The organism is Streptomyces sp. 378 (assembly GCF_030124145.1).
Taxonomy (GTDB): domain Bacteria; phylum Actinomycetota; class Actinomycetes; order Streptomycetales; family Streptomycetaceae; genus Streptomyces.
On the sequence record NZ_JASKMS010000001.1, the window covers coordinates 1 to 56,190 of the forward strand.

Sequence of the window (56,190 nt, forward strand, 5' to 3'; positions counted from 1 at the left end):
TCAAGGAACGGTCGCTTCCTTTGTACTCACCCTCTCGGGCTTTCCTCCGGGCTTCCCTTCGGTCTTGCGTTTCCGACTCTATCAGATCTTTTCTCGACCCGATTTCCTCGGCGCTTTCCAGGTTTCCGCTTTCGCGTTTCCCTTTCCGGCGGCTCCGACTCTATCAGATCCTTTCGGGCCCGATCCCCGGTCGGCGGGGTTTGTCTTCGCGGCTGTTGGGCCGTTCCGACGAGTGAGACTTTAGCGGATTCCCCGGCTCCCGAGCCAATCGGGGGCCTCGTCCTTTCGAACGTGGATTCCTCATTCCGTAAATACACAAGCCAATGAAACGACGACAGACGTACTGCACGTCGAAGAGTGGTTGGTACCTGCGGATTGGCTGCCCGGGGACCGACCGGGGTCGGCGCTCACGTCGGACAACTCGGAGAACAGTACGGATGGGGTCTGGGCGTGTCAACTCAAGGGCGGACGGCACCCCCGGGGCGTACTGTGGGCCGCATGACGACGCGTACGTGCACCCAGCTGTGGTGGGCCGCCTGACGGCGGCCGTCCCCACGTATGCAACGCGACGGCCGCCGCTTCGGCGGCCGTTCTCGTTTCTCCCTCCGGCACCGCGGAGGGGCGGCCGCCCGGAGGCGGCGGTCCTGACCTAGGAGGAGGAACGATGACACGGGTCTTCAGCGGGGTCAAGCCCACGGGGCATCTGACGCTGGGGAACTACCTCGGGGCCATGCGGCGGTGGGCCGCGGTCGATCAGCACGAGGCCGACGCCTTGTTCTGCGTCGTCGATCTGCACGCCCTGACCGTGGACCACGATCCCGCGCGGGTGCGCAGGCTGAGTCGGCAGTCGGCGACGCTGCTGCTGGCGGCCGGGTTGGATCCGGAGCTCTGCACGGTGTTCGTGCAGAGCCATGTGGACGAGCACGCGCGGTTGTCGTACGTACTGGAGTGCGTGGCCACCGACGGTGAGATGCGGCGGATGATCCAGTACAAGGAGAAGGCGGCGCGGGAGCAGCGGCGGGGTGGGAGTGTGCGGCTGTCGCTGCTGACGTATCCCGTGCTGATGGCTGCGGACATCCTGGCGTACGGGGCCGACGAGGTGCCGGTGGGGGACGACCAGGTGCAGCACGTCGAGCTGACGCGGGATCTTGCAATGCGGTTCAACCAGCGGTACGGGCATACGTTCGTGATTCCGCGGGCGACGCGGCCGGGGGTGGCGGCGCGGGTGATGAATCTGCAGGATCCGGCGTCGAAGATGGGCAAGAGCGATGACGTCGGGCCCGGCATCGTCTACCTGCTGGACGAGCCGGACGTGGTGCGCAGGAAGGTGCTGCGGGCCGTGACCGACAGCGGGCGGGAGGTCGTCTACGACCGGCAGGCCCGGCCGGGGCTCGCCAACCTGCTGGAGATCCTCGCGGCCTGCACGGGCGGGGAGCCCGCATCGTTGAGTGGTGCGTACACGTCGTACGGGGCCCTGAAGAAGGACACTGCGGAGGCTGTGATCGAGGTGCTCAGGCCCTTGCAGGCCAGGCATCAGGAGTTGTGCGCCGACCCCGGTTACGTGGAGGGGGTGCTGCGGGACGGTGCGCAGCGGGCCCGGGGGATGGCCCGGCCGACGGTGGATGCCGCGTATCGCGCGATCGGGCTGCTGCCCGCCGTGCCGGAGGCGGCCGGGGCCGTGTCGGCGGTGTGAGGTGACGTCGCCGCGGGGGCGGGAGCGGGCCCGCCCCCCGGTGGTCAGCTGTTGTTTCCGGAGGCCAGGGCGCGGCTGCGGTCGCGGGCGGCTTCGAGTGCGGCGATGAGGGCGGCCCGGACGCCGTGGTTCTCGAGTTCGCGGATGGCGTTGATCGTCGTGCCGGCGGGGGACGTGACGTTCTCGCGGAGCCTGACCGGGTGTTCGCCGCTGTCGCGGAGCATCGTCGCGGCGCCGATGGCGGACTGGACGATGAGGTCGTGGGCCTTGTCGCGGGGCAGGCCGAGGAGGATGCCGGCGTCGGTCATGGCTTCGACCAGGTAGAAGAAGTAGGCCGGGCCGGAGCCGGAGAGGGCGGTGCAGGCGTCCTGCTGGGACTCGGGGACGCGGAGCGTCTTGCCGACGGCGCCGAAGATCTCCTCGGTGTGGGCGAGGTGGTCGGCGGTGGCGTGGGTGCCGGCGGAGATGACGGACATCGCCTCGTCGACGAGGGCGGGGGTGTTCGTCATGACGCGGACGACGGGGGTGTCGGGGGCGAGACGCTCCTCGAAGTAGGCCGTGGGGATGCCGGCGGCACCGCTGATGACCAGGCGGTCGGCGGGCACGTGGGGGGCGAGCTCGTCGAGCAGCGTGCCCATGTCCTGCGGTTTGACCGTGAGGATCAGGGTGTCGGCCGTCTTGGCGGCTTCGGGGTTGCTGACCGGGGTGACGCCGTAGCGGGTGCGGAGTTCCTCGGCTCGTTCCGGGCGGCGGGCTGTGACCAGGAGGTCGGCCGGGGTCCAGCCGGCCCGGATCATTCCGCTGAGCAGGGCTTCGCCGATCTTGCCGGTGCCGAGGACTGCGACTTTCTGGGTCATGGCTTTCGGTGCCCTCCGGGGGTTGCGTCGTCCGTTTCATCCTCGCACTCGGGGGTGCCGGGTGGGGGTCGTGTCCGGTGGGCGGGATGTGTGCGTCCTCGCCCGGCGATCTACGCCGTCCGGCGCCTGAGGGTCGCGGCGCCGAGAATCAGGACCAGGAGGGCGCAGCCCGCGACGATCAGGACGTCGCGGACGAACGCGGCGGTCATGTCCGTGTGGCGGAGGACCTCGTTCATGCCGTCGACGGCGTAGGACATGGGGAGGACGTCGGAGAGGGCCTCCAGGGCCGGGTGCATGGTGTCGCGCGGGGCGAACAGGCCGCACAGGAGGAGCTGGGGGAAGATCACCGCCGGCATGAACTGGACCGCCTGGAATTCCGAGGCCGCGAAAGCCGAGACGAAGAGGCCGAGGGCCGTGCCGAGGAGGGCGTCGAGGAGGGCCACCAGGAGGAGGAGCCAGGGGCTGCCGGTGACGTCGAGACCGAGGAACCAGACCGCGAGGCCCGTGGCCAGGGCGGACTGGATGATCGCCAGGGTGCCGAAGGCGAGGGCGTATCCGGCGATCAGGTCGCCCTTGCCGAGGGGCATGGCGAGGAGGCGTTCGAGGGTGCCCGAGGTGCGTTCGCGCAGGGTGGCGATGGACGTCACCAGGAACATCGTGATCAGCGGGAAGATCCCGAGGAGGGACGCGCCGATGCTGTCGAAGGTGCGGGGACTGCCGTCGAAGACGTAGCGCAGCAGGAACAGCATCACGCAGGGGATGAGGATCAGCAGCGCGATGGTGCGGGGGTCGTGGGTGAGCTGGCGCAGGACCCGGGCGGCGGTGGCGCCGGTGCGGGAGGCGCTCAGACTCTTCGGTGGGGTGGCCGGCCTGGTGGCGGTGGTGGTCATCGGGTCGTCTCCTTCGTGCGGTCCGCCGCTGCCGCCTCGTCGACCAGGTGGAGGAAGGCCTCCTCGACCGTGGCGGCGCCGGTGCGGGTCCGCAGGGCGTCGGGTGTGTCGTCGGCGAGGAGTTCGCCGTCGCGCATGAGGAGGAGGCGGTGGCAGCGTTCGGCCTCGTCCATGACGTGGGAGGAGACGAGGATCGTCGCGCCGCGGCCGGTCGCGATGTCGTGGAAGAGGTTCCACAGGTCGCGGCGCAGGACCGGGTCGAGTCCGACGGTCGGTTCGTCGAGGACCAGGAGTTCGGGGGTGCCGAGGAGGGCGACGGCCAGGGAGACGCGGCTGCGCTGGCCGCCGGAGAGGTTTCCGGCGAGGGCGTCGGCGTGAGTGGTGAGGTCGACGTCGGCGATCGCGCGGGTGACGTCGGCGTCGCGGCGGTCGGCGGCGGCGCGGCCGGGGTCGAGGATCGCGGCGAAGTAGTCGAGGTTCTGGCGGACGGTCAGGTCGTCGTAGACGGAGGGGGCCTGGGTGACGTAGCCGATGCGGGTGCGCAGGGCGGGGTGGCCTGCGGGATGGCCGAGGACGTCGAGGGTGCCGGTGACCTTGGCCTGGGTGCCGACCAGGGCACGCATCAGGGTCGACTTGCCGCATCCGGAGGGGCCGAGGAGGCCGGTGATCCGGCCCCGGGGGACGGTGAAGCCGAGGTCGCGCAGGACGGTGCGGGGGCCGCGGACGACGGTGAGGTTCTCGGCGTGGACGGCCGGCGGGTCCGGGTGCGGGCGGGTGTCGGGGCCCGGGCGTGGCGAGCCGGGAGGATTATTCATCATGTGATGAATAATCCTCCCGGTGGTCGGACGCGTCAAGCGGTCGCGGTGGTCGGGCGCGCGTCAGGCCGGGGTCTTCGCGTGGAGGAGGACAACCTCGTAGACCTCCTCCACGAAGCCGTCCGGGAAGGCCCGCAGAAGGAGCTCGCGCTCCGCGGCCAGGAACGCCGCGGTGTGTTCGGGGCCGTGCACCAGGAAGACCGAGTGGCTGCCGATGTTGGCGAGGTGAGTGTCGACCGGGACGTGGCGGCTCCAGCGGACCGTGCGGCGGGTGAAGTCGAGGCGGCCGGTGGGATCGGCGGCGCGGGCGTCGACGTTGCGCTTCTCGGCGGAGATGTCGATCCCGAAGTGGCGGGCGGTGCGGGCGGCGGCCTCGGCGATCCAGGGGACGTCGAGGGCCTCGGTGTTCCACCACAGGGCGAGGGCGCCGCCGGGGCGCAGGACGCGCAGGGCCTCCGGGACGGCGCGGGCGGGGTCGGTCCAGTGCCAGGCCTGGGCGTAGGTGACGAGGTCGACGGAGCCGTCGGCGAGGGGGAGGTCGTCACCCGTGCCGCGGATGATCGGGACGCCGGGAAGGACACGGCGGAACTGGGCCGCCATGCCGTCCCCGGGTTCCACGGCGACGACGTTCGCGCCCCTGCCGTGCAGGAGGGCGGTGGCGATGCCGGTACCGGCGCCGACGTCCGCGACGCGGGCGCCGGAGAGGGGGCGGCCCGTCAGGTCTTCCATCGCGTCGAAGAGGGCCGGGGGGTAGGAGGGGCGGTTGGCCGCGTACTGGGCAGCGACGGCGTTGAACGAGTGGGCCCGGGCGGTGCGGGGTGACTCGGGGGCGGGGTCCCCGGCGAGGGGTTCGGGGGTGGTGGCGTCGGCTCCGGCGGGGTGGTGGGCGGGGGGAGGTGTGGTCATACGGCCATGGTGGCCGGGGGCGGGGTGGGGGCGGTGAGATTTCGGTGAGACCGGTGGAGGGGGCCCGGGTGCGGGGGCGGTTCGTCAGGGGGCCGTGCCCGGGTGCACACCGCCCCGCTTCGGTGGCCTACGCCCGACCCCGGTTCGTGGTCCCACACCCGGCCCCCGTCCCGCGGCCCACACCCCACCCCGGCTCGGGATCCCACACACCGCCCCGTCCCGCGCCCTACGCCCGGCGTCGGTTCCTCGGGTTGCCCGAGCGGCGGGTCGTGCGCTTCTCGTACTGCTTGCGGGCCTCTTCGTACTCCTCGCGGTGGAGCTTCTCTCCGGGGGCCTCGGTGAGGGAGCGGAAGAAGTAGGCGAGGAGGGAGCCGACGAAACCGATGGTCAGAAGACCGCGGAGGGATGCATGGCGGTCGGGGTCGGGGCGGCGGGTGAAGCCGTCCCAGGTGTGGCGGAAGGCCATCGCGCTGCAGATCGCGAACATCACGACCATGAGGAGCGTGACGAAGCCACCGATCGCGGCGATCTGAAGGCCCTCGTAGGCGAGGCGGAGGACGAGGCAGGAGGCGACGGCGGTGGCCAGGGAGCCGACGGCGACCGCGATACGGCGGGCGGTGTAGCCGTGGTCGTGGTTCAGCCAGGTCGTGCCGAAGAAGCGCAAGGGCTCGGGGCGGGGGCCGAGGCCCTCGGCCGTGGAGCCCGCGGGGCCGGCGGGGGTGCTGTCATCTGCGCTCACGGGTCGATTATGACCGTTCCTGGTCGATGACCAGGAGGGGAGTCCTGGACCCGTACCCGGTCTCGGCGGACACCCCGAACGGTTGGGCTGGTCGTGCCGGACGCGGCGAGTGCGCCCCGGGGCACGCCGGTCGGCTTGGACGGTCCGGTGCCCGTGCACATCACCGCGGTGTGCACGGGCGGTGTCGTCCGCCGCCGGATCGGGTGCCCCTGGGCACGCCGCCCGGTCGCGATGCTCGCGGCATCGTGCCGGGTGGTCCTACGGGTGGGCCGTCGCCGCTGGTGGCGGCAGCCGGATCAGGAGCAGCGCGGGCGGACGTAACCGTCGCTGCCCGTCTGCACATAGGCGTCCGAGACGTACTCGCCGCCGTCGATGTTGTCCCAGATGTTCGACGTGCCGTACGGGCCCGCCACCGTCGTGCCGGGCCTCTGGCAGAAGATGGTGACCCTGGCTCCCTCGGGCAGCACGCGGACGACGGCGTAGCCGGTGCCGGGACCGCTGCGCACGTTCAGGCGGACGCCCGGGGCGACCGGGTACGAGCGCAGGGCCGACGCCGCCATGGTGACGGCCTCTTTCCCGCCTCTGTCTTCGAGTTCCCCGACATGGTCGACAGACATGACATTCCTCCCCCGTTGAGCCCCATGACTGCCATGGGGTCTCGTTGATTCCCTTGAGTCACACCATGAAACACATGTGCGCAACTCGTGCCCGGAGGCTAGCAAGCCGCCTCTGTGCCGAACGAGTCATCGACTAGGCTCCCTGCGTCGCGCGCGCGGACGAAGAGCACGGGGGTGTTTCCATGGCGCCACAGAGCAGCACCGGAGCGGGCGCGGAAGCGGAACTTCCCGAGTACGCCGGGCACTACCGGCTGGAGTCGACTCTGGGCTCCGGGGGCATGGGTGTGGTGCATCTCGCGCGCAGCACGTCCGGAATGAAGCTGGCGGTGAAGGTCGTCCATGCCGAGTTCGCCAGGGATCCCGAGTTCAGGGGGCGGTTCCGCCAGGAGGTGGCGGCCGCGCGACAGGTCAGCGGTGCCTTCACCGCGTCCGTCGTCGACGCCGACTCGGAGGCCGAACGGCCGTGGATGGCCACGCTGTTCATTCCCGGTCCCACCCTGTCCGAGCATGTGAAGCGGAACGGGGCCATGAGTCCGGCCGCGCTGCGTCGCCTGATGGCCGGACTGGCCGAGGCGCTGCGCGACATCCACCGGGTCGGCGTGGTGCACCGGGATCTCAAACCGAGCAACGTGCTCCTCGCCGAGGACGGGCCCAAGGTCATCGACTTCGGCATCTCCCGGCCGAAGAACAGCGAACTGCGCACCGAGACGGGGAAGTTGATCGGGACCCCGCCGTTCATGGCGCCGGAGCAGTTCCGGCGCCCTCGGGAGGTGGGGCCCGCCGCCGACGTGTTCGCGCTCGGGTCGGTGATGGTGCACGCGGCCACGGGCCGGGGGCCGTTCGACTCGGACAGCCCGTACGTCGTCGCCTACCAGGTCGTCCACGACGAGCCGGATATGACCGGCGTGCCGGAGAATCTCGCGCCGCTCGTGCTGCGGTGTCTCGCCAAAGAGCCCGAGGACCGGCCGACGCCGGACGAGTTGATGCGGGAACTGCGGTCCGTCGCGGCTTCGTACGACACACAGACGTTCATACCGGCTCAGCGGACCGGGGACACCGAACGTTCGTGGCCGCCCGCCGGGGATGCCGGTCGGGCGGCGGAAGCCGGTCATGCCGTGGAAGCCGGTCACGCGGCGGACGCCGGTCACGCGGCGGAGACCGGTCGTGTGGCGAAAGCCGGTCGTGGCAGGGGGCGGCGGCTCGGCAGGCGGGCGGTCCTGGGAGCCGGGGCGTTCGGTCTGGCCGTCGTCGGTGCTCTGGTCTCACTCCCGCTGCTCGACGCTGCCGGCGGCTCACCGCGTCCCGCCGCCCCGCGGACCACGTCCGCCGCGTTCAGCGGGTGGCAGACGACACCGGCGTCCGGAGACAGCGCACCCCTGTGCTCCCACGGCACCGGACGGCTGCTCTGCGCCACGTCCGGACTCGTCTTCGCCCTGGATCCGTCCGACGGGCACCTGTTGTGGCGGCACCCCGTCGGCAAGGGGCCCCGGAAGGGACCGCCGGTGCTGGTCGGTGGACTCGTCCAGCCCTCGACGGGCCGGGGGCATCGCCTGGAGGCACTCGATCCGGCCTCGGGCAAGGCGCGCTGGCAGCGGGACGTGCCCGAGGCCGGCAGTGCGGTGTACGCCGGCGGCATGCTCCTGGTCAGGGATGCCCAGGGGAAGGTCACCGGCGTGGACGGCGCCACCGGTGACCCGCGGTGGAGTCACCGGATCCCTGGCCATGAGGTGCCGTACTTCGCCACGTTCACCGGTGACCCGCTGGCGTACGCCACCAGCGCGTCGACGGACGGGGAGAGCACCCGGCTCAGCGTGGTGGATCCGCGGACGGGTGACGTGCGGTCGGACGCCCGGCTCGACGGGACGCTGGAGCCCTTCGGCGCGACGGACGGATCGGTGTTTCTCCTGTCGGTCGACGCGACGCACGGCGACGCCCGTGCCGTGGTCCGCTACACCCCGGCGACGGGTGAGACCCGACGGGTGCCCCTCGCCGTCCCCCTCCAGCAGGCCCATGGCGCCGTGCGCGGGAACCTCGCCTTTCTCATGGGGACCGGGGGATCGCTGGTGGCCGTCGATGTCGAGGCGCGCCGGCAGGTGTGGAGCCTGGAGACGGGAATCCTGCGGGGATCCACCCCGGTCGTCGGTGACGGGTATGTCTACGTCACGGCGCCGGACGGGCGGCTGCTCGCCGTCGACGCGCGGCGCGGGAAGCTCGCCGGGCAGACGCCTCCCCGGCTGGGTGACCGGTCGGACCGGGTCCCGGCCTCGCTCCCCGAGCCCGTGCTCGTGCGGGACCGGGTCTACGGCAGTGCGCCGGACGGGAGCGTCTTCGCCGTCAACGGGCGCGATCCGGCCGCCTGGTAGCCGGCGGGCATGCGCGAGGGCCGCCCCCGGCAATGGGAGGCGGCCCTCGGTGCGAGAAGGGGTCAGGCGAGCTTCGACACGTCCCGCACGGCGCCCTTGTCCGCGCTGGTCGCCATCGCCGCGTAGGCGCGCAGCGCCGCCGAGACCTTGCGCTCGCGGTTCTTCGGGGCGTACACGCCGTTCAGCGCCTGCTCGCGGCGGGCCAGCTCGGCGTCGTCCACCAGCAGCTCGATGGAACGGTTCGGGATGTCGATGCGGATGCGGTCGCCGTCCTCGACCAGGGCGATGGTGCCGCCCGCGGCCGCCTCGGGCGAGGCGTGGCCGATGGAGAGGCCGGAGGTGCCGCCGGAGAAGCGGCCGTCCGTGACCAGCGCGCAGGTCTTCCCCAGGCCGCGGCCCTTCAGGTACGAGGTCGGGTAGAGCATCTCCTGCATGCCGGGGCCGCCCTTGGGGCCCTCGTAGCGGATGACGACGACGTCGCCGTCCTTGACCTGCTGGGTGAGGATCTTCTGGACGGCCTCCTCCTGCGACTCGCAGACGACCGCCGGGCCCTCGAAGGTCCAGATGGACTCGTCGACGCCGGCCGTCTTCACGACGCAGCCGTCCACGGCCAGGTTGCCCTTGAGGACCGCGAGGCCGCCGTCCTTGGAGTAGGCGTGCTCGGCGGAGCGGATGCAACCGCCCTCGGCGTCCTCGTCCAGGGCCTCCCAGCGCTCGGACTGGGAGAAGGCCTCGGCGGAGCGGACGCAGCCTGGGGCCGCGTGCCACAGCTCGACGGCCTTCGCGGAGGGGGAGCCACCGCGCACGTCCCAGGTCTTGAGCCAGTCGGCGAGGGACGGGCTGTGCACGGAGTGGACGTCCTCGTTGAGCAGGCCGGCCCGGTGCAGCTCGCCGAGCAGGGCGGGGATGCCGCCGGCGCGGTGCACGTCCTCCATGTAGTACGTGCGGTCCTTGGCGACGTTCGGGGCGACCTTGGCCAGGCACGGCACGCGGCGCGAGACCGCGTTGATCTCGTCCAGGCCGAAGGGGACGCCCGCCTCCTGGGCGGCGGCCAGCAGGTGCAGGATCGTGTTGGTGGAGCCGCCCATGGCGATGTCGAGGGCCATGGCGTTCTCGAAGGCCGCGAAGGACGCCACGCTGCGGGGCAGGACCGTCTCGTCGTCCTGCTCGTAGTAGCGGCGGGTGATGTCCATGACCGTCTGCGCCGCGTCGACGTACAGCTGCTTGCGGGCGGTGTGGGTGGCGAGGACCGAGCCGTTGCCGGGGAGGGAGAGGCCGATGGCCTCGGTCAGGCAGTTCATCGAGTTGGCGGTGAACATACCCGAACAGGAGCCACAGGTCGGACAGGCGTTCTCCTCGATGCGGAGGATGTCCTCGTCCGAGATCTTGTCGTTCACGGCGTCGGAGATCGCGTCGACCAGGTCGAGCGTGCGGACCGTGCCGTCGACGAGGGTGGCGCGGCCGGACTCCATCGGGCCGCCGGAGACGAACACGGTGGGGATGTTCAGCCGCAGGGCCGCGTTCAGCATGCCCGGGGTGATCTTGTCGCAGTTGGAGATGCAGATCAGGGCGTCGGCGCAGTGCGCCTCGACCATGTACTCCACGCTGTCCGCGATCAGGTCGCGGGAGGGCAGGGAGTAGAGCATGCCGCCGTGGCCCATGGCGATGCCGTCGTCGACGGCGATCGTGTTGAACTCGCGCGGGATGCCGCCGGCCGCGACGACCGCCTCGCTGACGATCCGGCCGACCGGCGCCAGGTGCGTGTGCCCCGGCACGAACTCCGTGAAGCTGTTGGCGACCGCGATGATCGGCTTGCGGCCGATGTCCGCACCCGGTACACCGGAGGCGCGCATCAGGGCGCGGGCGCCCGCCATGTTGCGGCCGTGGGTGACTGTGCGGGACCTCAGCTCGGGCATCGTCGCTCGCTCCTTCGACAGACGGCGTCAGAGGATTCGGAGATTTCTGACTGCTACCGAGCGTACGCCCGTCTTCCAGTGGGCGGGACGGAGTGTCCGGAATGCGGGATGGCCGTCTCGGACGACGTCACCCGGCGGGCCTCACGGATCGGTCAGATGTCCCTGGACGACCGGGGCCAGCCGCGCGATGACCTCCTCCGGGTCCGCCGAGGCAAGCGGCTCGACCTTGATGACATACCGCAGGATGGCGGTTCCCACGAGCTGGGCGGCCGCCAGTTCGGCCCGCAGCTCGGCGTCCGGCAGCTCCAGCCGTACGGCGATGCGGCGCAGCACCTGCGTGGCGACGATCCGCCGGAAGACGGCCGCCGCCGTGTCGTTCGTGAGGGCGGAGCGGACGACTGCCAGCAGGGGCGCGCGGGTCGCCGGGTTCTCCCAGACGCCGAAGAAGAAGCGGGCCAGGCGCTCCCCCACCCCGTCGAGCGGGCCCTCCTCGATGGCCTGGGGGGCCTGCAGGACCGGCCCGAAGGACTGGGTGATCGCCGCCTCGAAGACCTGCTCCTTGGTGCCGAAGTAGTGGTGCACGAGGGCCGAGTCGACGCCGGCGGACTTGGCGATGCCGCGCACGGACGTCTTCTCGTAGCCGCGCTCGGAGAACTCGTCGCGGGCGGCGGTCAGGATGCGGTCGCGGGTGTCGGCCGCCGCGGTGCGCGGGGGGCGGCCGCGGCGGCGGGCGGCGGGGCCGGTGCCGGCCGGTGGCCGGTCGGTCATCGGCGCGGCACCCGCGCCGCCGAGGCCAGGTGCAGGCGGGTGAAGGCCAGGGCCTCCGCCAGGTCGGCCTCGCGCTCCGCGCTCGACATCGCGCGGCGGGTGTTGACCTCGATGACGACGTGCCCGTCGAAGCCGGTCCGGGCGAGCCGCTCCAGCAGCTCCGCGCAGGGCTGGGTGCCGCGGCCGGGCACCAGGTGCTCGTCCTTCGCGGAGCCCCGGCCGTCGGCGAGGTGGACGTGGCCGAGGCGGTCCCCCATGCGGTCGACCATGTCCAGCGCGTCGGAGCGGGCCGTCGCGGTGTGGCTGAGGTCGATCGTGAAGTGCCGGTAGTCGTCCTTCGTCACGTCCCAGTCGGGGGCGTACGCGAGCATCTCGCGGTCGCGGTAGCGCCAGGGGTACATGTTCTCGACGGCGAACCGTACGTCCGTCTCGTTCGCCATGCGCCAGATGCCGGAGACGAAGTCCCGGGCGTACTGGCGCTGCCAGCGGAAAGGGGGGTGGACGACGACCGTGCTCGCTTCGAGCTTCTCGGCGGCCGCGCGGGCCCGCTGGAGCTTGGTCCAGGGGTCGGTGGACCAGACGCGCTGCGTGATCAGCAGACAGGGGGCGTGCACGGCCAGGATCGGGATCCGGTGGTAGTCGCTGAGTCTGCGCAGGGCCTCGATGTCCTGGCTGACCGGGTCGGTCCAGACCATGACCTCGACTCCGTCGTAACCGAGGCGCGCGGCGATCTCGAAGGCCGTGGCCGTCGACTCCGGGTAGACCGAGGCCGTCGACAGGGCGACCTTCGCGTCCGGGATCTTCACGGCTGGCTCTGCCATGCAGGACAGATTACGGGGTGTGGTCGGGGTGAGGTGGGGGGCCTCTTCGCCGTTGTGGTGTTTGCCATAGCGGCCGGGTCTCCTACACGGACTCCATGTGATCCAGGCGACGCAGGATCACGCCCTCCCGCAGCGCCCAGGGGCATATGTCGACGCGCTCCACGCCGAAGAGGTCCATCGCGGCCTCGGCCACCAGGGCGCCCGCCAGGAGCTGGCCGGCCCTGCCCTCCGACACGCCGGGCAGCTCCGCGCGCTCCCGCTCCGTCATGGCGGCCAGGCGCGGGACCCAGCCCTCCAGGGACTCCCGCTTGAGCTCGCGCTGGACGTAGAGGCCTTCGGCGGAGCGGGCCGCGCCGGCGATGCGGGCCAGCTGCTTGAACGTCTTGGACGTGGCGACGACGTGGTCGGGGGCGCCGAAGCGGCTGAACTCGCCGACCGTGCGGGCGATCTCGGTGCGGACGTGGCGGCGCAGGGCCCGGACGTCGGCCGGGTCGGGCGGGTCACCGGGCAGCCAGCCTGCGGTGAGGCGGCCGGCGCCCAGCGGCAGCGAGGCGGCAGCGTCGGGCTCCTCGTCCATGCCGTAGGCGATCTCCAGGGAGCCGCCGCCGATGTCCAGGACCAGCAGCTTTCCGGCCGACCAGCCGAACCAGCGGCGGGCGGCGAGGAAGGTGAGGCGGGCCTCCTCCTCGCCGGTGAGGACCTGGAGCTCGACGCCGGTCTCGGTGCGTACCCGCGCGAGGACGTCGTCGGCGTTGCCGGCCTCGCGGACGGCGGAGGTGGCGAAGGGCAGCATCTCCTCGACGCCCTTGTCCTCGGCGGCCTGAAGCGCCTCGTGGATGACCGAGACCAGCCGGTCGACGCCGTGCGGGCCGATCGCGCCGTCCTCTTCGAGGAGCTGGGCGAGGCGCAGTTCCGCCTTGTGCGAGTGCGCGGGCAACGGGCACGCGCCGGGATGCGCGTCCACCACGAGCAGATGCACCGTGTTCGATCCCACGTCGAGGACACCGAGTCTCATGTACGGCACGCTACTGCCCACGGGGCCGTCCGCCGTCCTCGGCGGGGGTACAAGGCCCGTACCCTGGACTCGTGCCAAAGACGAAAAAGGCGAAGCGCGACAAATCACCGGGCCTCGTCCCCGACGAGAAGGGGCTCGACTTCGCTCGCGCGTGGGTGGAGTTTCCTGATCCGGCGGACGACGAGCAGGTCTTCCGCTGCGATCTGACATGGCTGACCTCTCGCTGGAACTGCATCTTCGGCAGCGGCTGCCAGGGCATCCAGGCGGGCCGCGCGGACGACGGGTGCTGCACCCTGGGTGCCCACTTCTCCGACGAGGACGACGAGAAGCGTGTCGCCGAGCACGTGGCCAGGCTCACGCCGGACATCTGGCAGCACCACGCCGAGGGCACGCGGGGCGGCTGGGTCTCCGAGGACGAGGACGGCGAACGGCAGACGCGGCCCTTCCAGGGCTCGTGCATCTTCCAGAACCGGCCCGGCTTCCCGGGCGGCATGGGCTGCTCGCTGCACATCCTCGCCCTGAAGGAGGGCCGCGAGCCGCTGGAGACCAAGCCGGACGTGTGCTGGCAACTGCCGGTGCGCCGGACGTACGAGTGGATCGACCGGCCCGACGACACCCGCGTCCTCCAGGTGTCGATCGGCGAGTACGACCGCCGGGGCTGGGGCCCGGGCGGCCACGACCTGCACTGGTGGTGCACGTCGGCGACCTCGGCGCACGGCGCGGGCGATCCCGTCTACGTCTCCTACCGCCCGGAGCTGATCGAGCTGATGGGCAAGGCCGGCTACGACCGGCTGGTCGAGCTGTGCGAGGAGCGGCTGGCCTCCCAGCTGCCGTTGCTGGCCCCCCACCCCGCGGATCCGGTCACCTGAGCGTCGGCTACGACGTGGCCGGGCTCGGGTCGCCGCTGTCCGAGGGCGGTGGCGTGGAGCCCGTCGGATCGGTCGGGCCCGCGTCCGTGGGCGTGGGCTCCGGGTCGGGCGACGGGGGCGGGGTGGTCGGCGTCGGGTCCGGGTCCGGGGCTGAGGTCGTGGGCGTCGGATCGGGCCGGGGCGGACCCGGGTCGCCCGGACCGCTGGGCCGGGGATCCGGACCGGGGCCGGAAGGGCTGGGCGCGGTGCCGTAGCCCTCGATGTGGACGACGACGCCCACCGGTGCGACCGCCACGCGCGCCTGCCAGGGGCCGGCGGGCTCCCGCAGAGGGTCGACGTACACCTTGATCGTCAACGACTCGCCCGGTCCGAGCGTTCCCGACGACTGGCTGAGGTAGAGCCACGGGGCTCCCGTGGACGCCGACCAGCGGACCGGGGCGGGGCCGGTGGCGGTCAGGGTGACGAGGGTGGTGTCGCCGCTGTTGTCCGCCGTGACCTCCAGGGCGGTCGTGCGGCCGGCTCCCGCGACGCCGATGACCTCCACGGAGACATCGGCCTTGCCGTCCTCGCCGAAGCGGGGACCGGGCCGGGTGCTCGCGTTGCCGGTGTTCTCGTAGCCGCCGCCCGCCATCTCACCGTCCAGGCCGAACGGGTCGTCCGCCTCACGCGCGGAGGACGAGCGGTCGTTGTGGCCCTCGCCGATCGGGGTGCCCCGGTAGGCCGCCCACAGGGCGAGCACGGGGGCGGCGACGACGGTGGCGACCACGGTCGTGGTGATGGCACGCGCGCGAAGGCGGTCCCTGCGGGCGGCGTGGTCCTTGGGGTCCATCGGGAACCCGCGCCGGTCGAAGCGGGGTGTGACACCGCGCGGATGGTGCGCCATGGCGATGTGCAGGGCCGCCCGGGGTGCCGGCAGGACGGGCAGTTCGGCGGGCGTGACGCTGGTGCCGGGCCAGCGGCCGGGGACGGCGCGCTCGGCGGTGCGGCGGCAGCGCGGGCAGTCGTCGACGTGCCGGACGAGTTCGCGGCGCAGGGCCGTGCCGAGCACGAGCCGGTCGTCGCCGGCGAAGTGCGCCACGCTCGGGCACGCCCCGGTCTCGACCACGGCGAGGGCCGCACGCGTGCGTTCCACCTCGCAGGCGGCGGAGGCCAGCAGATCACGGGCGGCGGCCGGGTCCATGCCGAGGACGGCGGCGACCTCGCGGGCGGCGAGGTGGTGGCGCACGGCCAGTTCGAGCGCCTCCCGCTGCTCCGGGGTGGTGCCGGCGGCCTCCGGCCAGGCGAGCAGGGCCAGTTCGCGACGGCGCCGCTCCTGGACCTCCTCGGAGGGGGCCGGGGCGGCCGAGCGGTCGGGGTGCTGTCGCCCGGTGCGGCCCGCGGCGTGGCCGCTCTGACGTTTCTGCTTGGCCTCGGCCAGCTTGCGCAGGCACGCCCAGCGGGCCATCGCGTACAGCCAGGCCCTGCGGTCCGCGGGTGCCTCCGGGACGTGCCGGCCGCGGCGCTCGGCGAGCGCGAGGACCTCGCCCAGGGCGGCGGTCGCGGCCTCGTGGTCGCACAGCACGGACAGGCAGTAGGTGAACAGGCCGTCCAGGTAGGGCTCGTAGCGTGCCGGCGGACGCTGCGCCAGTGTGCGCGCAGCCCCGCGGTCACGCGCTTCCCGGTGCGCCCGGTGCGCGCCGGCCGTGCGGGTCGAGATCTCCGGAGTACTGCTCGTCATTCGGCGACCGTAGGGGGCCGGGAGTGGCACCTTCCGTCGGCTTGAGCACATTTAACCCGTACGGGTGAAACGATCCCTCAAACGGGGACATGAACCGGTGGTTCCACGGCTGGCGCGGGGTGGCGGACCCCTGGCGCGCAGCCGGCCGCCGTCGGTCCGTCCCCGCGATGTCTCGGCCCGTCCCCGCGATGTCAGTGCCGGCGGCTACGGTTTCGTCCATGGCTGCCCGTACGAAGACCACCAAGGACCGACCGTCCTACCGCTGCACCGAATGCGGCTGGCAGACGGCGAAGTGGCTCGGCCGCTGCCCCGAGTGCCAGGCCTGGGGGACGGTCGAGGAGTACGGCGCGCCCGCGGTGCGTACGACGGCACCGGGCCGGGTCACCACCTCCGCCCTGCCCATCGGCCAGGTGGACGCCCGGCAGGCCACCGCCCGCCCCACCGGCGTGCCGGAGTTGGACCGCGTGCTCGGCGGCGGACTGGTGCCCGGCGCGGTGGTGCTGGTCGCGGGCGAACCGGGCGTCGGCAAGTCGACGCTCCTGCTCGACGTGGCGGCCAAGTCCGCGAGCGACGAGCACCGCACGCTGTACGTCACGGGTGAGGAGTCGGCGAGCCAGGTCCGGCTGCGCGCCGACCGCATCGGCGCCATCGACGATCACCTGTACCTGGCGGCCGAGACGGATCTGGCGGCCGTGCTGGGCCACTTGGACGCGGTGAAGCCGTCGCTGCTGATCATGGACTCGGTGCAGACGGTGGCCTCCCCCGAGATCGACGGCGCGCCCGGCGGCATGGCCCAGGTGCGGGAGGTCGCGGGCGCGCTCATCCGGGCCTCCAAGGAACGCGGCATGTCCACCCTGCTGGTGGGCCACGTCACCAAGGACGGCGCGATCGCGGGCCCGCGCCTGCTGGAGCACCTCGTGGACGTCGTGCTGTCCTTCGAGGGCGACCGGCACGCCCGCCTGCGTCTCGTGCGCGGCGTCAAGAACCGCTACGGCACCACCGACGAGGTCGGCTGCTTCGAGCTGCACGACGAGGGCATCACGGGCCTCGCCGACCCGAGCGGCCTCTTCCTGACCCGCCGGGCCGAACCCGTCCCGGGCACCTGCCTGACCGTCACCCTGGAGGGCCGCCGCCCCCTGGTCGCCGAGGTCCAGGCGCTCACGGTGGACTCGCAGATCCCCTCCCCGCGCCGCACGACCTCGGGCCTGGAGACCTCCCGCGTCTCGATGATGCTCGCGGTGCTGGAACAGCGCGGGCGGATCAGCGCCTTGGGCAAAAGGGACATCTACTCCGCGACAGTCGGCGGTGTGAAGCTCTCGGAGCCCGCCGCGGACCTGGCCGTCGCGCTCGCCCTGGCGAGCGCGGCGAGTGACACACCTCTCCCGAAGAATCTCGTCGCGATCGGCGAAGTGGGCCTCGCGGGCGAGGTGAGACGGGTCACCGGAGTGCAGCGCAGGCTGGCCGAAGCCCACCGTCTGGGGTTCACGCACGCGCTGGTCCCGGGCGACCCGGGCAAGGTCCCGGCGGGTATGAAGGTCCTGGAAGTCGCGGACATAGGGGACGCCCTGCGGGTCCTTCCCCGGTCCCGTCGCAGAGAGGCCCCACAGGACGAGGAGGGTCGCCGGTAGACTTTGCCCTGGTCTCGCCCGTCCGTGCGAACCGAGCGCGCGACACGGGGGCGCCCAGGACCAGCGACCGGAGGAGTGCAGTGGCAGCCAACGACCGGGCATCTGCTCCCGGAAAATCCGGCGGGAGCGCCGGTACCGATGGCCTGATGCGCGCCTCGCTGAGCGCCGTGGCACCCGGCACCGCCCTGCGTGACGGCCTGGAGCGCGTGCTCCGCGGCAACACCGGCGGGCTCATCGTGCTCGGCTCCGACAAGACGGTCGAGGCGCTGTGCAGCGGCGGTTTCGTGCTGGACGTCGAGTTCACCGCGACCCGTCTGCGCGAGCTGTGCAAGCTGGACGGCGGCATCGTGCTGTCCTCGGACCTGTCGAAGATCCTGCGCGCGGGTGTGCAGCTGGTCCCGGACCCGACGATCCCGACGGAGGAGACCGGCACCCGGCACCGCACCGCGGACCGCGTCAGCAAGCAGGTCGGCTTCCCGGTCGTCTCGGTCTCCCAGTCGATGCGGCTGATCGCCCTGTACGTCGACGGCCAGCGCCGCGTCCTGGAGGACTCTGCGGCGATCCTGTCCCGCGCCAACCAGGCGCTCGCCACCCTGGAGCGCTACAAGCTGCGCCTCGACGAGGTCGCGGGCACATTGTCGGCGCTGGAGATCGAGGACCTGGTGACCGTCCGGGACGTCTCGGCGGTCGCCCAGCGCCTGGAGATGGTGCGCCGCATCGCCACGGAGATCGCCGAGTACGTGGTGGAGCTGGGCACGGACGGCCGGCTGCTGGCGCTTCAGCTCGACGAGCTGATCGCGGGCGTGGAGCCCGAGCGCGAGCTGGTCGTGCGGGACTACGTCCCCGAACCCACGGCCAAGCGCTCCCGCACGGTCGACGAGGCCCTCGCCGAACTCGACGCCCTCACCCACGCCGAGCTGCTCGAAATGTCCACGGTGGCACGGGCGTTGGGCTACACCGGCGCGCCCGAGACGCTGGACTCGGCAGTGTCCCCGCGCGGCTTCCGCCTCCTCGCCAAGGTGCCCCGGCTCCCCGGCGCGATCATCGACCGCCTCGTCGAGCACTTCGGCGGGCTGCAGAAGCTGCTCGCCGCCAGCGTCGACGATCTGCAGACGGTGGACGGCGTGGGCGAGGCCCGGGCGCGCAGCGTCCGCGAGGGGCTGTCGCGGCTGGCGGAGTCGTCGATCCTGGAGCGGTACGTCTGACGCGGACGGCCGACCCGGCTGGAACGGCTGAGGGCGGTACCCGGCAAGGGGTACCGCCCTCGTACCGCCCTCCGGCCTTCTCCTAGTCGGCGGAGAGCACGAACGACGTCTGCACCTTCGCGAAGCCCGGGGCCTTGGCCTCCACCAGGTAGGTGCCCGCCTTGGCCGAACCCGCCGGAGGCGTCGCGCACTCGGGGACGCTCGGCTTGCGGTCCCACTTCACGGTGTAGGTGATGCCGCTGCCGGCGGCGACCCGGTACAGCTGGTGCGCGGCGGCCTTGGGGCAGTCCTCGGAGGACCAGTAGTCGTCGTCGCTGCTCGCCGGGGCGATGGTGAACACCGCGTTCTTCGGTCCGAGATCGATCTTGCAGTCGCTGCCGGAGATGTTCCGCGCGGTCAGCAGGAAGGTGGGCGTCTGCCCGGGGTCGTAGGTGTTGTGCCGGCTGCGCAGGCTGAACTTGACCGCACTCGCGGTGCAGTTGGGAAGGGTGGAACCGGCCGGCAGTGTGTCGCCCTCGGCGACGCCGCCCGCGGTGGTGCCGCTTCCCGAGCCGCCGGACCCCCCGGACCCGGCCGAGCCGGAACCGCCGCCGGAGCCGGAACCGTCTCCCGACCCGTTGCCCGAGCCGTCACCCGAACCGTCGCCGGACCCGGACGAGGAGCCGCCGGAACCGCCGCCGCCCGACTCCTCGCGTCCGCCGGGGGCTTGGCTGATGGCCGGTCCCGAACTCGACGGGCCGGGCGTGATGGAAGGCGCGGGATTCTTGCCGTTGGCGCCGTCGTCGCCGTCCTTGCCGCCCCCGCCGCCCATGGTCACGATCCAGGTGGTCAGCAACGCCAACAGGGCGACCACAGACACCAGTACGACCCTCCGACGCCAGTAGATGGAGGAGGGAAGCGGCCCGACCGGATTGCGCAGAGATCCCACGGCGCAAACCTTACGAGAGATCGGCGCGTTCACCCGTCCCACCCGCCGCTCGGGGCCACAACTTTTCCGGATCATCATTCCGGAAATCGCCTCCCCACCCCTGCCTTTCGTCGGGTGCGGGAGGAGATGATCACACAGGGCGACGATGTCGCCCTGTCGCCTACCGTCCGTGACGATGAGCTTGGAAGGCATCGCACGGGACATGGGCAGCGGTCGAACTGCTCTCCGGCGCTGATGCGGCGCCATTTCCTCCGCACGAGACGCCCGTGCGCCGACGAGCCGGGCCGCACGGCGCACCGCCGGCCCGAGACGCCCGCGCGCCCCCGGCCGGCACCTGGCCGGAACGCGCGCCCGGCATCGCAGCCGGCTGAAGCGGCCTGCCTCGCCGGGCAGTTCAGGATGGAGCCGGGTGAACGGCCGTCCGTGGGAGGGCCATTGGGGAGGACGAAGGAGGCCGAAGCGGCGCTCCTTCACGATCAACCGCTCGAACGGAGACCTCCCGATCGTCGGGGCACCGCCTCGGCGGGGTGGCGGAGTGCCCGATTCGGCACCTCTGCGTGGCACCATCGAAGGGCCATGACTGCTCCCACGAAGCCCCCGCACCCCGCCGTCCCCTCCGCCGCCGCGCCCTCCGGCCCGCCCCTCGGAGAGAACCTGCACTCCCCCGTCATCGACTGGTTCGGCGACCACGCCCGCGACCTGCCGTGGCGGCGCCCCGAAGCCGGGGCATGGGGGGTGATGGTCAGCGAGTTCATGCTGCAGCAGACGCCGGTGAGCCGCGTCCTGCCCGTCTACGAGCAGTGGCTGGCGCGCTGGCCGCGCCCCGCCGACCTGGCCAAGGAGGCGCCCGGCGAGGCCGTCCGCGCCTGGGGCCGGCTCGGCTACCCGCGCCGCGCGCTGCGGCTGCACGGCGCCGCCGTCGCCATAACGGAACGGCACGGCGGTGACGTACCGGCCGACCACGCGCAGCTGCTGGCGCTGCCCGGCATCGGCGAGTACACGGCCGCCGCCGTCGCCTCCTTCGCCTACGGGCAGCGGCACCCGGTGCTGGACACCAACGTGCGCCGGGTCTTCGCCCGCGCCGTCACCGGCGTGCAGTACCCGCCGAACGCGACCACCGCCGCCGAGCGCAAGCTGGCCCGCGCGCTGCTGCCCGAGGACGAGCCGACCGCCGCCCGCTGGGCCGCCGCCTCCATGGAGCTGGGCGCGCTGGTGTGCACGGCGAAGAGCGAGTCGTGCCACCGCTGCCCGATCGCCGCGCAGTGCGCGTGGCGGCTGGCGGGCAAGCCGGCGCACGACGGTCCGCCGCGCCGCGGGCAGACCTACGCGGGCACCGACCGGCAGGTGCGCGGGCGGCTGCTCGCCGTGCTGCGGGAGGCGCACGGGGCCGTTCCGCAGGCGGCCCTGGACCGGGTGTGGCACGAGCCGGTGCAGCGGGCCCGCGCGTTGGACGGCCTCGTCGCCGACGGTCTGGTGGAGCCGCTGGAGGACGGTTCGTACCGCCTGCCGCTGACCTGACGCACCTGAGGGTCACAGCGGCGGATCGCCGACCGTCACAGAACTCAGGGTGGACAAACCGCCCTGAATCAGACCCAAGACCCCCACCTCCTTATCCCGTTCCGACTTCCGTTACACAACCGACGGACAGCCGAGCGCTGGCCGCAGGCTGCTTCGGACAGCGCCGTGACAACGCCTCCGTACCTTCAATCGCGTTCCCGGAAGACACGGGACGACGGAAGACCACAGGCAGTGCACGGGCGGCGGGGAGCCGGCCCGAACGGGGAAACGGGAGGCGGTTCACCATGGCGCAGGGCGAGGTGCTCGAGTTCGAGGAGTACGTCCGCACCCGGCAGGACGCGCTGCTGCGCAGTGCCCGCCGCCTGGTCCCGGACCCGACCGATGCGCAGGACCTGCTCCAGACGGCGCTGGTACGGACGTACGGCCGCTGGGAGACCATCGAGGACAAGCGGCTGGCCGACGCCTACCTGCGCCGGGTGATGATCAACACCCGCACGGAGTGGTGGCGGGCGCGGAAGCTGGACGAGGTCCCGACCGAGCAGCTCCCGGACGCCTCGGTCGACGACGCCACCGAGCAGCACGCGGACCGCGCCCTGCTGATGGACATCCTGAAGGTGCTCGCCCCGAAGCAGCGCAGTGTCGTGGTGCTGCGACACTGGGAGCAGATGTCCACGGAGGAGACGGCCGCCGCCCTCGGCATGTCGGCCGGAACGGTCAAGAGCACGCTGCACCGGGCGCTCGCCCGGCTCCGCGAGGAGCTGGAGTCCCGCGATCTGGACGCACGCGCGCTGGAGCGTGAGGAGCGGGAGCGGTGCGCGGCCTGACCGGCGAGGGTTCTGCGCGAACCCGGGGCGGTATCCAGGCGGTGGGCGCGGCACTGGCCGTGCCCACCGCCCTCGCCCTTTTGGTGTCCGGGTGCGGTGCCGGCGGGACCGGTGCCCGAGACGAGGGCCCGGCGCACGCCGACTCGGTGGCGGGTGCCGCCACCGCTTCCGCGGCTCCGTCGAAGACGCCTGACACCGTGAACGCGGTCAAGCTCGTCAAGGACGACCCGAAGGTCGCGCCCGAGGTGAAGCGCGAGCTGAAGCCCTGCGTCGCCGACGAGTACCCGGTCGACGTCTCCTACGGCAACCTGACCGGCGGCTCCGCGGACGACGTCGTCGTCAATGTGCTGACCTGCGGTGACGCGGTGGGTGTGGGCAGTTACGTGTATCACGAGCAGGACGGCTCGTACGAGAATGTGTTCAAGGCCGAGGAGCCGCCCGTCTACGCGGAGATCGACCGCGGCGACCTGGTCGTGACCAAGCAGGTGTACGAGAAGGGCGACCCGGTGTCGAGCCCCTCCGGGGAGAACGTGATCACGTACAGATGGGCCGCCGGCCGCTTCGCGGAGAAGTACCGCACACACAACGACTACGGGAAGGTCGTCGGCGACAGCCCGACGCCGGCGCCCCCGAGCTGACGTGGGCGGAAGGCCGCGTGAACCGATCGGGCCGCTCGGACCGATCTCTCGGTGAACGCATCGTACGAACCGTGCGTCCCCACAGGGAGAACGCACTCCCCACGGACCACGAAGGACTGAGAGCACCGGGATGGCAGACCAGACCCACGTCCTGTTCGTCGAGGACGACGACGTCATCCGCGAGGCCACGCAGCTCGCCCTGGAACGGGACGGCTTCGTGGTCACCGCCATGCCCGACGGGCTGTCGGGCCTGGAGGCGTTCCGGGCGGACCGCCCCGACATCGCGCTGCTGGACGTCATGGTGCCCGGCCTCGACGGGGTCAGCCTGTGCCGCCGCATCCGGGACGAGTCGACCGTCCCGGTCATCATGCTGTCGGCGCGGGCCGACTCCATCGACGTCGTACTGGGCCTGGAGGCGGGCGCCGACGACTACGTGACCAAACCGTTCGACGGGGCGGTGCTGGTCGCCCGGATCCGTGCGGTGCTGCGTCGCTTCGGGCACGCGGGCGGCGGCCGGGGCGAGGAGCCGGACGCCCCGACGAGCGGCGGAACGCTGGCCTTCGGGGACCTGGAGGTCGACACCGAGGGCATGGAGGTGCGCCGCGCCGGTCAGCCGGTGGCGCTGACACCGACCGAGATGCGGCTGCTGCTGGAGTTCTCCTCCGCGCCGGGCACGGTGCTCTCCCGCGACAAGCTGCTGGAGCGGGTCTGGGACTACGGCTGGGGCGGGGACACCCGCGTGGTCGACGTGCACGTGCAGCGGCTGCGGCAGAAGATCGGCCAGGACCGGATCGAGACGGTCCGTGGCTTCGGCTACAAGTTGAAGGCCTAGGCAGGGGTATGAGGGGGCACTTCCGGCGCCTGGTCGCCGCGGGCTTGGAGCGGGCGGGCATCCGCACCGGCCTCAGATGGAAGCTGAGCGCGGCCATCGCTCTGGTCGGGGCGCTGGTGGCGATCGCACTGAGCCTGGTCGTGCACAACGCCGCCCGGGTCTCGATGCTGGACAACGCGCGGGACCTCGCCGACGAACGCATCATGATCGCCCAGCGCAACTTCGAGCTGTCGGGGCGGATGAACTTCCCCAACACCAAGATCAATGACCCGGACCTGCCGCAGGCGCTGCGGGACCGGGTCGAGGCGGGGCAGCGGGCGACCTACGTGGCCGACCGGCCGGGTGACGTGCCCGACATATGGGCCGCCGTGCCGCTGAAGAACGGCCAGGTGATGTCCCTGCACTCGGGCTTCACCGACCGCAGCTCGGACATCCTCCAGGACCTGGACCAGGCCCTGCTGATCGGGTCCATCGCCGTCGTCCTCGGCGGAAGCGCCCTCGGGGTGCTCATCGGCGGGCATCTCTCACGGCGGCTGCGCAAGGCGGCCGTCGCGGCCAACCAGCTGGCGGGCGGCGAGACGGACGTGCGCGTGCGGGACGCCATGGGCGGGGTCGTGCGGGACGAGACGGACGACCTGGCGAGCGCGGTGGACGCCATGGCGGACGCGCTGCGGCAGCGCATCGAGGCCGAGCGGCGGGTCACCGCCGACATCGCGCACGAGCTGCGCACCCCGGTGACCGGACTGCTGACCGCCGCCGAGCTGCTGCCGCCCGGACGCCCGACCGAGCTGGTGCTGGACCGGGCGAAGGCCATGCGCACACTGGTCGAGGACGTGCTGGAGGTGGCCCGCCTCGACGGGGCCTCCGAGCGGGCGGAGCTGCAGGACATCATGCTCGGGGAGTTCGTCGCCCGGCGGGTGGCGGCCAAGGATCCGGCCGTCAAGGTGCGGATCGTGCACGAGTCGGAAGTCACCACCGACCCGCGCCGCCTGGAGCGCGTGCTGTTCAACCTGCTGGCCAACGCGGCCCGGCACGGCAAGCCGCCCATCGAGGTCAGCGTCGAGGGCCGGGTCATCCGGGTGCGCGACCACGGCCCGGGCTTCCCCGAGGACCTGCTCGCCGACGGGCCGAGCCGCTTCCGCACCGGCAGCAAGGACCGCGCCGGACACGGCCACGGACTCGGCCTGACCATCGCGGCCGGGCAGGCCCGGGTGCTGGGCGCCCGGCTGACCTTCCGCAACGTCCGCACCCCGGGCACACCGGAACATCTGCCGGCCGAGGGGGCGGTCGCCGTGCTGTGGCTGCCGGAGCACGCGCCGACGAACACCGGGAGCTATCCGATGCTGCCGGGGTCCTAGGGCCGCGGCGGGCAGCGTTTGTCCACGGAGGAGCGGCGTCCGGTGCGTACGTGCCTGCCGCGGCACCAGGCCCCTTCTGATGGATCTCCGTGGGAGAAGGAGCGGCGTCCGGTGCGTGCTCTGGGGGTCCCCCTGCTCGAAGAGCTTGGGGGAGTGCCGGCCGGAAGTCCACGCACTGGACGTACTTGGGCCATCGGCTGGTGCGGCGAGAGGGCGTGCCGGGCGTCCGACGGGGCGAACGTTGCCTGCCGCGGCACTGGACCGCCGGTCGTTTCAGCAGGTCCAGTCCTGGTCCATGTCGAGGCCGCCCTCGCGGGGCTGGGTGAAGGAGAACCAGTTTCCGGAGTCGTCGCGGAACAGCGCCTCCGTGCCGTACGGGCGCTCCTGCGGCTCCTGGAGGAACTCCACGCCCCGGTCCTTGAGCTTCTGGTAGTCGCCGTGGATGTCGTCGGTGGTCAGCACGCCCGCGCCGAGCGCGCCCTTCGTCACCAGCTTGCGGAGCATCTCGGCGGACTCGGGGTCCATCGCGGGTCCGCCGGGCACCATCAGCGTCAGCTCGACCTCGGGCTGGTTCGGCGAGCCGACCGTGAGCCAGCGCATGCCGCCCTCGCCCATGGTCATGTCCGTACGGACCTCCAGGCCCAGTTTCTCCGTGTAGAACTCCTTGGCCCGGTCCTGGTCGAGGACCCAGACGGTCGAGATGGCGAGACCTTTGATCATGGCGTGCTCCTGCTCTGGCTTCGCGGCCGGTTGTGCCTGCCCTGCCACGGTAGGCAGCGGGGGTGTCAGCCCGCTTCTCCGGAATTGCGCTCCTTGCCGGCGCCGGGGGCGGGACGGAAGCCGCCGGCCCAGAGCATGGCGTAGCAGCCGGGTATGAGGGCGGCGCCCCGGCCCACGTGCTTGGTCCGGTACTCGCTGGGCGTCAGGCCCGTCCAGGCCTTGAAGCGGGCCGAGAACGTGCCGACGCTGCTGTAGCCGACCAGGTGGCAGATGTCCGTCACCGACAGGTTCGCCGTGCGCAGCAGGTCCTCGGCGCGTTCTATGCGGCGGTGCGTGAGGTACTGGCCGGGGGTCTCGCCGTACGCCTCCTTGAAGGCGCGGATGAAGTGGTAGCGCGAGTACCCGGCGTGCGCGGCCACGGTGTCCAGGTCGAGCCCGGGGTCGGCCCAGTCCCGGTCCATGGCGTCCTTGGCGAGCCGGACCTGGCGCGTCTTGTCCATACGACCGATGGTGGCACGGGGGTCTGACATCGATGCCGATACTCAGGTTCCGGTGGTCGTGGCCCGGGGTCCGACCGACGCCCTGCCGAGCTGCCTTCCGGTTGTTCTGTCCGGCCGCCGGGACCCGTTCTCATGGCTCCGGCCCCGGCTCACGGCCGGGCATGGCGCTGACCCCCGGGCGGACACTCCCGGGGGCCTCGTGCGGCGCGGTCGGAGGGCCTCGGCGGTCAGACGGCCTCGACCAGGGGCGGCTGCGCCGCCGGGGCGTCCGGCGCGCCGTCCTCCTTCGGTCCCGCTCCCTTGAGCGGCACCTCCTTGACGAACACGGCCGCCGCGAGTGCGACCACCGCCACCGCGGCCCCGAGCAGGAACGCCGAGTGCGTACCGGCGGACACCGCGTGCTGGTACGCCTCCCGGGCCAGTACCGGGAGCTTCTCCAGGCTCTTCGCGTCGAGCTGCGCCGACTGCTCGGTCACCGTGGACCCCAGCGCACCGGCCCGCTCGGTCATGACGTCCTGGACGCGGTGGTTGAACAGCGCGCCCATGATCGCGACGCCGAAGGAGGAGCCGAGCGTACGGAACAAGGTCGTCGACGAGGACGCCACGCCCATGTCCTTCATCTCCACGCTGTTCTGCGCGACCAGCATGGTGATCTGCATCAGGCAGCCCATGCCGAGCCCGACCACGGCCATGAAGACACCGGAGGTCAGCCGGGAGGTCCCGGTGTCCATGGTGGACAGCAGGTAGAGACCGACGATCATCAGCACGCTGCCGGCGATCGGGAAGACCTTGTACCTGCCGGTGTTCGTGGTCACCCGCCCGGCGACCATCGAGGTCACGAGCATCGCGCCGAGCATCGGCAGGAGCAGCAGTCCGGAGTTCGTCGCGGAGGCCCCCTGCACGGACTGCTGGTACAGCGGCAGGAAGAGTGTGGCGCCGAACATCACGAAGCCGGTGATGAAGCCGATGACCGACATCAGTGTGAAGTTCAGGCTGCGGAAGATGTGCAGCGGCAGCACCGGCTCGGCCGCCCTGGTCTGCCAGAACACGAACCCGACGAGCGCGGCTACCCCGATGCCGATCAGTTCCATGATCCGCGCGGAGCTCCAGGCGTACTCCGTCCCGCCCCACGTCGTGACGAGCACGATCGCGGTGATGCCGACGGTCAGCAGCCCGGCGCCCAGGTAGTCGATGCGCGCCTCGGAACGCTTCTTCGGCAGGTGCAGCACGGCACTGACGGCCACCAGCGCGACCGCGCCGAGGGGGAGGTTGATGTAGAAGGCCCAGCGCCAGCCCCAGTGGTCGGTGATGGTGCCGCCGACCAGCGGACCGCCGATCATCGCCAGCGCCATGACGCCGGCCATCATGCCCTGGTACTTGCCGCGCTCCCGGGGCGGGATCAGGTCACCGATGATCGCCATGACGCCGACCATCAGACCGCCGGCGCCCAGGCCCTGCACGGCGCGGAAGCCGATCAGCTGGCCCATGTCCTGGGCCATGCCGCTGAGCGCGGAGCCGACCAGGAACAGGACGATGGACGACAGGAACGTGCCCTTGCGGCCGTACATGTCGCCGAGCTTGCCCCACAGCGGGGTGGAGGCCGCGGTGGCGAGGGTGTAGGCGGTGACGACCCAGGAGAGGTGTTCGAGCCCGCCCAGCTCACCGACGATCGTCGGCATCGCCGTGCCGATGATCATGTTGTCGAGCATCGCGAGCATCATCGCGATCATCAGCGCGAGCAGGACGACCCGCACACTCTTCGGCTGTTTTCCCCCGGCGTCGGCCACCGGCGTGTCCGTCGTGTCCGTCATCGCTTCCCACTCCCCCAGTCACCGCTACTCACCACTGCTACTTACTTGCCGCCCGGCTAGTGAATACACTCGGAAGCTAGCCGCGGAACTAGCCGGGCGTCAAGTAAGTTTTATGGAAAGCGGGCGGCGTAGGAGGATGGGCGGCACCATGGACGGCACCAGGCAGCGGCGCCGCGGGGACACCCGTCGGCGCATCCAGGACGTAGCCCTCGAACTCTTCGCGCAGCAGGGCTACGAGAAGACGTCCCTGCGCGAGATCGCCGAGCAGCTGGACGTCACCAAGGCGGCGCTCTACTACCACTTCAAGACGAAGGAAGAGATCCTCGTCAGCATCTTCGAGGACCTCACGCAGCCGATCGAGGACCTGATCGAGTGGGGCCGGCGGCAGCCGCACACCCTCGCGACCAAGCAGGAGATCGTCCGCCGCTACGCCGACACGCTCGCTCAGGCGGCCCCGCTGTTCCGCTTCATGCACGAGAACCAGGCGACGGTACGGGAACTGCGTATCGGCGACTCCTTCAAGGAGCGCATCCGCAGCCTGCGCGACATCATCATCGACCCGGACGCGGACATGGCCGACCAGGTCCGCTGTGTGAGCGCGCTCTTCACCCTGCACGCAGGGATGTTCCTGATGCAGGACATGGAAGGCGACCCCGAGGAGAAGAACAAGGCCGTCCTCGAGGTCGCCACGGACCTGGTCACCCAGGCCCACCGGGGAGCCGGGGGCTCCTAGGGCCTGCCGTTCGGATCAGTCCGGCGTCGTGGGGCCTGGCACGCCCATCTGCGGCGTTGTCGTCGACTGACAGGGGCCGAGCCTCACAGCCGGCCCGATCCGAACAACAGGCCCGGGGCCTGAGCGGCCCGGGGTCGGTCAGACCTTCACGCCCTTGGCGCGCAGGAACTTCACCGGGTCGACCGCCGAGCCGTAGTTCGGGGTCGTACGGATCTCGAAGTGCAGGTGGGGACCGCTCGAGTTGCCGGTGTTGCCGGACTTGGCGATCTCCTGGCCGGTCTTGACGATCTGCCCGATCCGCACGGTGATCTTCGACAGGTGGGCGTACTGGGAGTACGTGCCGTTGCCGTGCTTGATCACGACGGCGTTGCCGTAGGCGGGGCCGTCACCGGCGCCGTTGCCACCGGCCTTGACCACGGTGCCGCCGTGGGCGGCGACGACCTGGGTGCCGCTCGGCACGGCGAAGTCCTGACCGCTGTGGGTGGACTGCCACATGCCGCCGTTCTGGGCGAAGCTCGCGGTCAGGGTGTACTTCTTCACCGGGTCGACCCAGGAGGGCTTGGCCTTCTTGGCAGCCGCCTTCTTCGCGACAGCGGCCTTGGCGGCCTTGGCCTGGACGGCGGTGGTTGCACCGGACGCGGCCGTGGTGTCGGCGGCGGACGCGACCCCGGCTCCCAGTGCGACCGAGACACCAAGGCCGGCGGCCAGCACGGTCGCACGGGTGCGGAGCTGGGACGTACGGGAAGAGCGGGACGTGACGCGCTGGGACATCGAAACCTCGTGTGGAAGGGGACGGAGAAAACCACCCGGCGCACTGACGCCCGCCGGATGGCCATCCCTTGGTAACCCGAAGTCCGACAAACACCCAAAAGCATGACCTACGACGCCAATTAGTAATCTGGTTCAGTGTTCTACGTCTCTTGACACAGCTGCCATTCGGTACAAATCAGGGCACCAGCCCGCATTCCCGCCCCCACTCTGGGGCGGGAATCCCTTTTGTCCGGGTCCCCTATCCACTATTCCGGCTAGTACCGGACATATCGCCTGTGCGGCATGTCACCGGGCACCTTCTCCGACCCGTACGGAAATGTGGCGCACGCCTCTAGGCACTTACCGTCCGGTAACCCTACGGTTCCCCTCGCGCCACCCTCGAGCACGAGCATGCACACGACATGTTGGCAGCGTCACGGACGTGAGAGGACCCCCACGACATGCAGATCCGACGCCCCTGGTTGCGCCGTGCATCAGTGACCGCCGCCTCGGCGGCAGCCCTGGTGGCGATGGCCGCACCGGCCGACGCCACGACCGCCACCCGCGCCGCCACGGCCGCGGCCGCCGACGTCGACTACGGCACCTGGCAGAAGGACTGCCAGGCCGTGATGGACCAGGCGCTGCCCTATCTGAAGCAGCGGATCGCGGCCACGAAGCCCGGCGAGAAGCAGGCGATCGTCCTCGACATCGACAACACGGCGCTGGAGACCGACTTCGGCTTCAGCTACCCACAGCCGGCCAACAAACCGGTTCTGGAGGCCGCCAGATACGCGCAGGAGCGCGGGGTCGCCCTGTTCTTCGTGACCGCCCGCCCGGACATCATCGCCTCGTTCACCCAGCACAACCTGAAGCAGACCGGCTACCAGGTCTCGGGGCTCTACGTCCGCAACTTCATCGACCTCTTCAAGAACGTCGCCGACTACAAGACGGCCCAGCGCGTCGACATCGAGCGCAAGGGCTACACGATCATCGCGAACATCGGCAACAGCGCCACCGACCTGTCCGGCGGCCACGCCGAGAAGACGTTCAAGCTGCCGGACTACGGCGGGCAGCTTTCCTGACCGGCCCGGGCAACCGCGGGTGGTCTCACCCCCGTTCGCGCGATCACGGGGGTGAGGCGGTTGGATCCGACGGTACTCGGCGGCAAGCCGGCGTCCTCACGGGTCGCCCCGCTGCTGAAGAAGCTCCGCCACCCGGACGGACCGGGAGCGGGCCGCCGCTCTTCCCGGACGCGGACCTCACCCTGGACCCGCGCTGAGGCAAGAGCCGGTGCACAGGGGCGGCCGACGGACGGGCCGGGCTGAGCACGACGTGGGGCCACCGCCCGAAGGCAGTGGCCCCACATTGGTGTCAGGAGCGTCCCCGCAGGGTCACGCGTCCTTGCTCAGGTTCGGACCCGAGCCACCCGCCGCCTGCTCGATCGGCGGGACGTCCGGGAGAGCAGCCTTCTCCTCGCCGCGGAAGGTGAAGGTCTTGGTCTCGCCCTCGCCCTCCGTGTCCACGACCACGATGTGACCGGGGCGCAGCTCGCCGAAGAGGATCTTCTCCGACAGCGAGTCCTCGATCTCGCGCTGGATGGTGCGACGCAGCGGACGCGCGCCCAGCACGGGGTCGTAACCCTTCTTGGACAGCAGCTCCTTGGCGGACTGGGAGAGCTCGATGCCCATGTCCCGGTCCTTGAGGCGCTCGTCGACCTTGTCGATCATCAGGTCGACGATCTTGAGGATGTCGTCCTGGCTGAGCTGCGGGAAGACGACCACGTCGTCGACGCGGTTGAGGAACTCGGGCCGGAAGTGCTGCTTGAGCTCGTCCGAGACCTTGTTCTTCATGCGCTCGTAGTTGGACTTGGTGTCGCCCTGGGCCGCGAAGCCCAGGTTGAAGCCCTTGGAGATGTCCCGGGTGCCGAGGTTGGTCGTCATGATGATGACCGTGTTCTTGAAGTCCACGACCCGGCCCTGGGAGTCGGTCAGGCGACCGTCCTCCAGGATCTGCAGCAGCGAGTTGAAGATGTCCGGGTGGGCCTTCTCGACCTCGTCGAACAGGACGACCGAGAACGGCTTGCGGCGGACCTTCTCGGTCAGCTGGCCGCCCTCCTCGTAGCCCACGTAGCCGGGGGGCGAACCGAAGAGACGCGAGACCGTGTGCTTCTCGCTGAACTCCGACATGTCGAGGGAGATCAGCGCGTCCTCGTCGCCGAAGAGGAACTCGGCGAGCGCCTTGGACAGCTCGGTCTTACCGACACCGGACGGGCCGGCGAAGATGAACGAGCCACCGGGGCGCTTCGGGTCCTTCAAACCGGCACGCGTACGGCGGATCGCCTTCGACAGCGCCTTGACGGCGTCGACCTGGCCGATGACCCGCTTGTGGAGCTCGTCCTCCATGCGGAGCAGACGCGAGGACTCCTCCTCGGTCAGCTTGAAGACCGGGATGCCCGTGGCCGTGGCGAGGACCTCGGCGATCAGCTCGCCGTCGACCTCGGCGACGACGTCCATGTCGCCGGCCTTCCACTCCTTCTCGCGCTTGGCCTTGGCGGCCAGGAGCTGCTTCTCCTTGTCGCGCAGGGAGGCGGCCTTCTCGAAGTCCTGCGAGTCGATCGCGGACTCCTTGTCGCGGCGGACGCCGGCGATCTTCTCGTCGAACTCGCGCAGGTCCGGCGGCGCGGTCATCCGGCGGATGCGCATCCGGGAACCGGCCTCGTCGATCAGGTCGATCGCCTTGTCCGGCAGGAAGCGGTCCGAGATGTACCGGTCGGCCAGGGTGGCGGCCTGGACCAGCGCCTCGTCGGTGATGGAGACGCGGTGGTGGGCCTCGTACCGGTCACGCAGACCCTTGAGGATCTCGATCGTGTGCGGCAGGGACGGCTCCGCGACCTGGATGGGCTGGAAGCGGCGCTCGAGGGCCGCGTCCTTCTCCAGGTGCTTGCGGTACTCGTCGAGCGTGGTCGCGCCGATGGTCTGGAGCTCACCGCGGGCCAGCATCGGCTTCAGGATGGAAGCCGCGTCGATGGCGCCCTCGGCGGCACCCGCACCGACCAGCGTGTGGAGCTCGTCGATGAACAGGATGATGTCGCCGCGGGTGCGGATCTCCTTGAGGACCTTCTTCAGGCGCTCCTCGAAGTCACCGCGGTAGCGGGAACCGGCGACCAGCGCACCGAGGTCCAGGGTGTAGAGGTGCTTGTCCTTGAGGGTCTCGGGCACCTCGCCCTTGACGATGGCCTGGGCGAGGCCCTCGACGACGGCGGTCTTGCCGACGCCGGGCTCACCGATCAGCACCGGGTTGTTCTTGGTGCGGCGGGACAGCACCTGCATGACCCGCTCGATCTCCTTCTCGCGCCCGATGACCGGGTCGAGCTTGGACTCACGAGCGGCCTGGGTGAGGTTCCGGCCGAACTGGTCGAGGACCAGGGACGTGGAGGGCGTGCCCTCGGCAGGACCGCCGGCGGCGGCGGTCTCCTTGCCCTGGTAACCGGAGAGCAGCTGGATGACCTGCTGCCGCACGCGGTTGAGATCTGCGCCCAGCTTGACGAGGACCTGGGCTGCGACGCCCTCGCCCTCGCGGATCAGGCCGAGCAGGATGTGCTCCGTGCCGATGTAGTTGTGGCCCAGCTGAAGGGCCTCGCGGAGCGACAGCTCCAGGACCTTCTTGGCACGGGGGGTGAAGGGGATGTGGCCGGACGGGGCCTGCTGGCCCTGGCCGATGATCTCCTCCACCTGCTGGCGGACCGCCTCGAGCGAAATCCCGAGGCTCTCAAGGGCCTTGGCGGCGACACCTTCACCCTCGTGGATCAGGCCCAGGAGGATGTGCTCAGTGCCGATGTAGTTGTGGTTGAGCATCCGGGCTTCTTCCTGAGCCAGGACGACAACCCGCCGCGCGCGGTCGGTGAACCTCTCGAACATCGTTAATCGCTCCTCAGAGCGGTCAGGCAGTGGGGGGAACTTCCCCTCCCTGTCCTTCCGCAGCTTAGTCCCGCAAGCGGGGACCGCTCATTCCAACTGCCGACACCGTCCTTGGCCTCCTGACCCCGAACGCCGACATCTGCTCCAACCCGATGGTGCGAGACGATGTTCCCGCAGGCCAGGCAGATACCCCACTCGCCAGTACGCCGATGGCGAACGTGAGACGTCCTTTCCTGCGTGTCGCCCCCTCCCACTAGGGATGTCTTACCCGTACGGACCGGAAGTCCATGCCGGGCACCCCCGTCCCCTCCGCTACGGGCGAACAACCTTGCGCCTCCCCGCACCCCCCGCACGCCCCTGTTTCGACACTCTGTGCGTGCGGGACGCCACCCAGCGTAACCCGCACGCCCTTCCGGCTGTTGCGCTTGGCATGTTCCAGACCTCTCCGCCCGTGATCGCGTCCGCGACCCCGCTCGTGCCGCTCCCCCGCCGGCCGCTCGACCCGGCCGGCTCGAGCGGTCAGGTCCGGCGGTGGTACGAGAACGAACTGGGGTGGCCGACGGTGCACGGCGAACCGCCGCGGCTGGTGGTGGGAGTGCGGTACGACGTCCTGGACGTGCCGGCGGAGGCGGGGCACGCGGCCCTGCGGCGCTCGGCGGCGGGCTCTCCCGTCGCCCTTCACGGCGACCGGATGCTGCTCCTGGTGGCCGCGGGCAGCGCGGAGGAGATTCCCGGGCTGCTGGAGTGGCTCGACTGGGGGTCCCTGCCGCTGGACCTGGTGCCGATCGGTGCGGACGGCCTCATCGAGGCGCCGTCGCCCCCGGTGCCCGACGAGCGGCGGGCGGTACCGGCGCCCTGCGGCCCGAACGCCGTGGTGCCCTGCAGGCCGCGGACCCCCTCGCCCCCCGGCGCGCACACGCCGCTCGGAGACGCGCTGCCGCCCGGTCCTCCGGGACGGGCCGGTTCCCAGGGGGCCGCCGTGTGGCTGCGGCCCCCCGAGCCGGGATGCGAGGTCGAGGCCTCGCTGCCGACGCTGTCGGCGCTGGGGGGCGCTGGGGACGCCCCCGATCTCGTGCGGCTGGTGAACACGGTGGCGACCCAGTGCCACCGGGTCCGGCTGCGGCGCGCGAGCGCCCAGCCGCCGGCCATGCGTGCGCAGGGTCGGTAGTGCCGCTGTTCAGCCGTTGGCCTTCTCGTAAGCCTCGCGGATGGTCGCGGGAACACGGCCGCGGTCGTTGACCTCGTAGCCGTTCTCCTTCGCCCAGGCGCGGATCGCCGCGGTGTCCTGGCTGCCGCTCGCAGCCGCGCGCGCCTTTCCACGCCCGCCCGAAGCACGGCCTCCGGTACGACGACCGCCCTTCACGTATGGCTCGAGAAGGCCACGGAGCTTGTCCGCATTGGCGGTGGTGAGATCGATCTCGTACGTCTTGCCGTCCAGCGCGAACGTCACGGTCTCGTCCGCCTCGCCACCGTCGAGGTCGTCGACAAGAAGGACCTGAACCTTCTGTGCCACCGGATTTCCTTTCATCGATATCTTCAGGGCCGGGGTGAGCCGGCGTCCGCCGTATCGCCGTCCCCTGTTATATGCAGTACTGCAGTACCTCGGAAAGCAAACCGCTTTTGCCGGAAAAACACAAACCCCCGGCAGAGACCGGCAGCCCTGGCTCCGTCCGGAAACGTGCGCGTTTCGGACATAGGGCACCTGGGCAGGGTCGGGCCCAGCGAATATGCCGAGACGAACCGAGCGGTCCTCTTGCGAGTGACTTGCGGCCGACGATCACAGATGCAGAAGCATCCGGCTGTTGCCCAAGGTGTTCGGTTTCACTCGTTCGAGTCCCAGGAACTCCGCGACGCCCTCGTCATAGGAACGCAGCAGCTCCGCGTAGACATCCGTGTCGACGGGCGTCTCACCGATCTCCACGAAGCCGTGCTTGCCGAAGAAGTCGACTTCGAAGGTCAGACAGAAAACGCGGCGAACACCGAGCCAGCGGGCGGTCTGCAGCAACTTCTCCAGCACCCGGTGTCCGACGCCCGCGCCCTTCAGGCCCGGCTTCACCGCGAGAGTGCGGACTTCCGCGAGGTCTTCCCACATCACGTGCAGCGCACCGCAGCCGACGACCTCGGCGTTGTCGTCCCGTTCCGCGACCCAGAACTCCTGGATGTCCTCGTAAAGCGTCACCGTTGCTTTGTCGAGCAGGATGCCGCCGCGGACGTAGGCGTCGAGGAGGCGGCGCACGGCCGGGACATCGCTGGTGCGGGCCCGTCGGACGGTGATGGCTTTTGCGGTGGCTTCGGGGCTCTTCGCGGACATGACGGGACGCTATCGCCCGCCGTGGTCCCGAGCGGAGGCGGGGTTCTCCGGGGGTCCTTCCCGGGGTTCCGCTCGTTCGGCCGGTTCTGCGGATTCCGACGGTTCGGTCGGTTCCCGGGTTTCCGGGCCCTGGACGATGCGTACGGCATCGCTGAGGTACCGCCGCTGTTCCTCGCTCATCATGCCGAAGAAGGCGACGAGAGCGGCGGCGGGGTTGTCGCTCTGGGACCAGGCGTCGTTCATCAGGGCGGCCGCGTAGGCGGCGCGGGTGGAGACCGCCTCATATCGATAGGCGCGGCCTTCCGCCTCGCGGCGCACCCAGCCCTTCTGATGGAGATTGTCCAAAACGGTCATCACGGTGGTGTACGCGATGGACCGCTCCTTCTGAAGATCTTCCAGGACTTCTCGAACGGTCACCGGGCGGTTCCACTTCCACACCCGCGACATGACCGCGTCTTCGAGTTCTCCCAATGGGCGAGGCACAGCTCAGAACAATAGTGGGAGATCCCGGTAATGGCGTGGCGGACGTGCGCTTCACCGGCGAACGGGAACAAAAAGGGCGTACGACCTGAAAGTGCGGGCGCCGCGAGGTGCGGGCTCGCCGAGTCGTACGCCCTCGGAGGATGAGGTCAGGCTTCGGCCTTCGGCGGCGTGGCGGCGGGCCGGCGGGCGCCCTCCACGCGTGCGAGGGCGGCGTCCACGGCCGCGTCCTCCTTGGCCTTGTTGGCGCCGCCCTGGGTCTTCACGATCACCCGGATCACGCCGACGAAGAAGACGGCCATGACGGCCGGGGGCAGGAGCGCGGAGACGTAGTCCATGGATCCAGGGTAGCCACGTCAGCCCGCGGCGAGCTGCTGGGGGTTCGCCGGGGGTGGCGGTGTCGGCTTGCGGCGCGGGAAGACCTCACCGGGGGTGGGGATCGGACGGGAGGGCTTCGGGGCGCCGGGGGCGGGCGCGGGGGACGGGGCCGGGGCGGGCTTGGGGGCGGCCGGTTTGCGAGCGGGCTTCTTCTCCGGCTGCTTGTCCGGGCCGTTCCCGGCGGCGCCGACGGGGGCGCGGCGGCCTCCCGGGAGGGCCAGGAGGCGGGTACGGGAGCCCGGAACGGCGGCCGTGGGGACGGCGGCGGCGGGGACGGGCGTGACCGCGCAGCGGTCCAGAAGGGCCGCCGCGGTGGGGTTGCCGCGCAGGGCACCCAGGGCGGCGAGGTCGTCGGGGAGGGGGCGGTAGCCGGCGCCCAGCGCCTCGTCCAGGAGTGCGAGGTAGCCGGCGGCGGTACCGGGGAGGGCGGCGCGGTAGCGGCCCAGGTCGGCCACGAGGAAGGCTCGCAGCCTCGCCCCCTCCCGCATCACCTCGTCGAGCGACTCTGCGAGGCGGAGGCAGTCCTGGACGTCGTCGGCCGAGGCGGGGGTGGGGTGGAGGGTGAGGGCGAGAGCGCGGCGGAGCACACGCAGCTCCTCCACGCCGAACGCCATGCCGCCGCGGGATCCGTATGGCGTGGGCATGTGGCGACGATACGCGCTAATCAGACAAATTCGACATAGGGGGCGGGTGTGGCGCGCAGGACCACCCGTCCCGCCCAGGGGACGGGACTTCGCCGTCCCGCCCGGAGCGCCCCGACACCGCGTCGCCCTCGGAGACCAGACCCTGCGGCATCCGGGCGCGGGGGACTCCGGGGCCGGATGTCACGGGGCGGACGGGACTTCGCGGGGACGGACGGGACTTCGCCGTCCCGCCCGGAGCGCCCCCGGCGCCGCCTCGCCCCCGGGAGAGCAGGCCCTGCGGCCCCCGCGACGCGGAGGGACTCCGGGGCCGGGTGACACGGGACGCTGCGGGGCTACACCATCCCTGCCCAGAGCGCCCTCGACACTGCGTCGCGCCGCCTCGCCCCGGAGGGCTGGCCCTGCGGCGCCAGGCGCGGAGGAAATCCGGGGCCGGATCGCACCGGAACGGACGGGGCTATGCCATCCCCGCCCAGGACGCCCCCGACACCGCCTCGCCCCGGGAGGGCAGGCCCTGCGGCGCCAGGCGCGGAGGAAACCGGGGCCGGATCACACGGAACGGACGGGACTACGCCGTCCCGCCGGCCCTGCCGCGGGCGTGGCGGCCCGCGGCGGGCGTCACGCCGCGACGGGGGCGGGCCGTCCCCGCCACGTCCGCGGCAGGGCCGGCGGGCCCCCCGGCCCCGTCGCGCGGCGACGCTGGCGGGGACGGGGCCCGCGGCGGCTCACATCCGGGAGACGTTCCGCTCGTACACCAGCCGCAGCCCGATCAGCGTCAGCCACGGCTCGTGCTCGTCGATCACCGACGACTCGCCCAAAACCAGCGGCGCGAGGCCGCCCGTCGCGATGACGGTGACGTCCTCGGGCTCCTCCGACAGCTCGCGGGCCATGCGGTTGACCACACCGTCGACCTGGCCGGCGAAGCCGTAGATGACGCCCGACTGCATCGCCTCGACCGTGTTCTTGCCGATGACGCTGCGGGGCCGGGCCACCTCGATCTTGCGGAGCTGGGCGCCGCGGACGCCCAGGGCCTCCACGGAGATCTCGATGCCGGGCGAGATGACCCCGCCGACGTACTCCCCCCGCGCGCTGACCGCGTCGAACGTCGTCGCCGTGCCGAAGTCGACGACGATGGCGGGGCCGCCGTAGAGCTCGACCGCCGCGACCGCGTTGATGATGCGGTCGGCGCCGACCTCCTTGGGGTTGTCCATGAGGATCGGGACGCCCGTCTTGACGCCCGGCTCGACGAGGATGGCGGGCACGTCGCCGTAGTAGCGCCGCGTCACCTCGCGGAGCTCGTGCAGGACCGAGGGGACGGTCGCGCAGATGGCGATGCCGTCGATGCCGTCGCCCAGCTCGTCGCCGAGGAGCGGGTGCATGCCCATCAAGCCCTGGAGGAGGACCGCCAGTTCGTCGGCGGTGCGGCGGGCGTCCGTGGAGATGCGCCAGTGTTCGACGATCTCGTCGCCGTCGAACAGGCCGAGGACGGTGTGGGTGTTTCCGACGTCGATCGTGAGCAGCATGACCCGTACCCCGCCTACTCCGCCGACCGAAGGTCCAGGCCGATGTCCAGGATCGGCGAGGAGTGGGTGAGGGCGCCGACGGCGAGATAGTCGACGCCGGTGTCCGCGTACGCCTTGGCGTTGGCGAGGGTCAGGCGGCCCGAGGCCTCCAGGACGGCGCGGCCCTGGACGATCTCGACGGCCTCCGCGCACTCGGCGGGCGTGAAGTTGTCCAGCAGGATCAGGTCTGCCCCGGCGTCCAGGACCTCGCGGAGCTGGTGCAGGGTGTCGACCTCGACCTCGATGGGGACGTCCGGGAAGCGGTCGCGGACCGCCTGGAACGCCTGGGCGACACCGCCCGCGGCGACCACGTGGTTGTCCTTGACCAGGGCCGCGTCCGAGAGGGACATGCGGTGGTTGACGCCGCCGCCGCAGCGGACCGCGTACTTCTCCAAAGAGCGCAGGCCCGGGGTGGTCTTGCGGGTGTCGCGGACCTCGGCCTTCGTGCCGTCCAGGACGTCCGCCCACGCGCGCGTGGCCGTCGCGATGCCCGACAGGCGGCACAGGATGTTCAGCGCGCTGCGCTCGGCCGTGAGGAGGTCGCGGGTGCGGGTGGTGACGGAGAGGAGCTTGCGGCCCGCTTCGACGCGGTCGCCGTCCTCGGCGTGGCGCTCGATCTCGAGCTCCTCCTCGCAGACCACCGAGATGACCGCCTCGGCGATGCGCAGGCCGGCCACCGTGCCCGCCTCGCGGGCGGTGAAGTCGGCGGTGGCCACCGCGTCCTCGGGGATGGTCGCGACCGTGGTCACGTCCACGCCATGGGCCAGGTCCTCCTGGAGGGCCACGTTGGCGATGTCCTCGACCTCGACGGGGTCGAGGCCGGCGTCGGCCAGGAGCCGGGCGAGTGCGGGGTCCAGGCCGCACTCCAGGTACGTCTCGTCGTCCGCGCCGCAGGCGCAGCCGTCTGAGCAGCCTCCGGAGGAGGCGAGGGGAAGGTCGGGGGTGCTCACGTCGGTCACTGCTCCTGGTGGGCGTGGGTGGCGAGGGTTGCGGGGAAGTGTGTGGTGTCCGTGGTGTGCACGGCCAGCGTGCGGTCCGGATTGAGGCGCACGACGATGTGGCGGCGCCAGGTGGTGTCGTCGCGCTCGGGGCGGTCCTCGCGCCAGTGGCAGCCCCGGGTCTCCTCCCGCAGCAGGGCGGCGGCGACCAGGACCCGGGCCACGCACAGGAGGTTGGTGGCCTCCCAGGTGTCGACGCCGGCCTCGGCCGTCTTGCCGTTCTCGGCGAGGGCTTCCCGGGCGTCGGTGTGCAGTCGCTGGAGCTGGTCGGCGGCCCTGCCGAGGGACCCGGCCGAGCGCAGGACGCCCGCCCCGCTCGTCATGATCCGCTGGATCGCGAAGCGTGCCTCGGGGGTCTGCAGGGGGTGCTCGGGGATCTCCGGGTGCGGGACCGGCTCGGGCACGCGCGCCTGGAGGCCGTTCGCCGCGATGTCGGCCGCGATGCGCTCGGCGTAGACGAGGCCTTCGAGCAGGGAGTTGGACGCCAGCCGGTTGGCGCCGTGCACACCGGTGCAGGCGACCTCGCCGCACGCGTACAGGCCGGGGACGGTGGTCCGGCCGTGGGAGTCGGTGCGTACGCCGCCGGAGGCGTAGTGAGCGGCCGGGGCGACCGGGACGGGGGTGGTGACCGGGTCGATGCCGTGGGCGCGGCAGGCGGCGAGGATCGTCGGGAAGCGGTGTTCCCACATCTCGGCGCCGAAGTGACGGGCGTCGAGGAACATGTGCTCGGCGTCCTGCTCCTGCATGCGGCGCATGATGCCCTTGGCGACGATGTCGCGGGGGGCGAGTTCGGCGAGTTCGTGCTGCCCGACCATGAAGCGCACGCCGTCGGCGTCGATCAGGTGGGCGCCCTCGCCGCGCACGGCCTCGGAGACCAGGGGCTGCTGGCCCTCCGCGTCCGGGCCGAGGAACAGCACGGTCGGGTGGAACTGGACGAACTCCAGGTCGCTGACCTCCGCGCCCGCCCGCAGCGCGAGCGCCACGCCGTCGCCCGTCGACACCGACGGGTTGGTGGTCGCCGAGAAGACCTGGCCCATGCCGCCGGTCGCGAGGACCACCGCGGGGGCGTGGACGGCCCCGACACCGTCGTGCTGGCCCTCTCCCATGACGTGCAGGCTCACGCCGGCGGTGCGGCCCTCGGCGTCCGTGAGGAGGTCCAGGACGAGCGCGTTCTCGACGGTGCGCATGCCCCGCGCGCGGACGGCCTCGACCAGGGCGCGGGAGATCTCGGCGCCGGTGGCGTCGCCGCCCGCGTGGGCGATGCGGCGGCGGTGGTGGCCGCCCTCGCGGGTCAGGGCCAGCTCGCCCTCGGACTCGTCGAACCGGGCGCCGGTCTCGATGAGGCGGCGCACGGCGTCGGGTCCCTCGGTGACCAGCAGGCGGACGGCGTCCTCGTCGCACAGGCCCGCACCCGCGACCAGGGTGTCGTCCAGGTGCTGCTCGGGGGTGTCGCCGTCGCCGAGGGCCGCGGCGATGCCGCCCTGGGCCCAGCGGGTGGAGCCGTCGTCGAGACGGGCCTTGGTGACGACGACCGTCCGCAGGCCCGCGGCCTCGCAGCGCAGGGCGGCGGTCAGGCCCGCGACGCCGGAGCCGACGACGACCACGTCCGCGGCGATGGACCACCCGGGGGCGGGCGCGTGCAGTCGTATGCCTGTGGTGGTCACGAGGCGGCTCCGAAGCTTCCGAAGGTGAGGGGGATGTTGTCGATCAGCCGGGTCGTGCCGACCCGGGCGGCGACGGCGAGGACGGCGTCGCCGGTGAAGTCGTCCCCGATCTCGGTGAAGTCCGAGGGGTCGACCAGGGCGAGGTAGTCCAGGGCGAGCGGCGGATCGAGGCGGGCGGCCTCGTCGAGGAGCTGGCGGGCGGCCGCGCGTACGGCCGCCGGGCCGCCCGGGACGGCCGTCGCCACGGCGTGCGCGTCGGCCGCCGCGCGGGACTCCCCTATGGCGCTGAGGGCCTCGGCACGCGCCTGTGTGGCGGGTACTTCGCGGGCCCGGGCGCGCAGCGCCTCCTGCGCGGCATGCCGGTCCCGGCCCGCGAACAGAGCACCGGACAGGGCGAGGGCGGTGCGCCGCTCGGCGGCCGAGAGGTAGCGGTTGCGGCTGGACAGGGCCAGGCCGTCCTCCTCGCGGACGGTGGGCACACCGACGATCTCCACGCCGAAGTTCAGGTCCCGCACCATGCGGCGGATCAGGGCGAGCTGCTGGGCGTCCTTCTGCCCGTACAGGGCGACGTCGGGGCGCGTGAGGTGCAGCAGCTTGGCGACGACGGTGAGCATGCCGTCGAAGTGGCCGGGACGGGAAGACCCCTCCAGGCGCTCGCCCATGGGGCCGGCGGTGATGCGGACCTGGGGCTCGCCGCCGGGGTACACCTCGTCCACGGCGGGGGCGAACACCACGTCGGCGCCCGACTGTTCGGCGAGCCTGATGTCGGCGTCCAGGGTGCGCGGGTAGCGGTCGAGGTCCTCCCCCTCGCCGAACTGCAGCGGGTTGACGAAGACGGTGACGACGACCTCTCCGTCCGGCCCGGCGATGCCGCGCGCGGTGCGGATCAGCGTGGCGTGGCCCTCGTGCAGGGCGCCCATGGTCATCACCACGGCGCGACGGCCCGCACGCGTGCGTGCCCGCAGTTCACCCGCGGTGCGCAGCAGGGTGGTGGTCATCGGGCGCCCCCTTCGGTGCCGTCGGTCCCGGTGGCGAGTACCCCGAGGAGGTCCTCGGCGAGTTCCGGCTTCAGCAGACCGTGGGCCAGGGCCCGGTCGGCGGTCGCGCGGGCCATCGCCAGATAACCGGCGACGGTCTGCGGGGCGTGCCGGCGCAGCTCGGTGACGTGCGCGGCGACCGTGCCCGCGTCCCCGCGCGCGACCGGGCCGGTCAGGGCCGCGTCGCCGGAGCGCAGGGCGTTGTCCAGGGCCGCGCCGAGCAGCGGACCGAGCATGCGGTCGGGGGCCGTCACCCCGGCCGCGCTCAGCAGCTCCATGGACTGGGCGACCAGCGTGACCAGGTGGTTCGCGCCCAGGGCGAGCGCCGCGTGGTAGAGCGGCCGGTTCTCCTCGGCGATCCACTCCGGTTCGCCGCCCATCTCGATGACCAGGGCCTCGGCGGCCAGGCGCAGCTCCTCGGGGGCGGTGACGCCGAAGGAGCAGCCGGCCAGCCGCTGGACGTCCACGGGGGTGCCGGTGAAGGTCATCGCGGGGTGCAGGGCCAGCGGCAGGGCGCCCGCGCGCAGGGCGGGGTCGAGCACCCGCGCGCCGTACCGGCCGGAGGTGTGGACGAGCAGCTGCCCGGGCCGCACGGACCCGGTGTCGGCGAGACCGGTGACCAGCTCGGGCAGGGCGTCGTCGGGAACGGTCAGCAGCACCAGGTCGGCCCGCTTCAGGACCTCGGCGGGCGGCATCACCGGCACGTCGGGCAGCAGCTGCGCGGCCCGGCGCCGGGAGGTCTCCGAGACCGCCGAGACGGCGACCGGGCGGTGTCCGGCGAGCTGCAGGGACGCCGCCAGGGCGGGGCCGACGCGGCCGGCGCCGACGACGCCGACGGTGAGCCGCGCGGGGCGGTCCTTGGGGTCTGGCTGTGGGGTTGTGTTCACTCGACGGCGGCCTTCCCGTTCCAGTCCGCTCCGGGTACCGGACGATTTCTCGTCATGTTAACGCGATCGGTTCGAGGGACGTTCGGTCGTCCACAGGCTGTGCACGCCCGTGCGGCATTCCCGGGAGGGCGTAGCGAAATGCGGATGCCCGGCGACGCGCGGGCGAGGGAGGATCCGGCCATGACCGATACAGCAGCGGAACAGGACGGGCGGCCGGACGGACGGCCGGCGGACGAGGACCGGGGGGCACGACTGCGGGAGCGGCGGCTGGCCGCCCACCGCGCGGCACGGCGCGTGTTCGCGCGCTTCGGCTTCCACCGCACCCTCCGGGAACGCCTGGCGGTGCTGGAGGAGGCGGCGGGCGTGCACGACCTGGACGAGCTGTCCGACCTGTACGGCGGCGGTGTCGTCGAGGCGCTGGAGACGAAGGTCGCCGGGCTGCTCGGCACCGAGGCCGCCGCGTTCTTCCCGACGGGCACGATGGCCCAGCAGGTGGCCCTGCGCTGCTGGGCCGGCCGCACCGGGAACCCGACGGTCGCCCTGCACGCGCTCAGCCATCCCGAGGTGCACGAGCGGAACGCGTTCAGCGAGGTCGGCGGTCTGCGCCCGGTACGGCTGACGAGCGAGCCGCGGCTGCCGACCGCCGCGGAGGTGCGCGACTTCGAGGAGCCCTTCGGGGCGCTGATGCTGGAACTGCCCCTCAGGGACGCCGGTTTCCTGCTGCCCACCTGGGAGGAGCTCACCGCGGTCGTGGAGGCCGCGCGGGAACGGGACGCGGTCGTGCACTTCGACGGGGCCCGCCTGTGGGAGTCCACCGTCCACTTCGGCCGGCCCCTGGAGGAGATCGCTGGCCTGGCCGACAGCGTCTACGTGTCGTTCTACAAGTCCCTGGAGGCGTTCGGGGGCGCGGCGCTCGCGGGTCCGAGGGAGCTCGTCGAGGAGGCGAAGACCTGGCGGCACCGGTACGGCGGGATGGTCTTCCAGCAGTTCCCCACGGTGCTGTCGGCGCTGGTCGGGCTGGAGCGGCAACTGCCCCGGCTGCCGGAGTACGTGGCCCACGCGCGCGTGGTGGCCGCCGCGATGCGCGAGGGGTTCGCGGCGGCCGGGGTGCCGTGGGCGCGCGTGCATCCGGAGGCGCCGCACACCCACGACTTCCAGGTGTGGCTGCCCTACGAGCCGGACGTCCTCGCGGAGGCGGCGGTCCGCGCGGCCGAGGAGACGGGGGTCGTCCTGTTCGGCAGCGGCTGGGAGCGGGGCGGTCCGGGGTTGGCGTTCACGGAGGTGCATGTGCGGGCCGAGGGGCTGGAGTGGACCGCCGAGGACGTGAAGGCGGCGGTGGCCGAGTTCGTGACCCGGCTGCCGGAGCGGGTCGGGTAGGGCGCCGCCGCCACCGCCACCGCCACCGCCACACGGTCTCCCGGAACCGCCGCCGCGGCCGCTACGTCCCGCACCAGCCGGACGGGACGGTGGTGGCCCGGCTCGGCAGCGAGTTCCTGGAGGGGACCCTCAGGTAGCGGGCCCGGGCGGGCGGGTCAGCCGTGGCCGCCGGCCCGCACCAGCCCCGTCTCGTAGGCCAGCACCACGACCTGCACCCGGTCCCTGAGGCCCAGCTTGGTCAGGATGCGGCCCACGTGCGTCTTCACGGTCGCCTCCGACAGCACCAGCCGCGCCGCGATCTCACCGTTGGACAGGCCCTGCGCGACCAGCACCATGACCTCGCGCTCGCGTTCGGTGAGCCGCTCCAGCTCCTTGTGCTGGGGCTGCTTGGTGCCCGGCAGCATGGGCGCGAAGCGGTCCAGGAGCCGCCGGGTGGTGGAGGGCGCGACGACGGCGTCACCGCTGTGCACGGCCCTGATCGCGGCCAGCAGCTCGGCCGGCGGCACGTCCTTGAGCATGAAGCCGGAGGCGCCCGCCTTCAGCCCGGAGAAGGCGTACTCGTCGAGGTCGAAGGTGGTCAGGATGAGCACCTTCGGCGGGTCGGTGTCCGCGCAGATCCGCCGGGTCGTCTCCACCCCGTCGAGCTTCGGCATGCGGACGTCCATCAGCACCACGTCGACCTCGGCCGTGCGCAGTTCCTGGAGGGCCTCGACACCGTCGCCCGCCTCCGCGACGACCTCCATGTCCGGTTGGGCGGCGAGCACCATCCGGAACCCGGTGCGCAGCAGCACCTGGTCGTCGACGAGCATCACGCGGATCGCCATCGGTCCTCTTCCCTAAGGGTCGTTACAGGTGTCAGCAAGGGGCGTGTGCCGGTGTCAGTGCGCGGGTTTGAGCGGCAGCAGGGCACTGATGCGGAATCCTCCGCCCGGGCGCGGGCCCGCGTCCAGGGTGCCGCCGACCATACCGACCCGCTCGCGCATGCCGATCAGGCCGTGGCCCTGGCCGTCGAACCCGCCCTCCTCGTACAGCTCGTGCGGGGCGCCCTTGCCGTCGTCCTCGACGAGCAGGCCGAGGCCGTCGTCGAAGTACACCAGGCGCACGCTCGCGCCCGCGTTGGCGCCACCGTGCTTGCGGGTGTTGGTGAGCGCCTCCTGCACGATGCGGTAGGCGGTGAGCTCGACGCCGCTGGGCAGCGGGCGGGGCGTGCCCTCGACCTTGAAGTCGACGGGCAGTCCGGAACCGCGGCACTGCTCGACGAGGTCCTCGATCTGCCGCACATCGGGCTGCGGCACGTACTCTCCGGCCTCCTGGTGCTCACCGGTGCGCAGTACCCCCAGCAGGCGGCGCATCTCGGCGAGGGCCTGGCGGCCGGTGGAGGAGATCGTCTCCAGGGCCTTCTTGGCCTGGTCGGGCGCGGCGTCGAGGACGTAGGCGGCACCGTCGGCCTGGACCACCATCACCGAGACGTTGTGCGCCACGACGTCGTGCAACTCGCGGGCGATGCGGGCGCGTTCGGCGGCGACGGCGACCTTGGACTGCGCCTCGCGCTCCTTCTCCAACCGGGCGGCCCGCTCCTCGAGCTGCGCGAAGTAGGCGCGGCGGGTACGGATGGAGTCGCCCAGCACCCAGGCGAGGGCGAAGGGCACGGTCATGAAGACGGTCAGGACGATGTTGCCGAAGACGGAGGTCTCGTCGCTCGGCCAGCGCGCCTGGGCCAGGGGGGCCGCGCACAGGCCGGCGCCCAGCGCGAAGCGGGAGGCCCAGCGCGCGCCCTCCGCGGCGACCGTGTAGACGATCACGAGCATGGCGAAGTCGGCGGGGCTGATCTCCACGTCGGTGATCAGCTGGGCCACCCCGGCCGCGGCCGCGAGCAGCAGCATCTTCTCCGGCATCCGCCGGCGCAGCGCGATCACCAGGCACAGCAGCAGGGCGAGCGGAATGGCGGCGGCCGTGGGTCCGTAACCGCCCCCCACACCGCCCACCAGCGACATCCCGAGGAGGACGACGGCCCAGGTGCCGTCGACCCACGTCGGGTGCCTGCGGAGGAAGTCATAGAGGCGCTGCACGTAACCCAGCGTAGGGAAGCGGGATAGGTGCAGGGGTCAACCGGAGGGCCGATCCGTACCCGTCGCGCATACTCCGCAAGGTGGAGTTGCGTACGTTGCGTGCGCTTAGCCTGGGCCGGTGACAGCGGGAACCGGAGACCAGTGGCGCGGGTGGCGTGCGGCGGCGCGGGACGCCCTGTACGCGCCGGGGGGCTTCTACCGGCGCGCGGAGGGGCCGGCCGGACATTTCCGGACGTCCGTGCACGCCTCGCCACTGTTCGCCGGGGCCGTGGCCCGGCTGCTGTGCCGGGTCGACGAGGCCCTGGGGCGGCCCGCGGTGCTGGATTTCGTCGACATGGCGGCCGGGCGGGGCGAGCTGGCCGGCGGGGTGCTCACCGCGCTCCCCGCCGATGTGGCGGCCCGCACGCGCGCGTACGCCGTCGAGATCGCCGAGCGGCCCGCGGGGCTCGATCACCGGATCGAGTGGCTGGCCGAGCCCCCGCGGGGGACGACCGGGCTGCTGTTCGCCAACGAGTGGCTGGACAACGTCCCCGTGGAGGTCGCCGAGGTGGACGCCGCGGGCGTCGCACGGCGGGTGCTGGTCCGGGAGGACGGCACCGAGCGGCTCGGCGAGCCGGTGGACGGGGCGGCGGCGCGGTGGCTGGAGCGGTGGTGGCCACTGCCCGGCGAGGAGGGGCTGCGGGCCGAGATCGGCCTGCCCCGCGACGAGGCCTGGGCCGCGACGGTCGCGACGGTCGGCCGGGGGCTCGCCGTCACCGTGGACTACGCGCACACGGCGGCCACCCGGCCGCCGTTCGGGACGCTCACCGGCTTCCGCGGGGGCCGCGAGACCACACCGGTGCCGGACGGCTCGTGCGACCTCACCGCCCATGTCGCCCTGGACGCGTGCGCGCTGCCCGGCGGGCGGGTGCTTCCGCAGCACGAGGCGCTGCGCGCCCTGGGCGTGACCGGCGCACGCCCCCCGCTCACGCTGGCCTCCACCGACCCCGCCGGGTACGTGCGCGCCCTCGCGCGTGCCGGAGAGGCCGCCGAGCTCACCGCCGTGGGCGGGCTGGGCGACTTCGGCTGGCTGGTACAGCCGGTGGCGATCCCGGACCCGTTCCGGGAATGAGCCCTACTTGTCGATGTCCCCGACCACGAAGAACATCGACCCCAGAATCGCCACCATGTCCGCCACCAGCGTCCCCGGCAGCAGCTCCGTCAGCGCCTGGATGTTGTTGTACGACGCCGAGCGCAGCTTCAGCCGGTACGGGGTCTTCTCGCCCTTGCTGACGAGGTAGTAGCCGTTGATGCCGAGGGGGTTCTCGGTCCAGGCGTACGTGTGGCCCTCGGGCGCCTTCAGGACCTTCGGCAGGCGCTGGTTGACCGGCCCGGGCGGCAGCTCGGCGAGCCGGTCCAGACAGGCGTCGGCCAGGTCCAGCGCGTTGTGCGTCTGCTCCAGGAGGCACTCGAAGCGGGCCAGGCAGTCGCCCTCCTGCCGGGTGACCACCTTCAGGGTGTCCTGGAGCTCGCCGTAGGCGAGGTACGGCTCGTCCCGGCGCAGGTCGAAGTCGACGCCCGAGGCGCGCCCGATCGGCCCGCTCACCCCGTAGGCGTGCACGGCCTCCGGCGTGAGCCCGCCCACGCCCCGGGTGCGGCCCCGGAAGATCTCGTTGCCGAGCACCAGGTCGTCGAAGCGGTCCATCCGGGAGCGCACATCGGCGACGGAGGCACGCGCGCGCGTGGTCCACCCGGCCGGCAGGTCCTCCTTGAGGCCGCCGACCCGGTTGAACATGTAGTGCATCCGCCCGCCGGAGACCTCCTCCATGACGTGCTGGAGCTCCTCGCGCTCCCGGAAGGCGTAGAAGATCGGGGTGATGCCGCCGAGCTCCAGCGGGTACGAGCCGAGGAACATCAGGTGGTTGAGCACCCGGTTCAGCTCGGCCAGCAGGGTGCGCAGCCACACCGCGCGCTCGGGCACCTCCATGCCGAGCATCCGCTCCACGGCGAGGACCACGCCCAGCTCGTTGGAGAACGCCGACAGCCAGTCGTGGCGGTTGGCGAGCATGATGATCTGGCGGTAGTCGCGCGCCTCGAACAGCTTCTCCGCGCCGCGGTGCATATAGCCGATCACCGGCTCCGCGTGCCTGATGCGTTCGCCGTCCAGGACGAGCTTCAGCCGCAGCACGCCATGGGTGGACGGGTGCTGCGGCCCGATGTTGAGCACCATGTCGGTGCTCTCCGCGGCGCCGCCGATTCCGACCATGGTCTCCGTCGTAGGAGTCATGGACACAGTCTCTCCTACGTACGCTGGCCCTATGGATACGGGGAGTGCGCAGGAGGCGGGACCGGACGGGCCGCGGGGCACGATCGGGGCGGCCGGGGCCGAGCCGGTGTGGATCGCGCTGCCGCCCGGCCTGCTGAGGATGCGCCGGCTGCTGCTGGTGGTGTGGCTCGGGCTGATCGCCCTGGCCGCCGGGTTGCTGCCGGGGCTGCTGGCCGGGCCCGCCTGGGCCGCCTTCGCGCTGCCGCCGCTGGCGCTGCTGGCCTGGGGCTGGGTGATGATCGAGCGCAACTGGCGTTCCTGGCGGTACGCCGAGCGTGCCGACGACCTGCTGATCAGCCGTGGCGTGCTGTGGCGCGAGGAGACGGTCGTGCCCTACGGCCGGATGCAGCTGGTCGAGGTCACCTCCGGGCCCGTCGAGCGGCACTTCGGGCTGGCCAGCGTGCAACTGCACACGGCCGCCGCGGCCACCGACGCGACCATCCCCGGCCTGGACCCGGCCGAGGCGGAACGGCTGCGCGACCGGCTCACCGAGCTGGGCGAAGCCCGGTCGGCGGGGCTGTGACGGCGCCCGGGGCCGCCGAGACCTCACCGGGGGCCGTCGAGGTCATCGAGCGGCGACTGCACCCCGTCACACCGCTGCGCCGCGCCTGGGCACCGGTCGCCGTGCTCATCGGCTGGGCCGTGCACGACCCCGACGGGGCGCAGCGCCAGCTGACCCGGCTGACGACGACCACCCTGCTGATCGGCCTCGCCGTGCTCGTCCCGGCCGCCGCCCTCTACGGCTTCTGCTCCTGGTGGTTCACGCACTTCGCGGTGACCGAGACCGAACTGCGCATCCGTACCGGACTCGTCTTCCGGCGCACCGCGCACATCCGGCTGGAGCGGATCCAGGCCATCGACGTCACCCAGCCGCTGCTGGCCCGGGTCGTGGGCGTGTCCAAGCTCAAACTCGACGTCATAGGCACCGACAAGAAGGACGAACTGGCCTTCCTCGGCGCCGATGAGGCCCGGTCGCTGCGGGCCGAACTGCTCGCCCGGGCGGCCGGTTTCGCCCCCGAGACCGCGCACGAGGTGGGCGAGGCCCCGTCCCGGCGGCTGCTGCGGGTGCCGCCCGGCGTGCTCGCCCTGTCGCTGGTGCTGACGGGCGCCACCTGGGTGTCGCTGGCCGCGGCGCTCGTCGTCCCGCCGGTGCTGTGGCTGCTCACCCACAGCCTGTGGACGGTCCTCGCGGTCGCCCTGCCGCTGCTGGGCGCGGCGGGCGCGAGCAGCGTGGGGCGGTTCGTCGCCGAGTACGACTGGACGGTGGGCGAGTCGCCCGACGGGCTGCGCATCGACCACGGGCTGCTGGACCGGGCCCACGAGACGGTCCCGCCGGGGCGCGTGCAGACCGTGCGGATCGTGGAACCGCTGCTGTGGCGGCGGCGCGGCTGGGTGCGCGTGGAACTGGACGTGGCGGGCTCGTCCAACTCCGTGCTGGTGCCGGTGGCTCCGCGCGAGATCGCCGAGGACGTGATCGGGCGCGTGCTGCCCGGGGTGAGCGTGCCGGAGGCCGCGGCCCTGTCGCCCGCGCCGCGCAGCGCCCGCTGGTGCGTGCCCCTGTGGTGGCGCGGCTACGGACTCGCCGTCACGGACGCGGTGTTCGCGGCCCGGTCCGGGCTGCTGCGGCGGAGCCTGGCGCTGGTGCCGCACGCCAAGGTGCAGAGCGTGCGGATGACGCAGGGGCCGTGGGAGCGGGCCCGGGGCGTCGCCGACGTGTGTGTGGACACGGGCGCGAACAAGACGGTGCGGGCCCGGCTGCGGGAGGCCGGTGAGGCACGCGCGTTGCTGGCGGCGCAGGCGGAGCGGTCCCGGACGGGGCGCGCGGACGCGCGGCCGGATCGCTGGATGGCCTGACCGTCCGCACGCAGTGGGCCCCCCGGCCGCAGCCGAGGGGCCCTGCGTCGCGGCGAGCGTCAGGACACCGCGCTGCGCAGTCCCTGCAGGTCGATCTGCTCCGTCTCGTCGTGCGCCGTCAGGTCGATGACCTGGCCGATGCCGCGCGACTCCTCGTCGGCCGGCTTGTACCGGGCCTCGGTCTCGGCCTTGTGCAGGGCGAGCGCCTCCTGGCCGACGACATCGGCGAGGTCCTCGTTCTGCACGGCCTCCAGGGCCGCGCGCGAGGTGCCCGCCTTGGTGCCGAAGAAGTCGAATCCGCCCTCCGTCAGCGGACGCCGGACCGGCGGCTGCGGCGGGACGGCCACCGCGGTCGGCACGGTGTAGTGCCCGGCGAGCCGGCCACCGGACCGCTCGGCCCGGGCGGGCTCCGGCAGCTGACCGGCCTCGCCGACCGGGACGGAGGTCTTTCCGGCCGGTCCGGAGGTCTCGCCGCGGGGCGCGGAGGCTTCGTCGCCGGGCGCGGACGTGTCGGCGGTCGCGCGCTCGTGGCCGTCGGCGGCCGCCTCGGACCGCCCCTGCTTCTCGTCCTCCCGCGCCTGCTTCCCCCGCTCCGCCTGCTCCTGCTTCGGCGGCTGCGCGGACTCCGCGTCCTCGCCCCGCGGCACGCCGTCGCCGTCACCGCCGCCGTCCGGGTCCGGGGCCGTCTCACCGTCGAACCGGGCCAGTGCGGCAGCGGCCCGCAGGAACAGCCGGGAACCCTCGGGCGAGAACACGGCGGGAACCGCGGGCTCCTCCTCGGCGGCGGGAGCGGCCGGCGCCTCGTCCGGCCCCGGCGCCGTGTCCGCCGTCCCCGCCGGCAGCGCGGCCCGTGCCGGAACCGTCGCCTCTATCTCGAGCACCCGGCGTTCCTCCAGGACGCTCGCGCGCTCGGTCTCCGCCGTGGCGTACCGGCGCAGCAGCGCGGCGTGCTCGTTGCGCAGCCCGGCCAGTTCCGTGCGCTTGGCGCGCAGCCGCTGCTCCAGCTTGCCGCGCAGTTCGCGCGACTCCTCCAGGTCGGCCTCCAGTTCGGCGACCCGCTCCTCGAAGCGCCACTCGTCGCTCGCACGCGCGCGCGTGAGGTCGGCGACGCGCTTGCCCGCCTGGGTGTCCCAACGGCGCAGCACGACCGCGCCGATGATCGCCGTCGCCGCGGCGGCGGCGGCCAGACCGCGGAGCACCATCGGCTCCGTGAACACCCAGGGCCCCAGGGCGCAGACGAGGGAGACGCCTGCGATCGCCGACGGGGGCAGCAGCCTGTGCAGGGGCGGGGAATGGCGGTGACGTCCACGTGGCATGGCCAGAAACTTACCGCGCGTAGGCGAATCATGGTGACCCACCCCGCAAAAACAAAGCCACACCGAAACGTTCACACGGCATCAGAACGCGCGAAGAAGTGGAATCGGCCGCTCAAGCAATTCCCAAGATCATTTCAACGCCCGCCCAGCCGCCCGCTCATCCACTCCAGGGCCGCCGGAATCTCGCGCCGCCAGGTGTTGAAGTTGTGCCCACCGCTTTCCAGGATGATCGACGAGATCCGCGTCCGCCCGTTGCCCTTCACCCGCTCTATGAACCGCAGTGTGTCCCGGTAGTTGGCCTCTCCCCGCTTACTGCTGCTGACCAGCAGGGACGTATCGGGAGCGGGCATGTGCGCCAGGTACCACCACAGATCGGCGCGATTGCGCAGCCCCTTGTCACCCTGGAAGAGATCGCCTGTCGTGGCGTCGATCGGCGCCTTGTAGTACGCGGACAAGCCCGCCCCGGCGCCGTACACATCGGGATGGTGCAGGGCGATCTTCAACGCGCAGTAGCCGCCCGTGGAGTTGCCGATGATGCCCAGACCACCCGGCTTATCGGCCACCCTGTAGTGGGTGCGCAACGCGTCGGGGAGATCCTTCGCGAAGAACGACTCCGTCCGCGGTCCACCCGGGACATCGACGCACTCCGTGTCGCGGGGCGGCGCCACCGTGGGACGCAGCATCACGAGGATCATCGGCTTCGCCCGTCCCGCGCGGGCCAGTTCCAGAGCCGTACGCGGATAGTGCAGCTTCTCCACCAGCGCCGACGCCGTACCCGGGTAACCCGTCAGCACGACGGCCGTCGGGAACCGGTGGGTGCGGTAGCGCGGCTGGAAGTACTCCGGTGGCAGGTAGACGTACGCGGCCGTGGCGATGCGGGTCGTACGGCCCACGATGTCGACCTGCTGGACCCGGCCGCCGGCCCGGGGCAGCGCCCCGCCCGCCCCGGGCACCCGGCGCGAACCCACCACCTCCAGCGGGCCGCCACCGGCTGTGTGGTCGACGACCACACCCTGCTCCTTCTCCTGGCCGAACAGGTCCGCCCAGCTCGCGTAGAACCCGAACGCCTGGTTGGCGGCGAGGCCCACCGCGGCGAACAGCGCCACCTGGGTGCCCAGCAGCAGCCCGACACGCCCGCCCACCGCACGCCGGCTCCGCCGGGCCAGCCGCGGCCACAGCCAGACCGTGCCGGTGAACAGCAGCACCGCCGACAGCACCGCCAGCGCCAGCACCTTGTTGCTCGTCAGACCCATGGGTTGATTACCTGCACGCGCTCTCCGCCCGGAGTCGGCCCGCGCCGACACCTTCGCACGAGCTTGTCCCGGACTTTCCTTGGCCTTTGAAACGGCTTTGACGTGAGGAGTGAACCTCTCCCCCCGAGACACCGTCCTAGAGGGCGCAATGTCGCCGGATGACCGAAACGGCACCGGATTCAAGGTCTCTCGCAGAACTACGGGATGCGATGTCTGTCAGGACAGATGAGGAAATGTCGGGCGAGGTTCCGAGTCGCGGCAGCGGCACGGCCCGTCCGGGCCGGGTGCGCCGGATACTGAGCGGACCACGCCCCGAGGCGGTCCCCGTCCTCGTCGGCAGAGCCTGCGCCCTGGTGGGCGCCCTGGACATCGCCGCGGGCGTCTTCCCCCGCTTCCGGCACAGCCGGATGCACGCCATCGCCGAGGTCCTGCCCGGCGCGCTCGGCCCGTTCGCGGCCGCCCTCTCCCTCAGCACCGGCGTGCTGTTGCTGCTGCTCGCCCACGGCCTCAAGCGCGGCAAGCGCCGGGCCTGGCGGGCCGCGGTGGCGCTCCTGCCCGCCGGTGCCGTCGCGCAGTTCGCCTACCGGCACTCCCTGGTGGGCGTGCTGATCTCCCTGGCACTGCTGGCACCCCTGCTGCGCCACCGCGACCAGTTCAACGCCCTGCCCGACCCGCGCAGTCGCTGGCGGGCCCTGGCCAACTTCGTCCTCATGGGCGCCGGTTCACTGCTGCTCGGACTGCTCGTCGTCAGCGTCCACGCCGAGCACATCGTCGGCGACCCGAGCCTCGCCGACCGCATCACCCACGTCATCTACGGCCTGTTCGGCTTCGAGGGCCCCGTCGAGTACCAGGGCCCCACCTCCTGGACCGTCGCCTTCTCCCTCGGCGCCCTCGGCCTGCTCACCGCCGTCACCACCGTCTACCTGGCCTTCCGCCCCGAACACCCGGCCGCACAGCTCACCGAGGAGGACGAGGCCCGGCTGCGCGCCCTGCTGGACCAGCACGGGCGCCGCGACTCCCTCGGCCACTTCGCCCTGCGCCGCGACAAGGCCGTCGTCTTCTCCCCCAGCGGCAAGGCCGCGGTCACCTACCGCGTCGTCTCCGGCGTGATGCTCGCCAGCGGCGACCCGATCGGCGACGTCGAGGCCTGGCCCGGCGCCATCGAACGCTTCATGGACGAGGCCAAGGCCCACTCCTGGACCCCCGCCGTCATGGGCTGCTCCGAGACCGGCGGCGAGGTGTGGACCCGCGAGACCGGGCTCGACGCCCTCGAACTGGGCGACGAGGCGGTGGTGGACGTCACGGATTTCTCCCTCGCCGGCCGCGCGATGCGCAACGTGCGCCAGATGGTCAAGCGCATCGAGCGCGCCGGTTACGAAACCCGGGTACGACGTGTCCGTGACCTCGGCGAGACCGAACTGGAGCGCATCCGCCGGGCCGCCGACGACTGGCGCGGCACCGACACCGAACGCGGCTTCTCCATGGCACTGGGCCGCGTCGGAGACCCCGCCGACGGCGACTGCCTCATCGCCACCGCCCACAAGCAGGACGAGCACCCCGGCCCCTACGGCGACCTGAAGGCGATCCTGCACTTCGTGCCGTGGGGCACCGACGGTGCCTCCCTGGACCTGATGCGCCGCGACCGCTCCGCCGACCCCGGCATGAACGAACTGCTCATCGTGGCCTCCCTCCAAGCCGCCCCCAAGCTCGGCATCACGCGCGTCTCCCTCAACTTCGCCATGTTCCGCGCGGCACTGGCCCGCGGCGAGAAGATCGGAGCCGGACCGGTGCTGCGCGCCTGGCGCGGACTGCTGGTCTTCCTCTCCCGCTGGTTCCAGATCGAGTCCCTGTACAAGTTCAACGCCAAGTTCCAGCCGGGCTGGGAGCCGCGGTTCGTCGTCTACCGCGCCTCCGCCGACCTGCCCCGCATCGGCTTCGCCGCCATGCAGGCCGAGGGCTTCGTCAACCTCGCCCTGCCGCTGCCGCGCTTCCTGCGCCGTCGGCGCCCCGCCGCCCACCGCCCGTGCGCCCACGCCGCCAGGGCGGAACGCGACGTCCGGGCGGCCTGACCCGTCCCACGCCGGAGGCCGTCCGCCCGGGCCGAAGCGCCTGACGGCCCTCACCGGGGCCTACGCTGAACATATGAGCAACCAGAGCGGACGCGGGCGCGTGGCGGGCCTACCCGAATGGGACCGCTGCGCGGTCATGGGAGTCGTGAACGTCACCCCCGACTCCTTCTCCGACGGCGGCCGCTTCTTCGACACCACGGCCGCCGTCAAACGCGGCCTCGACCTGGTCACCGAAGGCGCGGACCTGGTCGACGTCGGCGGCGAGTCCACCCGCCCCGGAGCCACCCGGGTCGACGAGGCCGAGGAACTGCGCCGCGTCATCCCCGTCGTGCGCGGCCTGGCCTCCGAGGGGGTCACGGTCTCCGTCGACACCATGCGCGCCTCCGTCGCCGAACGGGCCCTCGCGGCCGGTGCCGCCCTGGTCAACGACGTCAGCGGCGGCCTCGCCGACCCCCGCATGATCCCGGCCGTCGCCGACGCCGGCGCCCCCTTCGTCGTCATGCACTGGCGCGGCTACCTCCAGGGCGGCAACGTCCGGGGCGAATACGCCGACGTCGTCACCGAAGTCGTCGACGAACTGCACGCGCGCGTCGAGGCCGTCCTGGCCGGCGGCATCACCCCCGACCGCGTCATCGTCGACC

The 56,190-nt window shown here is 72.1% G+C and carries 51 protein-coding genes (1 of these 51 only partly in view); 19 read left to right on the forward strand and 32 right to left on the reverse strand.

The window, feature by feature from the left end:
- Positions 1–664: 664 nt before the first annotated feature.
- A complete protein-coding gene (trpS, locus tag QNO09_RS00005) occupies positions 665–1,693 on the forward strand; it encodes a tryptophan--tRNA ligase (protein WP_283967894.1) in 1,029 nt (342 codons plus the stop codon).
- 44 nt (positions 1,694–1,737) lie between these two features.
- On the opposite strand, the gene proC is transcribed toward trpS, so the two are convergent.
- The 6 genes from proC to QNO09_RS00035 form a co-directional block, all read right to left on the reverse strand.
- Complete coding sequence (proC, locus tag QNO09_RS00010) at positions 1,738–2,550, reverse strand: pyrroline-5-carboxylate reductase (protein WP_283967895.1); 813 nt, start codon at positions 2,548–2,550, stop codon at positions 1,738–1,740.
- 110 nt (positions 2,551–2,660) lie between these two features.
- Positions 2,661–3,440 carry an ABC transporter permease gene (locus tag QNO09_RS00015; RefSeq protein ID WP_283967896.1) on the reverse strand — a complete coding sequence of 260 codons (780 nt, stop codon included), beginning with the start codon at positions 3,438–3,440 and terminating at the stop codon, positions 2,661–2,663.
- Positions 3,437–4,258, reverse strand: coding sequence for an ABC transporter ATP-binding protein (locus QNO09_RS00020; RefSeq protein ID WP_502962223.1), 822 nt, complete (start codon positions 4,256–4,258; stop codon positions 3,437–3,439). Before QNO09_RS00020 ends, QNO09_RS00015 begins: the two co-directional genes overlap by 4 nt.
- Before the next feature lie 60 nt (positions 4,259–4,318).
- On the reverse strand, positions 4,319–5,161 hold the full coding sequence (locus tag QNO09_RS00025) for a class I SAM-dependent methyltransferase (RefSeq protein ID WP_283967897.1): 843 nt from the start codon (positions 5,159–5,161) through the stop codon (positions 4,319–4,321).
- A 226-nt stretch (positions 5,162–5,387) separates the two neighbouring features.
- Positions 5,388–5,900 (reverse strand): EamA/RhaT family transporter, encoded by a 513-nt coding sequence (locus QNO09_RS00030; RefSeq protein WP_283967898.1) that lies wholly within the window; start codon positions 5,898–5,900, stop codon positions 5,388–5,390.
- Between the two features lie 296 nt (positions 5,901–6,196).
- Entirely contained in the window at positions 6,197–6,517 is a 321-nt protein-coding gene (locus QNO09_RS00035) for an SH3 domain-containing protein (RefSeq protein ID WP_283967899.1), read from the reverse strand.
- 182 nt (positions 6,518–6,699) lie between these two features.
- Between QNO09_RS00035 and QNO09_RS00040 the strand changes: the two genes are divergently transcribed.
- On the forward strand, positions 6,700–8,880 hold the full coding sequence (locus QNO09_RS00040) for a serine/threonine-protein kinase (RefSeq protein WP_283967900.1): 2,181 nt from the start codon (positions 6,700–6,702) through the stop codon (positions 8,878–8,880).
- Positions 8,881–8,942: 62 nt separating this feature from the next.
- Here QNO09_RS00040 and ilvD read toward each other — a convergent pair whose 3' ends face one another.
- The 4 genes from ilvD to QNO09_RS00060 all read right to left on the reverse strand — a co-directional run bounded on the left by ilvD (position 8,943) and on the right by QNO09_RS00060 (position 13,400).
- On the reverse strand, positions 8,943–10,796 hold the full coding sequence (gene ilvD / locus QNO09_RS00045) for a dihydroxy-acid dehydratase (protein WP_283967901.1): 1,854 nt from the start codon (positions 10,794–10,796) through the stop codon (positions 8,943–8,945).
- Between the two features lie 141 nt (positions 10,797–10,937).
- Positions 10,938–11,564 (reverse strand): TetR/AcrR family transcriptional regulator, encoded by a 627-nt coding sequence (locus QNO09_RS00050; RefSeq protein WP_283967902.1) that lies wholly within the window; start codon positions 11,562–11,564, stop codon positions 10,938–10,940.
- On the reverse strand, positions 11,561–12,385 hold the full coding sequence (locus tag QNO09_RS00055) for a sugar phosphate isomerase/epimerase family protein (protein ID WP_283967903.1): 825 nt from the start codon (positions 12,383–12,385) through the stop codon (positions 11,561–11,563). Before QNO09_RS00055 ends, QNO09_RS00050 begins: the two co-directional genes overlap by 4 nt.
- An 82-nt stretch (positions 12,386–12,467) precedes the next feature.
- On the reverse strand, positions 12,468–13,400 hold the full coding sequence (locus QNO09_RS00060; RefSeq protein WP_283967904.1) for a Ppx/GppA family phosphatase: 933 nt from the start codon (positions 13,398–13,400) through the stop codon (positions 12,468–12,470).
- Between the two features lie 71 nt (positions 13,401–13,471).
- On the opposite strand from QNO09_RS00060, the gene QNO09_RS00065 reads away from it, so the two are divergent.
- On the forward strand, positions 13,472–14,269 hold the full coding sequence (locus QNO09_RS00065) for a DUF3109 family protein (RefSeq protein WP_283967905.1): 798 nt from the start codon (positions 13,472–13,474) through the stop codon (positions 14,267–14,269).
- 7 nt (positions 14,270–14,276) lie between these two features.
- On the opposite strand, the gene QNO09_RS00070 is transcribed toward QNO09_RS00065, so the two are convergent.
- The gene (locus QNO09_RS00070) at positions 14,277–15,986 is read right to left on the reverse strand and encodes a BACON domain-containing protein (protein WP_283967906.1); all 1,710 of its coding nucleotides are present in this window, start codon (positions 15,984–15,986) and stop codon (positions 14,277–14,279) included.
- A gap of 218 nt (positions 15,987–16,204) precedes the next feature.
- Between QNO09_RS00070 and radA the strand changes: the two genes are divergently transcribed.
- Together radA and disA are read left to right on the forward strand one after the other, a co-directional pair.
- Positions 16,205–17,614, forward strand: a complete 1,410-nt coding sequence (gene radA, locus QNO09_RS00075; protein WP_283967907.1) for a DNA repair protein RadA — start codon at positions 16,205–16,207, stop codon at positions 17,612–17,614.
- An 80-nt stretch (positions 17,615–17,694) separates the two neighbouring features.
- Positions 17,695–18,819 carry a DNA integrity scanning diadenylate cyclase DisA gene (gene disA, locus QNO09_RS00080; protein ID WP_283967908.1) on the forward strand — a complete coding sequence of 375 codons (1,125 nt, stop codon included), beginning with the start codon at positions 17,695–17,697 and terminating at the stop codon, positions 18,817–18,819.
- Positions 18,820–18,901: 82 nt separating this feature from the next.
- On the opposite strand, the gene QNO09_RS00085 is transcribed toward disA, so the two are convergent.
- Positions 18,902–19,747, reverse strand: coding sequence for a hypothetical protein (locus tag QNO09_RS00085; RefSeq protein WP_283967909.1), 846 nt, complete (start codon positions 19,745–19,747; stop codon positions 18,902–18,904).
- Positions 19,748–20,323: 576 nt separating this feature from the next.
- Here QNO09_RS00085 and QNO09_RS00090 point away from each other — a divergent pair.
- The 5 genes from QNO09_RS00090 to cseC all read left to right on the forward strand — a co-directional run bounded on the left by QNO09_RS00090 (position 20,324) and on the right by cseC (position 24,917).
- Positions 20,324–21,265 (forward strand): HhH-GPD family protein, encoded by a 942-nt coding sequence (locus QNO09_RS00090; protein WP_283967910.1) that lies wholly within the window; start codon positions 20,324–20,326, stop codon positions 21,263–21,265.
- A gap of 284 nt (positions 21,266–21,549) precedes the next feature.
- Positions 21,550–22,089, forward strand: coding sequence for a SigE family RNA polymerase sigma factor (locus tag QNO09_RS00095; RefSeq protein WP_283967911.1), 540 nt, complete (start codon positions 21,550–21,552; stop codon positions 22,087–22,089).
- On the forward strand, positions 22,077–22,727 hold the full coding sequence (locus QNO09_RS00100; protein ID WP_502962224.1) for a hypothetical protein: 651 nt from the start codon (positions 22,077–22,079) through the stop codon (positions 22,725–22,727). Before QNO09_RS00095 ends, QNO09_RS00100 begins: the two co-directional genes overlap by 13 nt.
- A 130-nt stretch (positions 22,728–22,857) precedes the next feature.
- Positions 22,858–23,559: a two-component system response regulator CseB gene (gene cseB / locus QNO09_RS00105; RefSeq protein WP_283967912.1), complete on the forward strand. Its 702-nt coding sequence runs from the start codon at positions 22,858–22,860 to the stop codon at positions 23,557–23,559.
- Positions 23,560–23,567: 8 nt separating this feature from the next.
- Positions 23,568–24,917, forward strand: coding sequence for a two-component system sensor histidine kinase CseC (gene cseC, locus QNO09_RS00110; RefSeq protein WP_283967913.1), 1,350 nt, complete (start codon positions 23,568–23,570; stop codon positions 24,915–24,917).
- 273 nt (positions 24,918–25,190) lie between these two features.
- On the opposite strand, the gene QNO09_RS00115 is transcribed toward cseC, so the two are convergent.
- The 3 genes from QNO09_RS00115 to QNO09_RS00125 all read right to left on the reverse strand — a co-directional run bounded on the left by QNO09_RS00115 (position 25,191) and on the right by QNO09_RS00125 (position 27,948).
- Positions 25,191–25,637, reverse strand: coding sequence for a VOC family protein (locus tag QNO09_RS00115; protein WP_283967914.1), 447 nt, complete (start codon positions 25,635–25,637; stop codon positions 25,191–25,193).
- A 65-nt stretch (positions 25,638–25,702) separates the two neighbouring features.
- The gene (locus tag QNO09_RS00120) at positions 25,703–26,137 is read right to left on the reverse strand and encodes a helix-turn-helix transcriptional regulator (RefSeq protein ID WP_283967915.1); all 435 of its coding nucleotides are present in this window, start codon (positions 26,135–26,137) and stop codon (positions 25,703–25,705) included.
- A gap of 227 nt (positions 26,138–26,364) precedes the next feature.
- Positions 26,365–27,948, reverse strand: a complete 1,584-nt coding sequence (locus QNO09_RS00125; protein ID WP_283967916.1) for an MDR family MFS transporter — start codon at positions 27,946–27,948, stop codon at positions 26,365–26,367.
- A 136-nt stretch (positions 27,949–28,084) separates the two neighbouring features.
- On the opposite strand from QNO09_RS00125, the gene QNO09_RS00130 reads away from it, so the two are divergent.
- Positions 28,085–28,681 carry a TetR/AcrR family transcriptional regulator gene (locus QNO09_RS00130; RefSeq protein WP_283967917.1) on the forward strand — a complete coding sequence of 199 codons (597 nt, stop codon included), beginning with the start codon at positions 28,085–28,087 and terminating at the stop codon, positions 28,679–28,681.
- A 138-nt stretch (positions 28,682–28,819) separates the two neighbouring features.
- Here QNO09_RS00130 and QNO09_RS00135 read toward each other — a convergent pair whose 3' ends face one another.
- On the reverse strand, positions 28,820–29,452 hold the full coding sequence (locus QNO09_RS00135; protein WP_283967918.1) for a M23 family metallopeptidase: 633 nt from the start codon (positions 29,450–29,452) through the stop codon (positions 28,820–28,822).
- A 440-nt stretch (positions 29,453–29,892) separates the two neighbouring features.
- Between QNO09_RS00135 and QNO09_RS00140 the strand changes: the two genes are divergently transcribed.
- Positions 29,893–30,513, forward strand: a complete 621-nt coding sequence (locus tag QNO09_RS00140) for an HAD family acid phosphatase (protein WP_283967919.1) — start codon at positions 29,893–29,895, stop codon at positions 30,511–30,513.
- 309 nt (positions 30,514–30,822) lie between these two features.
- Here the strand turns inward: QNO09_RS00140 and QNO09_RS00145 are convergent, their stop codons facing one another.
- Positions 30,823–33,348 carry an ATP-dependent Clp protease ATP-binding subunit gene (locus tag QNO09_RS00145; RefSeq protein ID WP_283967920.1) on the reverse strand — a complete coding sequence of 842 codons (2,526 nt, stop codon included), beginning with the start codon at positions 33,346–33,348 and terminating at the stop codon, positions 30,823–30,825.
- 430 nt (positions 33,349–33,778) lie between these two features.
- On the opposite strand from QNO09_RS00145, the gene QNO09_RS00150 reads away from it, so the two are divergent.
- Positions 33,779–34,516 (forward strand): SCO3374 family protein, encoded by a 738-nt coding sequence (locus QNO09_RS00150; RefSeq protein WP_283967921.1) that lies wholly within the window; start codon positions 33,779–33,781, stop codon positions 34,514–34,516.
- Positions 34,517–34,525: 9 nt separating this feature from the next.
- Here QNO09_RS00150 and QNO09_RS00155 read toward each other — a convergent pair whose 3' ends face one another.
- The 10 genes from QNO09_RS00155 to QNO09_RS00200 all read right to left on the reverse strand — a co-directional run bounded on the left by QNO09_RS00155 (position 34,526) and on the right by QNO09_RS00200 (position 43,306).
- A complete protein-coding gene (locus QNO09_RS00155; protein ID WP_283967922.1) occupies positions 34,526–34,861 on the reverse strand; it encodes a histone-like nucleoid-structuring protein Lsr2 in 336 nt (111 codons plus the stop codon).
- 264 nt (positions 34,862–35,125) lie between these two features.
- Positions 35,126–35,659 carry an amino-acid N-acetyltransferase gene (locus QNO09_RS00160; protein ID WP_283967923.1) on the reverse strand — a complete coding sequence of 178 codons (534 nt, stop codon included), beginning with the start codon at positions 35,657–35,659 and terminating at the stop codon, positions 35,126–35,128.
- A 9-nt stretch (positions 35,660–35,668) separates the two neighbouring features.
- Positions 35,669–36,106, reverse strand: coding sequence for a BlaI/MecI/CopY family transcriptional regulator (locus tag QNO09_RS00165; RefSeq protein ID WP_502962232.1), 438 nt, complete (start codon positions 36,104–36,106; stop codon positions 35,669–35,671).
- Between the two features lie 182 nt (positions 36,107–36,288).
- The gene (locus QNO09_RS00170) at positions 36,289–36,477 is read right to left on the reverse strand and encodes a hypothetical protein (protein ID WP_283967925.1); all 189 of its coding nucleotides are present in this window, start codon (positions 36,475–36,477) and stop codon (positions 36,289–36,291) included.
- An 18-nt stretch (positions 36,478–36,495) separates the two neighbouring features.
- Positions 36,496–37,131 (reverse strand): hypothetical protein, encoded by a 636-nt coding sequence (locus tag QNO09_RS00175; protein WP_283968388.1) that lies wholly within the window; start codon positions 37,129–37,131, stop codon positions 36,496–36,498.
- Between the two features lie 752 nt (positions 37,132–37,883).
- The gene (locus QNO09_RS00180) at positions 37,884–38,681 is read right to left on the reverse strand and encodes a type III pantothenate kinase (RefSeq protein WP_283967926.1); all 798 of its coding nucleotides are present in this window, start codon (positions 38,679–38,681) and stop codon (positions 37,884–37,886) included.
- A 14-nt stretch (positions 38,682–38,695) separates the two neighbouring features.
- Positions 38,696–39,670: a carboxylating nicotinate-nucleotide diphosphorylase gene (gene nadC / locus QNO09_RS00185; RefSeq protein WP_283967927.1), complete on the reverse strand. Its 975-nt coding sequence runs from the start codon at positions 39,668–39,670 to the stop codon at positions 38,696–38,698.
- A 5-nt stretch (positions 39,671–39,675) separates the two neighbouring features.
- Complete coding sequence (locus QNO09_RS00190) at positions 39,676–41,382, reverse strand: L-aspartate oxidase (protein WP_283967928.1); 1,707 nt, start codon at positions 41,380–41,382, stop codon at positions 39,676–39,678.
- A complete protein-coding gene (gene panC / locus QNO09_RS00195; protein WP_283967929.1) occupies positions 41,379–42,380 on the reverse strand; it encodes a pantoate--beta-alanine ligase in 1,002 nt (333 codons plus the stop codon). The genes QNO09_RS00190 and panC overlap by 4 nt, the downstream gene beginning before the upstream one ends.
- Positions 42,377–43,306 carry a Rossmann-like and DUF2520 domain-containing protein gene (locus QNO09_RS00200; RefSeq protein WP_283967930.1) on the reverse strand — a complete coding sequence of 310 codons (930 nt, stop codon included), beginning with the start codon at positions 43,304–43,306 and terminating at the stop codon, positions 42,377–42,379. The genes panC and QNO09_RS00200 overlap by 4 nt, the downstream gene beginning before the upstream one ends.
- Before the next feature lie 180 nt (positions 43,307–43,486).
- On the opposite strand from QNO09_RS00200, the gene QNO09_RS00205 reads away from it, so the two are divergent.
- Positions 43,487–44,683, forward strand: coding sequence for a threonine aldolase family protein (locus tag QNO09_RS00205; RefSeq protein WP_283967931.1), 1,197 nt, complete (start codon positions 43,487–43,489; stop codon positions 44,681–44,683).
- Positions 44,684–44,838: 155 nt separating this feature from the next.
- Here QNO09_RS00205 and QNO09_RS00210 read toward each other — a convergent pair whose 3' ends face one another.
- A complete protein-coding gene (locus QNO09_RS00210) occupies positions 44,839–45,507 on the reverse strand; it encodes a response regulator (protein ID WP_283967932.1) in 669 nt (222 codons plus the stop codon).
- Positions 45,508–45,561: 54 nt separating this feature from the next.
- On the reverse strand, positions 45,562–46,752 hold the full coding sequence (locus QNO09_RS00215; protein WP_283967933.1) for a sensor histidine kinase: 1,191 nt from the start codon (positions 46,750–46,752) through the stop codon (positions 45,562–45,564).
- Positions 46,753–46,870: 118 nt separating this feature from the next.
- Between QNO09_RS00215 and QNO09_RS00220 the strand changes: the two genes are divergently transcribed.
- Positions 46,871–47,863, forward strand: a complete 993-nt coding sequence (locus QNO09_RS00220) for an SAM-dependent methyltransferase (RefSeq protein ID WP_283967934.1) — start codon at positions 46,871–46,873, stop codon at positions 47,861–47,863.
- Between the two features lie 3 nt (positions 47,864–47,866).
- Here QNO09_RS00220 and QNO09_RS00225 read toward each other — a convergent pair whose 3' ends face one another.
- Positions 47,867–49,018, reverse strand: a complete 1,152-nt coding sequence (locus QNO09_RS00225) for an NADH-quinone oxidoreductase subunit D (RefSeq protein WP_283967935.1) — start codon at positions 49,016–49,018, stop codon at positions 47,867–47,869.
- A 31-nt stretch (positions 49,019–49,049) separates the two neighbouring features.
- Between QNO09_RS00225 and QNO09_RS00230 the strand changes: the two genes are divergently transcribed.
- The gene (locus tag QNO09_RS00230) at positions 49,050–49,580 is read left to right on the forward strand and encodes a PH domain-containing protein (RefSeq protein WP_283967936.1); all 531 of its coding nucleotides are present in this window, start codon (positions 49,050–49,052) and stop codon (positions 49,578–49,580) included.
- Complete coding sequence (locus tag QNO09_RS00235) at positions 49,577–50,911, forward strand: PH domain-containing protein (RefSeq protein WP_283967937.1); 1,335 nt, start codon at positions 49,577–49,579, stop codon at positions 50,909–50,911. Before QNO09_RS00230 ends, QNO09_RS00235 begins: the two co-directional genes overlap by 4 nt.
- Positions 50,912–50,970: 59 nt before the next feature.
- On the opposite strand, the gene QNO09_RS00240 is transcribed toward QNO09_RS00235, so the two are convergent.
- Entirely contained in the window at positions 50,971–52,227 is a 1,257-nt protein-coding gene (locus QNO09_RS00240; protein WP_283967938.1) for a hypothetical protein, read from the reverse strand.
- A gap of 134 nt (positions 52,228–52,361) precedes the next feature.
- Positions 52,362–53,480, reverse strand: coding sequence for an alpha/beta hydrolase (locus tag QNO09_RS00245; RefSeq protein ID WP_283967939.1), 1,119 nt, complete (start codon positions 53,478–53,480; stop codon positions 52,362–52,364).
- A 233-nt stretch (positions 53,481–53,713) separates the two neighbouring features.
- Here QNO09_RS00245 and QNO09_RS00250 point away from each other — a divergent pair, with 233 nt between their 5' ends.
- Positions 53,714–55,549: a phosphatidylglycerol lysyltransferase domain-containing protein gene (locus QNO09_RS00250; protein ID WP_283967940.1), complete on the forward strand. Its 1,836-nt coding sequence runs from the start codon at positions 53,714–53,716 to the stop codon at positions 55,547–55,549.
- A 73-nt stretch (positions 55,550–55,622) separates the two neighbouring features.
- A protein-coding gene (gene folP / locus QNO09_RS00255; RefSeq protein ID WP_283967941.1) for a dihydropteroate synthase crosses the window boundary here: on the forward strand, positions 55,623–56,190 show its 5' portion. The gene runs 320 nt beyond the window's last position; the window shows 568 of its 888 coding nt (coding positions 1–568); its start codon is at positions 55,623–55,625; the stop codon falls past the right edge of the window.

What these genes read in the sequence shown, in the direction of transcription:
- trpS (WP_283967894.1), top strand. Translation starts at nt 665, where the DNA reads ATGACACGGGTCTTCAGCGGGGTCAAGCCCACGGGGCATCTGACGCTG.
- proC (WP_283967895.1), bottom strand. Translation starts at nt 2,550, where the DNA reads ATGACCCAGAAAGTCGCAGTCCTCGGCACCGGCAAGATCGGCGAAGCC.
- QNO09_RS00015 (WP_283967896.1), bottom strand. Translation starts at nt 3,440, where the DNA reads ATGACCACCACCGCCACCAGGCCGGCCACCCCACCGAAGAGTCTGAGC.
- QNO09_RS00020 (WP_502962223.1), bottom strand. Translation starts at nt 4,258, where the DNA reads ATGATGAATAATCCTCCCGGCTCGCCACGCCCGGGCCCCGACACCCGC.
- QNO09_RS00025 (WP_283967897.1), bottom strand. Translation starts at nt 5,161, where the DNA reads ATGACCACACCTCCCCCCGCCCACCACCCCGCCGGAGCCGACGCCACC.
- QNO09_RS00035 (WP_283967899.1), bottom strand. Translation starts at nt 6,517, where the DNA reads ATGTCTGTCGACCATGTCGGGGAACTCGAAGACAGAGGCGGGAAAGAG.
- QNO09_RS00040 (WP_283967900.1), top strand. Translation starts at nt 6,700, where the DNA reads ATGGCGCCACAGAGCAGCACCGGAGCGGGCGCGGAAGCGGAACTTCCC.
- ilvD (WP_283967901.1), bottom strand. Translation starts at nt 10,796, where the DNA reads ATGCCCGAGCTGAGGTCCCGCACAGTCACCCACGGCCGCAACATGGCG.
- QNO09_RS00050 (WP_283967902.1), bottom strand. Translation starts at nt 11,564, where the DNA reads ATGACCGACCGGCCACCGGCCGGCACCGGCCCCGCCGCCCGCCGCCGC.
- QNO09_RS00055 (WP_283967903.1), bottom strand. Translation starts at nt 12,385, where the DNA reads ATGGCAGAGCCAGCCGTGAAGATCCCGGACGCGAAGGTCGCCCTGTCG.
- QNO09_RS00060 (WP_283967904.1), bottom strand. Translation starts at nt 13,400, where the DNA reads ATGAGACTCGGTGTCCTCGACGTGGGATCGAACACGGTGCATCTGCTC.
- QNO09_RS00070 (WP_283967906.1), bottom strand. Translation starts at nt 15,986, where the DNA reads ATGACGAGCAGTACTCCGGAGATCTCGACCCGCACGGCCGGCGCGCAC.
- radA (WP_283967907.1), top strand. Translation starts at nt 16,205, where the DNA reads ATGGCTGCCCGTACGAAGACCACCAAGGACCGACCGTCCTACCGCTGC.
- QNO09_RS00090 (WP_283967910.1), top strand. Translation starts at nt 20,324, where the DNA reads ATGACTGCTCCCACGAAGCCCCCGCACCCCGCCGTCCCCTCCGCCGCC.
- QNO09_RS00095 (WP_283967911.1), top strand. Translation starts at nt 21,550, where the DNA reads ATGGCGCAGGGCGAGGTGCTCGAGTTCGAGGAGTACGTCCGCACCCGG.
- cseB (WP_283967912.1), top strand. Translation starts at nt 22,858, where the DNA reads ATGGCAGACCAGACCCACGTCCTGTTCGTCGAGGACGACGACGTCATC.
- cseC (WP_283967913.1), top strand. Translation starts at nt 23,568, where the DNA reads ATGAGGGGGCACTTCCGGCGCCTGGTCGCCGCGGGCTTGGAGCGGGCG.
- QNO09_RS00115 (WP_283967914.1), bottom strand. Translation starts at nt 25,637, where the DNA reads ATGATCAAAGGTCTCGCCATCTCGACCGTCTGGGTCCTCGACCAGGAC.
- QNO09_RS00120 (WP_283967915.1), bottom strand. Translation starts at nt 26,137, where the DNA reads ATGGACAAGACGCGCCAGGTCCGGCTCGCCAAGGACGCCATGGACCGG.
- QNO09_RS00125 (WP_283967916.1), bottom strand. Translation starts at nt 27,948, where the DNA reads ATGACGGACACGACGGACACGCCGGTGGCCGACGCCGGGGGAAAACAG.
- QNO09_RS00130 (WP_283967917.1), top strand. Translation starts at nt 28,085, where the DNA reads ATGGGCGGCACCATGGACGGCACCAGGCAGCGGCGCCGCGGGGACACC.
- QNO09_RS00135 (WP_283967918.1), bottom strand. Translation starts at nt 29,452, where the DNA reads ATGTCCCAGCGCGTCACGTCCCGCTCTTCCCGTACGTCCCAGCTCCGC.
- QNO09_RS00140 (WP_283967919.1), top strand. Translation starts at nt 29,893, where the DNA reads ATGCAGATCCGACGCCCCTGGTTGCGCCGTGCATCAGTGACCGCCGCC.
- QNO09_RS00145 (WP_283967920.1), bottom strand. Translation starts at nt 33,348, where the DNA reads ATGTTCGAGAGGTTCACCGACCGCGCGCGGCGGGTTGTCGTCCTGGCT.
- QNO09_RS00150 (WP_283967921.1), top strand. Translation starts at nt 33,779, where the DNA reads ATGTTCCAGACCTCTCCGCCCGTGATCGCGTCCGCGACCCCGCTCGTG.
- QNO09_RS00160 (WP_283967923.1), bottom strand. Translation starts at nt 35,659, where the DNA reads ATGTCCGCGAAGAGCCCCGAAGCCACCGCAAAAGCCATCACCGTCCGA.
- QNO09_RS00165 (WP_502962232.1), bottom strand. Translation starts at nt 36,106, where the DNA reads ATGTCGCGGGTGTGGAAGTGGAACCGCCCGGTGACCGTTCGAGAAGTC.
- QNO09_RS00170 (WP_283967925.1), bottom strand. Translation starts at nt 36,477, where the DNA reads ATGGACTACGTCTCCGCGCTCCTGCCCCCGGCCGTCATGGCCGTCTTC.
- QNO09_RS00175 (WP_283968388.1), bottom strand. Translation starts at nt 37,131, where the DNA reads ATGGCGTTCGGCGTGGAGGAGCTGCGTGTGCTCCGCCGCGCTCTCGCC.
- QNO09_RS00180 (WP_283967926.1), bottom strand. Translation starts at nt 38,681, where the DNA reads ATGCTGCTCACGATCGACGTCGGAAACACCCACACCGTCCTCGGCCTG.
- panC (WP_283967929.1), bottom strand. Translation starts at nt 42,380, where the DNA reads ATGACCACCACCCTGCTGCGCACCGCGGGTGAACTGCGGGCACGCACG.
- QNO09_RS00205 (WP_283967931.1), top strand. Translation starts at nt 43,487, where the DNA reads ATGACCGATACAGCAGCGGAACAGGACGGGCGGCCGGACGGACGGCCG.
- QNO09_RS00210 (WP_283967932.1), bottom strand. Translation starts at nt 45,507, where the DNA reads ATGGCGATCCGCGTGATGCTCGTCGACGACCAGGTGCTGCTGCGCACC.
- QNO09_RS00225 (WP_283967935.1), bottom strand. Translation starts at nt 49,018, where the DNA reads ATGACTCCTACGACGGAGACCATGGTCGGAATCGGCGGCGCCGCGGAG.
- QNO09_RS00230 (WP_283967936.1), top strand. Translation starts at nt 49,050, where the DNA reads ATGGATACGGGGAGTGCGCAGGAGGCGGGACCGGACGGGCCGCGGGGC.
- QNO09_RS00240 (WP_283967938.1), bottom strand. Translation starts at nt 52,227, where the DNA reads ATGCCACGTGGACGTCACCGCCATTCCCCGCCCCTGCACAGGCTGCTG.
- QNO09_RS00245 (WP_283967939.1), bottom strand. Translation starts at nt 53,480, where the DNA reads ATGGGTCTGACGAGCAACAAGGTGCTGGCGCTGGCGGTGCTGTCGGCG.
- QNO09_RS00250 (WP_283967940.1), top strand. Translation starts at nt 53,714, where the DNA reads ATGTCGGGCGAGGTTCCGAGTCGCGGCAGCGGCACGGCCCGTCCGGGC.